General features: G+C 37.7%; 69 protein-coding genes, 2 tRNA genes and 1 pseudogene (1 of these 72 running past the window's edge). 5 read left to right on the top strand and 67 right to left on the bottom strand.

Annotation, left to right across the window (positions count from 1 at the left end; translation table 11 throughout):
• The 5 genes from CGC64_RS11150 to CGC64_RS11130 form a co-directional block, all read right to left on the bottom strand.
• Window positions 1–1381: the 5' portion of a SusC/RagA family TonB-linked outer membrane protein gene (locus tag CGC64_RS11150; protein ID WP_005676457.1), read on the bottom strand. The gene continues 1946 nt to the left of window position 1, outside the view; only the first 1381 of its 3327 coding nucleotides appear in the window; the start codon lies at window positions 1379–1381; its stop codon lies off the left edge, out of view.
• Window positions 1382–2564: 1183 nt separating this feature from the next.
• Window positions 2565–3740 carry an AGE family epimerase/isomerase gene (locus CGC64_RS11145; RefSeq protein ID WP_005676458.1) on the bottom strand — a complete coding sequence of 392 codons (1176 nt, stop codon included), beginning with the start codon at window positions 3738–3740 and terminating at the stop codon, window positions 2565–2567.
• Window positions 3741–3751: 11 nt separating this feature from the next.
• On the bottom strand, window positions 3752–4669 hold the full coding sequence (locus CGC64_RS11140; RefSeq protein ID WP_005676459.1) for a dihydrodipicolinate synthase family protein: 918 nt from the start codon (window positions 4667–4669) through the stop codon (window positions 3752–3754).
• 31 nt (window positions 4670–4700) lie between these two features.
• A complete protein-coding gene (locus CGC64_RS11135) occupies window positions 4701–5942 on the bottom strand; it encodes an MFS transporter (protein ID WP_005676460.1) in 1242 nt (413 codons plus the stop codon).
• Window positions 5943–6146: 204 nt separating this feature from the next.
• Entirely contained in the window at window positions 6147–6593 is a 447-nt protein-coding gene (locus CGC64_RS11130; RefSeq protein WP_005676461.1) for a YhcH/YjgK/YiaL family protein, read from the bottom strand.
• Window positions 6594–6830: 237 nt separating this feature from the next.
• Between CGC64_RS11130 and CGC64_RS11125 the strand changes: the two genes are divergently transcribed.
• The 3 genes from CGC64_RS11125 (at window position 6831) to CGC64_RS11115 (ending at window position 9648) form a co-directional block, all read left to right on the top strand.
• Window positions 6831–8039, top strand: coding sequence for an ROK family transcriptional regulator (locus CGC64_RS11125; RefSeq protein WP_005676463.1), 1209 nt, complete (start codon window positions 6831–6833; stop codon window positions 8037–8039).
• A 130-nt stretch (window positions 8040–8169) separates the two neighbouring features.
• A tRNA-Thr gene (locus CGC64_RS11120) sits at window positions 8170–8242 on the top strand.
• 155 nt (window positions 8243–8397) lie between these two features.
• Window positions 8398–9648 (top strand): site-specific integrase, encoded by a 1251-nt coding sequence (locus tag CGC64_RS11115; RefSeq protein WP_005676464.1) that lies wholly within the window; start codon window positions 8398–8400, stop codon window positions 9646–9648.
• Window positions 9649–9675: 27 nt separating this feature from the next.
• On the opposite strand, the gene CGC64_RS11110 is transcribed toward CGC64_RS11115, so the two are convergent.
• The 33 genes from CGC64_RS11110 to CGC64_RS10955 all read right to left on the bottom strand — a co-directional run bounded on the left by CGC64_RS11110 (window position 9676) and on the right by CGC64_RS10955 (window position 36673).
• Window positions 9676–9894, bottom strand: coding sequence for a hypothetical protein (locus CGC64_RS11110; protein ID WP_005676465.1), 219 nt, complete (start codon window positions 9892–9894; stop codon window positions 9676–9678).
• 1 nt (window position 9895) lies between these two features.
• Window positions 9896–10144 (bottom strand): DUF6965 family protein, encoded by a 249-nt coding sequence (locus CGC64_RS11105; RefSeq protein ID WP_032855060.1) that lies wholly within the window; start codon window positions 10142–10144, stop codon window positions 9896–9898.
• A 136-nt stretch (window positions 10145–10280) separates the two neighbouring features.
• A complete protein-coding gene (locus tag CGC64_RS11100) occupies window positions 10281–10727 on the bottom strand; it encodes a hypothetical protein (protein WP_005676467.1) in 447 nt (148 codons plus the stop codon).
• A gap of 2 nt (window positions 10728–10729) precedes the next feature.
• Window positions 10730–11278, bottom strand: coding sequence for a toxin-antitoxin system HicB family antitoxin (locus tag CGC64_RS11095; RefSeq protein WP_005676468.1), 549 nt, complete (start codon window positions 11276–11278; stop codon window positions 10730–10732).
• Window positions 11279–11298: 20 nt separating this feature from the next.
• Window positions 11299–11622, bottom strand: a complete 324-nt coding sequence (locus CGC64_RS11090; protein WP_005676469.1) for a hypothetical protein — start codon at window positions 11620–11622, stop codon at window positions 11299–11301.
• Between the two features lie 284 nt (window positions 11623–11906).
• Entirely contained in the window at window positions 11907–12077 is a 171-nt protein-coding gene (locus CGC64_RS18955) for a hypothetical protein (RefSeq protein ID WP_167562262.1), read from the bottom strand.
• Window positions 12043–12516, bottom strand: a complete 474-nt coding sequence (locus tag CGC64_RS11085) for a hypothetical protein (protein WP_050396668.1) — start codon at window positions 12514–12516, stop codon at window positions 12043–12045. The genes CGC64_RS18955 and CGC64_RS11085 overlap by 35 nt, the downstream gene beginning before the upstream one ends.
• A gap of 3 nt (window positions 12517–12519) precedes the next feature.
• Window positions 12520–12942, bottom strand: coding sequence for a DUF7841 family protein (locus CGC64_RS11080; RefSeq protein WP_005676473.1), 423 nt, complete (start codon window positions 12940–12942; stop codon window positions 12520–12522).
• Between the two features lie 49 nt (window positions 12943–12991).
• Window positions 12992–13279 carry a hypothetical protein gene (locus tag CGC64_RS11075; protein ID WP_005676474.1) on the bottom strand — a complete coding sequence of 96 codons (288 nt, stop codon included), beginning with the start codon at window positions 13277–13279 and terminating at the stop codon, window positions 12992–12994.
• A gap of 2 nt (window positions 13280–13281) precedes the next feature.
• Window positions 13282–13815, bottom strand: coding sequence for a hypothetical protein (locus CGC64_RS11070; protein ID WP_005676475.1), 534 nt, complete (start codon window positions 13813–13815; stop codon window positions 13282–13284).
• A 45-nt stretch (window positions 13816–13860) separates the two neighbouring features.
• The gene (locus tag CGC64_RS11065) at window positions 13861–14316 is read right to left on the bottom strand and encodes a hypothetical protein (RefSeq protein WP_005676476.1); all 456 of its coding nucleotides are present in this window, start codon (window positions 14314–14316) and stop codon (window positions 13861–13863) included.
• Between the two features lie 65 nt (window positions 14317–14381).
• Window positions 14382–15359, bottom strand: a complete 978-nt coding sequence (locus CGC64_RS11060) for a hypothetical protein (protein WP_005676477.1) — start codon at window positions 15357–15359, stop codon at window positions 14382–14384.
• Window positions 15360–15428: 69 nt separating this feature from the next.
• Window positions 15429–15725, bottom strand: a complete 297-nt coding sequence (locus CGC64_RS11055; protein WP_005676478.1) for a hypothetical protein — start codon at window positions 15723–15725, stop codon at window positions 15429–15431.
• Between the two features lie 370 nt (window positions 15726–16095).
• On the bottom strand, window positions 16096–16566 hold the full coding sequence (locus CGC64_RS11050; RefSeq protein ID WP_005676479.1) for a DUF6808 domain-containing protein: 471 nt from the start codon (window positions 16564–16566) through the stop codon (window positions 16096–16098).
• Window positions 16563–16835, bottom strand: coding sequence for a hypothetical protein (locus CGC64_RS11045; RefSeq protein ID WP_005676480.1), 273 nt, complete (start codon window positions 16833–16835; stop codon window positions 16563–16565). Before CGC64_RS11045 ends, CGC64_RS11050 begins: the two co-directional genes overlap by 4 nt.
• Window positions 16836–16891: 56 nt before the next feature.
• Window positions 16892–19300 (bottom strand): metallophosphoesterase family protein, encoded by a 2409-nt coding sequence (locus CGC64_RS11040; RefSeq protein WP_005676481.1) that lies wholly within the window; start codon window positions 19298–19300, stop codon window positions 16892–16894.
• A gap of 3 nt (window positions 19301–19303) precedes the next feature.
• The gene (locus CGC64_RS11035; RefSeq protein ID WP_005676483.1) at window positions 19304–21310 is read right to left on the bottom strand and encodes a hypothetical protein; all 2007 of its coding nucleotides are present in this window, start codon (window positions 21308–21310) and stop codon (window positions 19304–19306) included.
• Entirely contained in the window at window positions 21300–21599 is a 300-nt protein-coding gene (locus CGC64_RS11030; RefSeq protein WP_005676485.1) for a hypothetical protein, read from the bottom strand. The genes CGC64_RS11035 and CGC64_RS11030 overlap by 11 nt, the downstream gene beginning before the upstream one ends.
• An 18-nt stretch (window positions 21600–21617) precedes the next feature.
• The gene (locus tag CGC64_RS11025) at window positions 21618–22025 is read right to left on the bottom strand and encodes a D-Ala-D-Ala carboxypeptidase family metallohydrolase (protein ID WP_005676486.1); all 408 of its coding nucleotides are present in this window, start codon (window positions 22023–22025) and stop codon (window positions 21618–21620) included.
• A gap of 12 nt (window positions 22026–22037) precedes the next feature.
• Window positions 22038–22262 (bottom strand): hypothetical protein, encoded by a 225-nt coding sequence (locus CGC64_RS11020; RefSeq protein WP_146109161.1) that lies wholly within the window; start codon window positions 22260–22262, stop codon window positions 22038–22040.
• The gene (locus CGC64_RS11015) at window positions 22237–22500 is read right to left on the bottom strand and encodes a hypothetical protein (RefSeq protein ID WP_005676488.1); all 264 of its coding nucleotides are present in this window, start codon (window positions 22498–22500) and stop codon (window positions 22237–22239) included. Before CGC64_RS11015 ends, CGC64_RS11020 begins: the two co-directional genes overlap by 26 nt.
• A complete protein-coding gene (locus tag CGC64_RS11010; protein WP_005676489.1) occupies window positions 22497–22997 on the bottom strand; it encodes a hypothetical protein in 501 nt (166 codons plus the stop codon). Before CGC64_RS11010 ends, CGC64_RS11015 begins: the two co-directional genes overlap by 4 nt.
• A gap of 19 nt (window positions 22998–23016) precedes the next feature.
• Window positions 23017–23547, bottom strand: a complete 531-nt coding sequence (locus CGC64_RS11005) for a DUF4376 domain-containing protein (RefSeq protein WP_005676490.1) — start codon at window positions 23545–23547, stop codon at window positions 23017–23019.
• A 16-nt stretch (window positions 23548–23563) separates the two neighbouring features.
• Entirely contained in the window at window positions 23564–23965 is a 402-nt protein-coding gene (locus CGC64_RS11000; RefSeq protein ID WP_005676491.1) for a gp53-like domain-containing protein, read from the bottom strand.
• Window positions 23958–24233, bottom strand: coding sequence for a hypothetical protein (locus CGC64_RS10995; protein ID WP_005676492.1), 276 nt, complete (start codon window positions 24231–24233; stop codon window positions 23958–23960). The genes CGC64_RS11000 and CGC64_RS10995 overlap by 8 nt, the downstream gene beginning before the upstream one ends.
• Window positions 24233–24841, bottom strand: a complete 609-nt coding sequence (locus CGC64_RS10990; RefSeq protein WP_005676493.1) for a BACON domain-containing protein — start codon at window positions 24839–24841, stop codon at window positions 24233–24235. Before CGC64_RS10990 ends, CGC64_RS10995 begins: the two co-directional genes overlap by 1 nt.
• Before the next feature lie 34 nt (window positions 24842–24875).
• Window positions 24876–25127, bottom strand: coding sequence for a hypothetical protein (locus CGC64_RS10985; protein WP_005676494.1), 252 nt, complete (start codon window positions 25125–25127; stop codon window positions 24876–24878).
• Window positions 25128–25131: 4 nt separating this feature from the next.
• Entirely contained in the window at window positions 25132–25431 is a 300-nt protein-coding gene (locus CGC64_RS10980; RefSeq protein WP_005676496.1) for a hypothetical protein, read from the bottom strand.
• On the bottom strand, window positions 25422–25682 hold the full coding sequence (locus CGC64_RS10975; protein WP_005676497.1) for a hypothetical protein: 261 nt from the start codon (window positions 25680–25682) through the stop codon (window positions 25422–25424). The genes CGC64_RS10980 and CGC64_RS10975 overlap by 10 nt, the downstream gene beginning before the upstream one ends.
• Window positions 25683–25694: 12 nt before the next feature.
• Window positions 25695–29213, bottom strand: coding sequence for a hypothetical protein (locus CGC64_RS10970; RefSeq protein ID WP_146109162.1), 3519 nt, complete (start codon window positions 29211–29213; stop codon window positions 25695–25697).
• Window positions 29214–29217: 4 nt separating this feature from the next.
• Window positions 29218–32367, bottom strand: coding sequence for a phage tail protein (locus CGC64_RS10965; RefSeq protein ID WP_005676501.1), 3150 nt, complete (start codon window positions 32365–32367; stop codon window positions 29218–29220).
• Window positions 32368–32440: 73 nt separating this feature from the next.
• Window positions 32441–32866, bottom strand: coding sequence for a hypothetical protein (locus tag CGC64_RS10960; RefSeq protein ID WP_005676502.1), 426 nt, complete (start codon window positions 32864–32866; stop codon window positions 32441–32443).
• A 27-nt stretch (window positions 32867–32893) separates the two neighbouring features.
• Window positions 32894–36673 (bottom strand): tape measure protein, encoded by a 3780-nt coding sequence (locus CGC64_RS10955; protein WP_441296205.1) that lies wholly within the window; start codon window positions 36671–36673, stop codon window positions 32894–32896.
• Window positions 36674–36997: 324 nt separating this feature from the next.
• Between CGC64_RS10955 and CGC64_RS10950 the strand changes: the two genes are divergently transcribed.
• Window positions 36998–38119 (top strand): type I restriction endonuclease, encoded by a 1122-nt coding sequence (locus CGC64_RS10950; protein ID WP_032854993.1) that lies wholly within the window; start codon window positions 36998–37000, stop codon window positions 38117–38119.
• Between the two features lie 13 nt (window positions 38120–38132).
• Window positions 38133–39002, top strand: coding sequence for a hypothetical protein (locus CGC64_RS10945; RefSeq protein ID WP_005676505.1), 870 nt, complete (start codon window positions 38133–38135; stop codon window positions 39000–39002).
• Between the two features lie 108 nt (window positions 39003–39110).
• Here CGC64_RS10945 and CGC64_RS10940 read toward each other — a convergent pair whose 3' ends face one another.
• The 29 genes and pseudogenes from CGC64_RS10940 to CGC64_RS10800 all read right to left on the bottom strand — a co-directional run bounded on the left by CGC64_RS10940 (window position 39111) and on the right by CGC64_RS10800 (window position 57228).
• Entirely contained in the window at window positions 39111–39827 is a 717-nt protein-coding gene (locus CGC64_RS10940) for a hypothetical protein (RefSeq protein WP_005676506.1), read from the bottom strand.
• A 200-nt stretch (window positions 39828–40027) separates the two neighbouring features.
• The gene (locus CGC64_RS10935; RefSeq protein ID WP_005676511.1) at window positions 40028–40573 is read right to left on the bottom strand and encodes a hypothetical protein; all 546 of its coding nucleotides are present in this window, start codon (window positions 40571–40573) and stop codon (window positions 40028–40030) included.
• A 29-nt stretch (window positions 40574–40602) separates the two neighbouring features.
• Window positions 40603–41025, bottom strand: a complete 423-nt coding sequence (locus tag CGC64_RS10930) for a hypothetical protein (RefSeq protein ID WP_005676512.1) — start codon at window positions 41023–41025, stop codon at window positions 40603–40605.
• Window positions 41025–41567: a hypothetical protein gene (locus CGC64_RS10925; RefSeq protein ID WP_005676513.1), complete on the bottom strand. Its 543-nt coding sequence runs from the start codon at window positions 41565–41567 to the stop codon at window positions 41025–41027. Before CGC64_RS10925 ends, CGC64_RS10930 begins: the two co-directional genes overlap by 1 nt.
• A 3-nt stretch (window positions 41568–41570) precedes the next feature.
• Window positions 41571–41897: a hypothetical protein gene (locus tag CGC64_RS10920; protein WP_005676515.1), complete on the bottom strand. Its 327-nt coding sequence runs from the start codon at window positions 41895–41897 to the stop codon at window positions 41571–41573.
• 1 nt (window position 41898) lies between these two features.
• Window positions 41899–42237, bottom strand: coding sequence for a hypothetical protein (locus CGC64_RS10915; protein WP_005676517.1), 339 nt, complete (start codon window positions 42235–42237; stop codon window positions 41899–41901).
• A 3-nt stretch (window positions 42238–42240) separates the two neighbouring features.
• Window positions 42241–43578 carry a major capsid protein gene (locus tag CGC64_RS10910; protein ID WP_005676518.1) on the bottom strand — a complete coding sequence of 446 codons (1338 nt, stop codon included), beginning with the start codon at window positions 43576–43578 and terminating at the stop codon, window positions 42241–42243.
• A 13-nt stretch (window positions 43579–43591) separates the two neighbouring features.
• Entirely contained in the window at window positions 43592–43993 is a 402-nt protein-coding gene (locus CGC64_RS10905) for a hypothetical protein (protein WP_005676519.1), read from the bottom strand.
• Between the two features lie 17 nt (window positions 43994–44010).
• Window positions 44011–44721: a hypothetical protein gene (locus CGC64_RS10900; protein WP_005676520.1), complete on the bottom strand. Its 711-nt coding sequence runs from the start codon at window positions 44719–44721 to the stop codon at window positions 44011–44013.
• A 260-nt stretch (window positions 44722–44981) separates the two neighbouring features.
• Entirely contained in the window at window positions 44982–45413 is a 432-nt protein-coding gene (locus tag CGC64_RS10895; RefSeq protein ID WP_005676521.1) for a hypothetical protein, read from the bottom strand.
• On the bottom strand, window positions 45400–45627 hold the full coding sequence (locus CGC64_RS10890) for a hypothetical protein (protein ID WP_005676522.1): 228 nt from the start codon (window positions 45625–45627) through the stop codon (window positions 45400–45402). The genes CGC64_RS10895 and CGC64_RS10890 overlap by 14 nt, the downstream gene beginning before the upstream one ends.
• Window positions 45628–45651: 24 nt before the next feature.
• Window positions 45652–47268, bottom strand: coding sequence for a hypothetical protein (locus CGC64_RS10885; RefSeq protein WP_005676523.1), 1617 nt, complete (start codon window positions 47266–47268; stop codon window positions 45652–45654).
• Window positions 47269–47284: 16 nt separating this feature from the next.
• Window positions 47285–47647 carry a hypothetical protein gene (locus CGC64_RS10880; RefSeq protein WP_005676525.1) on the bottom strand — a complete coding sequence of 121 codons (363 nt, stop codon included), beginning with the start codon at window positions 47645–47647 and terminating at the stop codon, window positions 47285–47287.
• Between the two features lies 1 nt (window position 47648).
• The gene (locus CGC64_RS10875) at window positions 47649–47996 is read right to left on the bottom strand and encodes a hypothetical protein (protein ID WP_005676526.1); all 348 of its coding nucleotides are present in this window, start codon (window positions 47994–47996) and stop codon (window positions 47649–47651) included.
• Between the two features lie 75 nt (window positions 47997–48071).
• Window positions 48072–48362, bottom strand: coding sequence for a hypothetical protein (locus tag CGC64_RS10870; protein ID WP_005676527.1), 291 nt, complete (start codon window positions 48360–48362; stop codon window positions 48072–48074).
• Window positions 48363–48381: 19 nt separating this feature from the next.
• A complete protein-coding gene (locus CGC64_RS10865; protein ID WP_005676528.1) occupies window positions 48382–49782 on the bottom strand; it encodes a phage portal protein in 1401 nt (466 codons plus the stop codon).
• Between the two features lie 78 nt (window positions 49783–49860).
• Entirely contained in the window at window positions 49861–50133 is a 273-nt protein-coding gene (locus tag CGC64_RS10860; RefSeq protein ID WP_005676529.1) for a hypothetical protein, read from the bottom strand.
• Window positions 50134–50141: 8 nt separating this feature from the next.
• Entirely contained in the window at window positions 50142–50459 is a 318-nt protein-coding gene (locus CGC64_RS10855; RefSeq protein ID WP_005676531.1) for a hypothetical protein, read from the bottom strand.
• Between the two features lie 11 nt (window positions 50460–50470).
• The gene (locus CGC64_RS10850) at window positions 50471–50653 is read right to left on the bottom strand and encodes a hypothetical protein (RefSeq protein WP_005676532.1); all 183 of its coding nucleotides are present in this window, start codon (window positions 50651–50653) and stop codon (window positions 50471–50473) included.
• Between the two features lie 240 nt (window positions 50654–50893).
• A complete protein-coding gene (locus tag CGC64_RS10845; RefSeq protein WP_005676533.1) occupies window positions 50894–52435 on the bottom strand; it encodes a hypothetical protein in 1542 nt (513 codons plus the stop codon).
• Window positions 52419–52910 carry a hypothetical protein gene (locus tag CGC64_RS10840; protein ID WP_005676534.1) on the bottom strand — a complete coding sequence of 164 codons (492 nt, stop codon included), beginning with the start codon at window positions 52908–52910 and terminating at the stop codon, window positions 52419–52421. Before CGC64_RS10840 ends, CGC64_RS10845 begins: the two co-directional genes overlap by 17 nt.
• A gap of 1 nt (window position 52911) precedes the next feature.
• A complete protein-coding gene (locus tag CGC64_RS10835) occupies window positions 52912–53676 on the bottom strand; it encodes a ParB N-terminal domain-containing protein (protein WP_005676535.1) in 765 nt (254 codons plus the stop codon).
• On the bottom strand, window positions 53652–54953 hold the full coding sequence (locus CGC64_RS10830; protein ID WP_005676536.1) for a putative antirestriction adenine methyltransferase: 1302 nt from the start codon (window positions 54951–54953) through the stop codon (window positions 53652–53654). The genes CGC64_RS10835 and CGC64_RS10830 overlap by 25 nt, the downstream gene beginning before the upstream one ends.
• 427 nt (window positions 54954–55380) lie before the next feature.
• Window positions 55381–55502, bottom strand: a pseudogene (locus CGC64_RS18835).
• Between the two features lie 115 nt (window positions 55503–55617).
• Window positions 55618–55687 (bottom strand) — tRNA-OTHER (locus tag CGC64_RS10825).
• Between the two features lie 86 nt (window positions 55688–55773).
• Window positions 55774–56223: a DUF488 family protein, N3 subclade gene (locus CGC64_RS10820; protein WP_005676537.1), complete on the bottom strand. Its 450-nt coding sequence runs from the start codon at window positions 56221–56223 to the stop codon at window positions 55774–55776.
• 220 nt (window positions 56224–56443) lie between these two features.
• A complete protein-coding gene (locus CGC64_RS10810) occupies window positions 56444–56635 on the bottom strand; it encodes a hypothetical protein (protein ID WP_005676540.1) in 192 nt (63 codons plus the stop codon).
• Between the two features lie 35 nt (window positions 56636–56670).
• A complete protein-coding gene (locus CGC64_RS10805) occupies window positions 56671–56955 on the bottom strand; it encodes a hypothetical protein (protein WP_005676541.1) in 285 nt (94 codons plus the stop codon).
• Window positions 56956–56961: 6 nt separating this feature from the next.
• The gene (locus tag CGC64_RS10800) at window positions 56962–57228 is read right to left on the bottom strand and encodes a hypothetical protein (RefSeq protein ID WP_005676542.1); all 267 of its coding nucleotides are present in this window, start codon (window positions 57226–57228) and stop codon (window positions 56962–56964) included.
• Window positions 57229–57252 lie beyond the last annotated feature (24 nt).

Genomic DNA, 57252 nt, shown 5'->3' with positions numbered 1-57252 from the left:
TGTAACCGCGGAAAGTAGGAGGCAATGACAAACAACGAGAAAAATAATTAGCCTCTGCTGTCTGAGTCGCAGGCAACCCGTTCCAAGTAGCGTCCGCAAAATTAAAACTGGAACTGGAAGTTAACCATTCTTTCAGCTTATAATCAGCATTGAAGGTAAAGGTTATACGCTTATACCAGTTGCCGTATGCCGTACCGTCACTCTTATTATAACCTAACCCGGCATAGTAGTTCCCTTTTTCATTTCCGCCACTTACACTTAAATTATAATCCTGTGAAAATGCTGGAGTTTGGACGTTGAAATCTGCAATGTCTGTGTTTTTATAAATAAGTTTATCCCCATAGATAGGGTCGATCATTGTTTGCCAACCTTGATCCAACAAAAAAGCCAGATTATCAGTATATTTCATTGTACTCCAAATAGCAGAACTCGTTTTGTTTCCATCCAGAGGGGTCACCCCGTCACTCGCAAAATAAGCATTACCTGTACCGTAAGGAGTAGCACTAGTCAATGAACTAAGTGAAGACCATGCCTTCACAACGCTTCCGTCCGGATGTTTCATATCTCCCATATAAGCATTCTTATATCCCATACGCATCCAATAAATATAATCTCCGGCATCAAGAAACTCATAGGAATTTTTGAAATAGTTTAACCCGAACTTTGCTTTCAGGTTCACTTCTGCTCTTCCGCTTTTTCCGCGCTTGGTTGTAACAAGGATTACACCATCATTGGCACGTGCACCATAGATTGCAGTAGCACCGGCATCTTTCAATACTTCCATTGATTCAATATCATCCGGATTGATATCACTCAAAGAAGAACGTACCTGTCCATCAATCAGAATCAGAGGAGAGCCAGAACCATCAAAGTTAGTACCTCCACGAAGGACCAGCGTCGGTGTACTGCCCGGATTACCGGAAGTCTGGCTAACGGACAAACCTGCAACAGCTCCGGATAATGCCTGACCGGGATTTGAATACAATCCCTGCTTCAATGTTTCTTCTTTTACCTTGGAAATTGAGTTGGTAACTTTAGTACGCAACTGTTTACCGCCATAACCGGTTACTACCACTTCCTCCAGCATCTCAGAATCTTCTTTCATCTGAATCCGGAAAGAAGTCTTTCCTTTAAGATCAATTGTTTGTACTTGATATCCGATATACGAAACTCTGATTTTTCCGTCCGGATTCATGTTTAATACAAATTTACCATCGATGTCAGTAATGGTACCATTTGTTGTACCCACTTCGACAACACTCGCTCCGATGATTGGTTCACCAGCAGCATCGCTTACCACACCGGTAATTGTTTTTGTCTGTGCCATAGCCCCTATGGAGCAGAAAAGACACAACATAAGCAAAAGGATGTCTTTTTTCATTAGTATTACTTTTAGTTAATAATTGAAATAATTTTAGATACTTATCTAAGTCCAATTAGAACTAATCTTCCGGTAATACCTCATCTCCCTACGTCAGATTCCTCTTTAGAATTTTAATCGGAGCAAAAACATATTCGCAAAATCGACCTGTTTTCTACCTATTTAAGATATAACTCTTCCCTTTTATTCATGACTTCAATAATGCATATTTTTATATTTAATAGCATATATAAGAAAATAATTTATTAAATACTTTGCAGATATTAATAATATAAATATATTTGCAGCGATTTAAGATATACATATCGGTGATTGATATCTAAATCCTCTATAAGATAAAAGAAAATATGAATAAATAACTCAACTAAGTTCTAATTGAACTTATGCATTCACTTGTAACCACTATCTATTCATTCACCAATAATACTTATAAAAACAGGCATTTATTTATTGACAACACCACACTTATTCAATTCTCTAGGGGTTGTTGTAGAACCAAAATCAATTACCGGTATAATGACAGATTGCATAAGCAAAACAGAGTCATCTATATAAGTGTAACAGCAACAGGTATCACAAATGGTACGGATTCTTTAAGTCCCCGACAATTATTGAGACCCAGGACGATTACTTCAAACGTTTGCTCATGTTTGTTAACTACAACTCCAATAAATTTGTTCAGACCTCCTTCACCATACCTATATATCACATCGTTTTGAGAAATCTAAAGCAATGCTTTAGGAGGTGTAAAGCATAGCTTTTGCCTACTTAAAGCAGTGCTTTATAAAATCCTAGAAGTTTGTTTCAACTACAAGAAGGAAAAATATACGCGATGAGTATAATTTATGCTATAAGCATATTCAGATTTACTATAATGAAATAAAGACTTGCTATAATGAAAAATAGAAGTGAACTCCTCGCACCCCATCCTTTATCCACTAACACAGACAAACAGGGAAAAGTGAAGAAATGAATGTTTTTCAAAAAAAAGAAAACCTTACCAGTGGTGAATCCCAAATAAGGGGTCGGATTCAGCACTGGCGGTTTCTTGTCAAATTCTGCGTAACTGACAACATCTGAACATCATCTGCGTTACGCTTCATATATACTTGCAGACTTTTATCTTGCCGGCTTCTCTACGTGCTTTTAAATAAAAGTATCTTTAACTATCAACAGTGACATCTCAAAGAAGCTCTTTACAAAGCATATAACCACGAATCATCATACGAGGTATATGGAAAGGTCCTTTAAAAAGATTCCCCTTAGCGGGTTGGGCCACAGTACCGTCACGATGAAGATAACCATACCATTCCCCATATTCCTTATCCGGGAAATGAGCATACGCCCAATCACTCACCTGTTGATGCATCTGAAGATATTTTTCATCTCCGGTAGCCTGATAAGCATATAAAGTGGCAATAATAGCTTCTGTTTGCGGCCACCAGAATTTCATATCCTGAGAATAGTCCTGAACAGGAAGATTCCGACAGTCACGGAAATTGATAATTCCTCCGAATTCCTTGTCCCATCCCCACTCCCAAGACCAATCAAGAATCTGAAGAGCCAACTGAAGTAAGTCCTTATCCCAATTACGATATTTAGCTTCTTCCATGATAAACCACGCAGTTTCAATACAGTGCCCCGGGTTTATAACGCGCCCGTTACAAGTATCTATGAATTCACCGTCAGGTCCCACCATTTCAAGCAAAGCTTTAAACTCCGGATGAATAAAATATTTACGTAACGCTGCAATCGAAGTATCTATCTGCTCTGTCAACGACGGATCATCAATAACCATACGGATACGAGAAGCCGTGTTAATCAAGATCATTGTTATAGAATGACCTCTTGAAGGCAGAGTAGGCAAATATTTTGGCTCAAGAAATCCCGGAGTATTCAGGAAATGCAAGGTACGTTTAAATATATCCAAAGCTTTTTTCGCATATTCTTTTTCACCTGTTGCTAATGCATACTCAGCCATTGCTATTGCAGCAAAACCTTCAGAAAACACATAACGGCGTTTACGCAAGGGCTTTCCGTCTTCTGTAACTTCAAAAAACATATGTCCGTCCGTATCAAAACAATGTGCTTCGATAAAATCAATACAACTTTTTGAGGCTGCCAGCCATTGAGGATTCTTTTCTATATTATTATATGCATATGCAGCTATAAATCCAAAACGTCCCTGAAACCAAACCGACTTGGTAGTATCTATCAAACTACCGTCACGATTAACGCATGTATACACCCCTCCATGTTCTCTATCTAACCCATACTTCATCCAAAACGGCATAATATTATTTATTATATCGTCTTTATATGATATAGCCCACTTACTCAAATATTCTGTTGTATTCATGCTATGCGTTTTTAAAATTTATTGCATCGGTCAAAAAAATGAATAGCTTCAAGTTCCGCTTTCATCTGCGCTTCTTCCTCATCTGTCATATTCTGAAACGGAGTACGGTTCTTGCCCAAATCAAGCCCTATCAACTTCATGATACGTTTTCCGCCGACAATATTCCCACGGAAATGACAAATCACGTTTATTACTTCTTGTGAGAAGTTTTGGCGTTCACGAGCAGTTTCTATATCACCTGCCTCCCAAGCCTCAATAATACCGACCAATTCTTTACCGTTATAATTAGTTGTTCCTCCAATGCCACCTTGAGCGCCTCCCATAGCCAGACAAGGAAGAATTGTCTCATCCTGTCCATGCAGCATATCGAATTTTCCATTTTTATATAAACGACATTGGTTATATTCATACATACTCTCAAAAGTATATTTAATACCTGCAAAATTGGGAACACGACCGTCTACCACTTCCAATAGCTTAACCATTGGTAAAAAAGCACCATTGAACGCCGGAATATGATAATAATAGAAAGGCAGTTCGGGTGCCCCGGCTGCTATTTCTTCGATATATTTTACCAGTTCCTCAATACGGCCAATCTTCGGAAAAGGAGGAGCCATAGCACCAATCCCCCATGCGCCTATTTTTTGTGCATGCTCTGCCAACATACGGCTAGCCTTTACACAGCAGCTACCAACATGCACTATAACCTTAAAACCCTCAGGAGCAACAGAAACCCAACGTTCGGCCAATCGCATACGTTCTTCTTCTGTCAACATATAGCCTTCACCGGAAGAACCATTGATAAACACTCCTTGCAGTCCATTCTTTACCAGCATCTTAGCATATGCTTCAATTGGTTCTAAATTCACCTCACCATTCTCATAAAAAGGAGTAAACGGTGCGTCAATAAGTCCTTTAATTCGTTCCATTATTTTATTTTTTATAAAGTTATATATACTCTTAATCTACCATATTATCTGTCTTCGGCCTTAAGAAATAGATTTGAAGTACCAATGCCACAGCCACTACAATGCTCAACATTGCAAATCCCTGTCCCAAGCTTCCTCCATCCGTCCATTTCCCTAACACTTCTGTCACAGCAGCTCCGGCAAACACGCCGGTCATATTCATAATACCATAAGCCGTTGCACGATGTTTCGCCGATACAAACTGACATAAAATAGGCATATTATTAGCGTCAAATATTCCAAAGCCAATTCCGAAGAGTAAGCCTGCACCAATCACGCTAACAAAACTATGTCCAAAACCCAGCAGAAGTAAAGCCGGTATAGTCATTCCCAAACCGATAGCTCCGGTATAGACCCGTCCACGAATATTTTTTTGTACCCAACGGTCTGACAAGATGCCACCTAAAATAACGCCGATAAAAGAAGAAACTGCAATCGTTATGGTAGATATCGGGCCGGCTTCGGACATCGGAATATTCAAACTATCTGCAAATAAGGTCGGAAGCCAATTCTTTGTTGCCCACCCCGGAAGACTGGGAGCAGCAAAATAGAAAAGAATAATCCAAAATGCCCAGTTAGTAAACAGTAAGGAAAGCCCACTTATTATAGAAGGTTTCTTTTCTCCAGGAACATTATCTATTTTCTTGCTAGAAACATTATGAATAGGATTTTCTTTCAAAAATAATATGAGTACCAAAGAATAGACAATCCCCACGATACCAAACCAATGAAAAGTAGCCTGCCAGGAGAAAGCCGCAGCAGCCGTAGCTCCAAAACCACCAATAGCCTGCCCTACATATAAACCGGTCATGTGTACTCCCACTGCCAAAGAACGTGACTTCCCTTCGTGCCAGTCAGCAATTAACGACAAAGCCGAAGGAATATACAATGCTTCACTGACTCCCATTATAGCACGCAGCCAATAAAGTTCATGAAAATCATGGGCATACCCCATCAAGAAAGTGACAGCGGACCAAACAAAAAGACTACCGACAACTAGCCACTTACGATTTACCCTATCCGCTATAATCCCGGCAACGGGACTCATAAAACCATAGATCCACAAAAATATAGCCATTAAAGCCCCAAAAGCTTCTGCTTTATTCAGTTCTACAATATCTACTTTCATAGCTTCTTGCATAGTAGAAAGCATTTGGCGGTCCATATAATTAAGAAGTGCCACTATCCACAATAAACCGACTACTACCCAAGGATAAATACTTTTGTTTTTCATATAAAGCAATTTTTATGTTTCACTCGCATTAAATTATTGCAAACATAATACTATTTTTATTATAAGCCAAATATTTAATTAAATATTTTATTATATATTCGAGGATTACTAAATGGACTAGAGTCTATAACACTTTATGCATGAAAAAGGTAGTGCCTTCTGCTATGGACGACACTACCTTTTCCATATAAAAACAACAATAATTCAGAGCTTCACTTTGGCTATCAGTTTACGTATTTTACCACTACCAATAACCGGTGCATGAGGATCTTCCGGATATACAATCACAAACTGCCCCGGAAGCAAACTAACATAGGTAGTAGGACGATCTGAATACAGAGCACAATCTTCTTCTTTTGAATATGCCTTAGTCTCGTTTTGCAAATCTTCTAAAGCTTTCCAACCAATCATTTCCTCACCCTCCAACAAGATATGTACATCAATATAGTCATGATGCAATTCTAAAACCTGCTGATCAGAAGTTACGCACTCCGGATTCACATTATTAATAAATAGATGATCACCATCAACCTCAATACGCCCCAAATCGGCATGAAGCAAATCATGTGTTTTCACATAGTCAAACAAAGACTTAAACAAAGGGTGAAGTCCTTCAATCCGCTGACTATTTTGCAGATTAGATACAATCATATTTTTCCTTTCATTTATAATTAAACAATAATCGCACAAATATAAGTCTTATATTTAATATTCGGTTTATTATTAATAAAAATATTTATTATATTAAACCTGACACTCAAAAGCCCTTTATTATTATTTCCGACGAAAAAATATCAGAAATTGAGAATATAATAAATTCAAAGACAAGAAATCTCTATTAATAAATAAATTTATTATCTTTGCGAGAAAGAATAAAGAAGAACTAAGATGAAACAACATTTACTGAAAGAAATAGAAGTAGGGACTAAAAACGCTCTTCTTAAGAAGAAGATTATCACACATTATATATATAATGGTAGTTCAACTATTACGGATTTAGCCAAGGAGCTAGATCTTAGTGTCCCAACTGTCACAAAATTCATTAGTGAAATGTGTGAGGAGGGCTATATAAATGATTACGGCAAACTGGAAACGAGTGGAGGGCGCTATCCTAGCTTATACGGCCTAAATCCCGAATCAGGATACTTCATTGGAGTAGATATCAAGAAATTTGCAATTAACATAGGCCTGATCAACTTTAAAGGTGATATGGTAGAGTTAAAGATGAATATCCCTTTCAAATCAGAAAATACGTCGGAAGCACTTGAAGAATTATGTAAACTTATCTTGCAATTTATAAAGAAAGTAGATATTGATAATGATAAAATATTAAATATCAATATAAATGTTTCCGGCAGAGTCAATCCGGAATCCGGATATAGTTTCAGCCAGTTTAATTTCGAAGAAAGACCGCTGGCGGAGGTGTTGACTGAAAAAATCGGATTTCGAGTAACAATTGACAATGATACACGCGCCATGACATACGGAGAATATATGAAAGGGTGCGTAAAAGGAGAAAAAGATATTATTTTTGTAAATGTCAGCTGGGGGCTGGGTATCGGCATTATTATTGACGGGAAAATATATACCGGCAAATCGGGATTTTCCGGAGAATTCGGGCACACAAATGTTTTCGATAATGAAATCATCTGCCATTGTGGGAAAAAAGGTTGTCTGGAGACTGAAGCATCAGGCTCTGCTCTTCATCGAATATTAATAGAACGTATCCAGAACGGAGAAAGTTCAATTTTATCCAACAGGATTTTGTCAAAAGACAATGTTTTGACTTTAGATGAAATTATCGCTTCTGTAAATAAAGAAGATCTGCTTTGTATTGAAATCGTAGAAGAAATAGGCCAAAAACTAGGAAAACAGATTGCCGGATTAATTAATATCTTTAATCCGGAACTAGTTATAATAGGCGGAACCTTATCACTGACAGGCGACTATATTACCCAGCCTATCAAAACAGCAGTACGTAAATACTCGCTCAACCTGGTAAATAAGGATTCAGCTATTATGACCTCCAAATTAAAAGACAAAGCCGGTATTGTCGGAGCCTGTATGCTGGCACGCAGTAGAATGTTTGAAAGTTAAATTATTGTTTCAAGCTCTACAATAAAGGCTAATCTGAGAGATTTAAAATTTAAGGCTAAAAAATTGTCGGATTCTTTTTGTTTTCTCAAATAAAGCTGTAATTTTGCACGCCGTAAACGAGAGACAAACCGCCGCTATAGCTCAGTTGGTAGAGCAACGCATTCGTAACGCGTAGGTCGCCAGTTCAAGTCTGGCTAGCGGCTCATAGACGGGAACCCATTAATTATCTTATATTTAAGAACTTAGGTTCCCGTTTTTATTTACGAGATCTTCAAATTATAGATTAAAAAAAAGGAAATATTGTCCAGTGGTGGACAAAAAAACTTATCCAAAACTTATCCTTTAAATTTAATCTATTATGGCAACTCTTAAACTTACAATTTTCAAAGCAAAAGTTTTAAAAGACGGAAGGCATAAAATAAGAATAGCTGTATGTCATAAGAAAGAGACATGTTATATTGTAACACGTTTCATTATTGATAACTTATCGCAATTCAAGGATGGACAGGTAACAAAACGGCCTGATGCTTCAATTATTAATTCTAAACTAAGAAACATGATGAACGATATGCAGAATAAACTTGATGAAATAAAGCATCAATCTCTTTATTCTTGCAAACAAATCAAAGATATGCTAGTTTCTGACTTAGAAACAAAAGACAAACAGAACATCACATATCAAAAAGCATGCTCCATATTTATAGATGAGCTAAACTCCGAAGGTAGAGAAAGTTATGCTGTATTGATTGAAAGGAGTTGCAGATACTTTACAGAGTTTACTAAAGGAGAAATCCCCATGTCTGATATAACTCCAAATATGATTGAAGGATTTTCAAGATACTTGAAAACCAAAAAGGGCATAGGAAATACAACAATTGGGATGATGATGTCTCAAATAAAAGCCGTAATAAATAGGAATATCAATTTAGGTTCCGTAAGATATGATATACATCCATTTGTAAACAAGAAAATACCTAAATCTCCGGTTCGAGAAGTAGACATATCTTTGGAAAGTCTCAATATAATAAAACATAGTAATCCAAAAGAAAAGAAATATATTGTTGCGAGAGATGTTTTTATGCTTTCTTTTTATCTTGGGGGAATGAATCTAATAGACATAATGAATACTCGTTTTGGAGATGATAAGGTAGATTATGTTAGAATAAAGACTAGATTTAAAACTGAAACCGAACAACATTGCCTACTTCCTATAACTGCCCCTGCTAAAAAAATAATAGATCGTTGGATAAATAATAAAACAAAAAAACTAGACTTTGGGTATAGTTTTTCATATCACAATTTCTCAAGATATATATGTAGATCTCTTGCCATACTTGCTAAAGAATTAGGAATAAAAGAAAAGGTGGTCTTTTATTCTGCTAGAAAGTCGTTTGCTCAATACGCTTTCGATTTGGGGATACCTGATAACGTTATAGACTATTGTCTTGCACATTCAGACAAAGGTAGAGGAATTGTAAGATACTATACAAAAACCCGATTTAAACAAGCTGAAATAGCAATAAAGAGAGTTATTGATTATATAGAAGAACCAGACAAATATAAAGAATATATTGAAATGAAGGCAGATATCATGTTGATGAAAACATAGAAAAGGCAGCTTACTCGGCTGCCTTCCCTATTTCAATTCAACAGGTTCATTTTCCCATGTTATTTCTCGACCGAGAATTTTCTTTATTGTACCTCTAGGGAGTTCGATACATACATCATTATGCGGATTATATCCCCAACAACATTCTTCAAACCTGTATGGGATTTTATTTCCTTTCCTTTCACAATATACCTCACATTCAATAATACGTTCGGTGCCGTCTTTGTCAACACATAAGTAAGTCATATTATACTCCTTTCTCTATCTTCTCCTTAAACAATCTCAACTGATCTATACTAGGATGAAAAGTAGGATTCTCCCAGTTCCTAGAGATAACCGAAATCATTGAATCCAGATACTTCCCGCAGTCGAGAATCTTCGCACATTTATCCAATTGGAACTCTCCGGAAGGATATTTCTTGTTGTCAAGAACATCCTTAGCCCATGTCAGTAACTCATTCACCGAGTCGTGGTCGTATTTCTTTTCTTCTGCCATAATGTTAGTTTTCGGCAAAGGTATAAAAAATCCCGGCATATCTAATACACCGGGAGGATTCCATTTTAAAGAGGCAGTTATAAATGGAAGGAGCTATTCACCAAACATATAATCCTCAAAGTACAAGAGATTCCTTTTATTGAGGATCATGTACGCCATATATTTTGGCGGGGAGAGTAAAAGAAGGGAGTCCTGTGCGGACAATCATATTTTGAATATACTCTCTAAAATAAGGCCAGATAAATACTGATAAACTTATCTCTTTAAAAACATCAAAGAAATCTTTTGTTATTGTGACCTCTTTTAATTTACTATATCTGACTTTAAACTCTCCAGATATAGTAAATAGTTTCTCCGCATTTTCTTGCTCGCCAATTATACCATCAAACTTAAAGGAAGCTATAAAACAAGCATTACTTTCAGATTCAGAAAACGAGTATTTATCTTTAAAATTTAAATTGATAGAACCTCCTTCTGATACACACTCAAACACCTTAACATTCCCATCCGATAGAAATATATTATCTAATTTTATGGAAGTTAATATTGAAGAATATTCTTCTGGGGTAATTTTATTTTTCATATTTATATAACTGATTTAAATTCGGTATGTTCATAAAAACGAGATTGAGTAGCATTACAAAACAAGGTATTTGTTTTGTAATTAATTGAATTAAGGTTCCTTAAAATCATATCATTTTGGGCAGTAATCTTTTCATCAATCTCATCTATTTTTCTTTCACATTTCAATGAAACATCATGTTGCCCAATTCCGTATGCTAATAATTGATTAACATAAGAATTGAGGGAAACACCATTCATTTTAGCTTGTTGTATCAACGAAGAATGAACCCATGAGGATGTTCTAACTGAAAATGTACCACTTGAATTTTGCTCCTCATTTACAACTTCAGGGATAGGCTCTCCTTTTTCATACAACATTTCTATAAAAGCATCTTTTTCTTCAATAAAACTATTTAAAGCAGATACTTTATCTTCTCCTATCCCATGACATGCATTTAAACCAAGCTCATTGCAGTATGCAACATACCACTTTTCGCCATCAAGTTCTTCTTTTTTAATAATAACATTGTACTCCAATGATTTGTAGTACTGTAAATCTTTTCGTGACATAATTGTATTGGGTTAGTGAGTTATTGCTTTTTCTTTATCCTTATTATTTCAATTAACACCGGATAAAGATACTGTTTAAAATTAGTCCTCTTTATTAGGACTTCATTGCCACCTTTATGAACAACGTGTACTCCAAAATATTTGCCAGGTGTTGGAGCTAAAGGGTGATAAAATCTTTCCATAGAACCACGTGGGCTATCTTGTAATTTTGCTCCAAGAAATTCCGCAATCTTAACCACATGATTAAAAGGCAGATCCACCACAGGTGCACTATAAAGATTTTCTAGTTCTTTTTCCGCATCCTCAATAGTGGTATCATCCGTTATTTTAAACTTAAATTTCATATAAAACCGAATTTTGGTTGCAAATATAATACCAATATTCCAATTTATAACAGAAAAAAGATAAAAAAAGTTCTTTTTCTTACTCTATTTATACTTATATTCTTTATAATATATATAAAAATCCCCGACTACATAGCCAGGGACAAGCACAAAGATATAACCCTTGCAATAATTGCAAGAGGAATCAGCCAACACAACCACTTTTCTAGGCGTTCCATAGCATTACTAACAGAAGCCGACAGAAATCCGAGTGGTATCGGTCGTCTGCTTGTTCAAGCAATATGTCAAGCTTTTCGTTTCTCATTTTCAAGTACTGAATTTATTCGTTCTTCAGTAAAACCAAAACGGGCGGCAAACTTCTTGAAAGCCCGCATCCTGTTATCCGGAATAAGAGAATACATACTATTAATAGGAGTATTGCTACTTAATGCCTTCTGAACCTGTTTCTTTTTCATGGAATTTATGTATCAAATGTTCAACTTTACTTTTACAGCAATTACACTCACATAGTAAAGACTTCGCGTATTCCCATGTCTTTTCAATAATATCATCTCCGATATACTGAATTTCTTCACCGTACGGATCTATCCCGAATGCCTGGCAGATATGGGTAGCCATGTGACCACATTCATGCCTCCAAGACTTTGCAAATTCTTTTGAGGACGAAGTGAGGGCAATAACCATTACTGTTTCCCGTGTCCCGAAGTTGGAGTAAGTAACTCCGGTATTCAGGTTGCCGGAGTTTATGTTATCGTATGCAGTACGGAGCATATCACCATCGCAGCCGATAGAGTGCATATTATCCAGTATCTCTTCTGTATAATATGTATCTACTGCATAATATGCCATGCAGCTCCAGCCATACTTGGGTAATGTAAACCGTTGTCTTATCATTTATCAGAGCATTTCGTCCCACTCTACCGGTTCTCCGGCCGCAATCATTGTCGCATACCACCGCCGCATTGTTGTTCCGTCAGGAGCATCAGAATCATCAATCGTATCTTTTATGTACAGAGCCAAATGCGCTTCATCAGGAATGGATGATTTCAGGAAGTCAGCCTTCCCCATGTTGGCAACATATACATAGTCATACAATACGTTATTTTCAAGTTTTATACCGTAACGAGTAAGCAATTCATCAACTTTCTCTTTTGATATCGGCTCAATACGTTCCTTTTTCCCAGAAGAAGGATTAAGCTTCTTCATCAAAGATACGGCAAATTCACACATTTTCTTATTGAAGTGCCAACCGAAGTTGGACAGATATACCTCCATTTCTTCCGGCCTTCTGTCTCTTATATCCAAAGGTTCTCTTCTCATGATTTTACAAAGTTATAGGGAGTAGAAAGCTCCACTCCCTAATTAAACATTAACGATAACGGGAATAGCGTCCTGTACCGCGCACGCCACGTCTCTCGCCATAGCCACCACGGTCGCCATAACCTCCACGGTCGGAACCACCGCCATAGCCACCACGTTCGCCCATTTCGTCATAGCGTTCATCGTCATCGTCATAATAACGTTCACGTCTTCCCATGCTTTCACCTCCGGAAAGTTCCTCGATGCACTGCATCAGTTTACCACCGTATTTGAGCATCTTTTCAGCATAGTCGGACATTTTCTCGACTTTGCTTTCTGTGATTTCAATTATCTGCATAATTATTTACTTTTAGGATTGTTACTACCACTTCCCAAAGCCTTGGCAAGCATATCTTTTATATCGGTAAGGGTATTTTCAACACCGGATACCTTTTGTTCAAGAACGCCGATTTTCTCTTCCTGTTCTTTTTCTTTAGCCAGTTGAGGATTAAGCTCCCTAAGCATGGAATCACAGGAGGAAATTACCTTCTCGTGATAAGGTACACTTTCTATTACTCCTCGGCTTATTCTCAACATGGATTCCACCTCAGCATTCATTGCTTCCCGGCTTTCCGATACAACAACTCCATTCGCACCAAAATTGGCTATCGAAAGATTTGCCGGAAGTTGTTTAAAATCAATAGTTTCCTCACCAACCTTAACCGAAACGTCAACAACTGTTTCCATATTTTGGCCATAAGTCTGCCCTGGTACATACTGTCCGTATTTAGGTTGTGGATTACTTACGGAAACAACCTGCCCTACTTTCAATTCAGGGTTTTCCCCTTTTTGAAGGATATAAAATATATTGGATTGTCTTAGACTCTGAAACATAATTTATTAACTCTTTAAGGAGCGGGATTACTCCCACTCCATATTTTACTTTGCCTTTACAGCATTTACGCTTGTCGCTGCCGGTTCGCCATTGCTGGCAGCAGCCGGTGTTGAAGCCGTAAATTCCAGAAAACGTATAACGCCTGTGCGCTTATTAAGATAAGCAAGACGTTCCGTAGTGCCTGTAACATCTGTTCCAGTAACCGGATTGTTGTTGCTGTCTACAACAGGGACCTTTGAAGTACCTGTAGTAGTACCGGCAACTGCCAATGTCGACTGTCCTAAGTTAGGAGCTATAACATTTATAGGTAAAGCTTCTCCACCTGCCGGAACATCTGCATGAACCTTCAACAGGATTATGCTTTCGCACGGAAGTGCATTATAGCAGTGAGGATTAATACCATAATCTACACTTGCATCCGTTAACTGAACAGCGTTCGTTGAAAGTTCGTAGATACCATTAACGTCAACTCTCCTAATTCCTCTTGCGGAACGATTCATTAGGAAAGGGCTTGGAAGCCAGTAAGGATACATTAAGTTAGGATATAACATAATTACCTCCTTTCTTAGCAACCGCAAGTTCCTAATGTAGATACACCGAAGTTTACAGGAACGGAATAGTTTACAGGAACATAATTACCACTGGCCGGGCAATAAGGCATCGGGAATGTAGGCGGTTGCGCACATTCGATCTTTGCCAGACGGCTACTCAAATCACTCAACGCAGCACCAAGAGGAGCAGTAGCCTGTGCCACAATCTGCGAAGTCATTGCGGAACTCTTGAATGTGCTGTTTTCTTCACGCAAGTGGTCAATTTTGTTCTGCATTTCACGCATTTCAGCCGCACGTTGTCCAGCAAGAATTTGCTGTGTGCTGTCCTTGATAGAGTTTTGCAAATCACAAGTCTGTCTCTGAGTTTCATATGCAACAGTAGCGAAGCCTCTTTCTTGCCCTGTAGCAACACCGTTAATGGCATTCTGCAATGTGTTGGTCTGTTGACAGATTGCCAATCGGTTTTCGCAGCAGCATGAAGCTATCTGTTGAGCGATCTGACAGTTACCCTGTTGGATAGCATTGATAATCTGCATTGAACTTTGTCCCACCTGATTACCAACTTGTTGAACTTGAGACATTACACCATTGATGGCATTCTGAACCTGACCGATTGAACAATTCAAATTAGTAGCCAGATTGTTAATTGCTTGTCCGTTTCCTTGAATTGCGCTCATAAGTAGCTCCCTTCCTGCATCATTGTTAATTAAGTTAGGGATACCGGCTCCAGCAAATCCGCCACCGTTACCGCCATCTCCGTTGTTTCCCCAACCGTTGCGTCCGAAAAGTGGGAACAGGAAAAAGAGGAAGATTATCCACATGAACCATGAACCATCACCGCCAAATCCATTGTTGTTTTTACCTTGCATAGCAACTAACAAATTGGGGTCAATACCTTTCTGCTGCAATAGTGGAGCAAGCATTGCCAGCATTCCACTACCGCCACCGTTCCCGCCTGATTCCGGGAAAACGTAAGTCTTTGTTTCACTCATAATAATATACAATTATAACACGGTCAATATCAACCGCATCACAAAAGTATATAATAGAAACTGCGTAAATCAGAGCTCATTTTCAAGCGATTTGCGAATATTTTGCATATATATTGCAATCATTTTGTTTGTTGTTTTTCGACTCTCAAAAGTAGATATCAGGTAACGTACACTGGCTGATGTTTTGTGAAGAAAAATGGCGATCTGTTCAGGGTACAGACCGAATTCAGTAAGGAAGAATACTACAATGGAGCGGGCATCGACAACCTCAGTCACTTTACTTGATGAAAGGATTAATTCTGTGGAAACTTCAGTTTCTTTTCCTACAAGGTTCAATATTTCGGCAAAAATCTCTGACTTACACATGGTAATTAATTTTTTTGTTGTATTTTTGCCTTTGCCAATCAGTACATATACCAAAAGAACAAAAGCATACTTCGGAATGTTAAGGATATTATACCCCCTGACACAACCGATGTATGCTTTGGTGTATTAAAGTATTGATTGGCGTCAACTTTAATGTGTCGGGGGTTCTTTTTACTCTGCCCCCAAAAGAGCTACATTTGTTATGATAACCGGCCTTCTACTTACCGGATAAACTTAGTGCTTAGTATTAATTAATGTATCATTTTAGCCTCCTTTCTTTTAAAACATTTTTCCATTGGAAATTGTTATTTAAGTAAAACTTAAACTTTTCATACCGGAAACGGTCTGTGAAGATAGTAGTTCCGGTAATTTACCACATAAACAAATTATAACTCACTCCGGCACCGAAGTACAAACCACCCGGATAACCATATCCTGCCTGCAAGCCCAATCCCAAGCGTTTTCTTTTCTGTACAGGAGTAAGAGTGATGATCTTATTGTCTCTATACACTTCCATGAAGTCAAGGGTCGGCTTATATCCACTGACTACCGCCCGGTAATCATCGGTCTTATACTCCTTGCTTGTGATCGGTATCAGTACCGGAATAGAATCTCCTTCTACGGTTCTGTCAGTCGTTGTATCTATCAGAATAGGTAGATATACCGTATCGGTACGTTTCAGAGTTTCTTTTACCGGCTTAGGGATTGTGTCTCTTACTGTGTCCCGGATATGTACGGTATCTCCTTTAATGTACACAGTTGAAGGCTCGTGCGGATTACAACGCATCCACACGAGAACACCTACAAGCAGGCAGACTAATATCCAAGGGAGGGACTTCATAGAATACTTTCGTTCGAGGTCCATTCCGGACTAGACAACAATACATTTAAATCCTCGCCCTCATAGGTAGGATACGGAAAAGACAGCTCTTCCGTTCCGTCATCAGCAATAGTCTTAATCATCTTATGAGGGAATAACGCAGCATAGTGCTGGCATTTCATCAAGGTTTCACTCTCATTTACGCTCTTGCGAGGAACAAGGTTACGCTTGTCTATCTCATCCTGAGGGACCTCTTGCAAGTCAATTGTTGGGAATACTGTGTATTTCATAAACTTTACTATTTAACCAACTATATAATATCTATTGGGATATAAAATTCAGTGAGTTATGCATAAGTTTGCTCTCTTACTTCAAGTTCAGCTCCTCCCCCATTGTCAGCAGGCGCACCAATCCTGACAAGGCTGACTTTTTTTGCGTTTTTATTGATAATGACCACATCGAATGCCTGTTCATTTATTGTTCCATTAGTTCGCTTACCATAAATATAAGAAGCCCTTTCACCAATCTCATCACTATCCGCATTAGCCTTGTCGCAAGTTGTAGAAAATATTGGTATACCACCATCTGTCTTTTTCATTAAGTCCATATGCGTATGCCCCTGCAACATACACGCAACATTTCCACTATGCGAATCACATATATTAGCTATCTGCTGACCAATAGATGTTAATGTAGGAGTCCAAGATGTCGGATAATCATCAGACATATAATAATGAGCAACAACAACTGCAAGATAACCGTCTGGCATATTCGCTAGGGTATTGTTTAACCAAGTAGCCTGCGTTTCCTCAAATTTACCTGCCGAATCATCAGTAAACACCGAAAGGAACACATACCTCATTTTCTGGACAGTGTTATCTACATAATAGTAATTTGTATTTGCATCGCCTATAACACAGTCTGTCATGCCACTTTGTAATGATGACCATATTTCTGCGTCCGTGATATTGGTTTTTACCTGCACCTCATCTTCTTCAAAATAATTCATATATTCGTGATTGCCGATGGCGCGATATATCTTATTGCTTAAAGAATTAAACGCCAAGTTACAGTCTATGTTCAATCCGTCTGCATAATCTCCTCCCATTATAACTCTTGGTAACGGAACTCTGCTTGAAATGTAATTAATGAGCGCGGGGGAGTTTTTAGTATTGCGGAGCCAATGGATGTCCGTGATGAATACAAATGCATCGTAATTGCCTTGCGCATCCGCCATCTTACCTCTTATCGTTGATAGCTTATCCTTAAGGTAATTATCCTTCAAATAATATGCAGGTACAGGTTCGCTTCTAGTTTTTCGTATCTTAAGACCTGTATAAGTAGCATATGATGCACTCATACCGCTTGTTGTCGGGTACAACCTTACAGACAAAGCTTCATATAACAAAGAAGGCAAAAAAACTATTTTACCCGCACCCATTGACTTAATCTCAGTTTTTTCACCGTTTTTCGTAAAACCATAAATTTGTATTGATCTAGCAGAAATAGCATCTTTTATGTTATCACAAGAAATTTCAACCTGTTCATCAGCCGCAACCCCGAATCGGGCGATATCCTTATAGATATAAGTTGCTTTATCTCCTCCTGTATTATCGTTATTTACATCCTCTCCGACAAGATACTCGTTATAATCAAGTATTACGCCATCTTCAATATCCTTATCGTGGTATTTAGTTAAAGATATACCATCATAAATGTAAATAATTCCATTATATTTATACAATACACCTCTATCCAAGATATTAGTTTCTTCTGTATCAAATGGGGCTATGGAGCAACATCTATATATCTTATTTCTGGAGGTTGAATAATATAAATCACCGATTTTCCAATCGCTATAAATGGCAGATGAAGCACCAATTCCAACCAGTTCAAACAATTTATCCTTACCATCAGCATAATCTTTTGCCTCTTTAATAATTAAGTTTGAGAAATCTGCATATAACTTGATTGTTCCAGACATAAGCACCGATGATCCTGTTAAGTAAATCGCTATAGCTTCAACATCGGAAGTAATATCTATCAATGTATTTACATTTAATGCGGGGCTCCTTGTCTCATCTGTATACCATAAGTACACACTAGGATTCGAATTTATTATTCCATCTGCATCCACAACATTAAATGTCACCTGAGAATCCTTTTTAATTATGCACGGGAACTTTACATCTGGTTCTACAGATAAACCCGCAGTTAGTGCTATATTTATCGTAGTTCTCCCTCCTGCTATTTTTTGCGTGTACGCAAGATTGTCAGAAACGCATTTAATACTTTCGTTTATCTCGGGAATAGACGTTGAAAGTGTTTCTACATCGTCTTCAACCCCATAATACTTGAATGAGGTGATAACATTTCCGGCATTATGACCTGTAATATAATATGCATAGCCAGTAATATCTCCACTTGTATAGGAGAATAGAGTACGCAGACTATCGTAAGTAGTCTTATTCTTGATAGTTCTGCTTATCCGCATACCGTCATTCTTATAAATATAGAATGTCAGCATACAACCCGGCTGGAAAATAGCATCAGCATCTACATATAATCCGACATCTTCTCCATCTGCAAGAGTGAAATCCCGATTAACATATTCGCCATTGGCAGGTATTGCGTCAGTATTGCTTCGTGTGTATCCAATTTTGGAAAATACTTCCTCAAAGTTCCCATCTATCCCTTGCGCAATGACTCCCCACTTTTGTTCGGAGTCTTTTGCTATATCAAATATCTTTTCCATAACTTATTCGTTTTTAATTAATGTTTCATTGGTTATTAAAGTCTCGTTGTCTAACATTGTCAAGTAGCTGGAGATAACTATGTTGATCTTCTGTGGAGACTTGGTGACCTTTCCGGTTACTTCATAGACACCGTTGTCTCCAGATATGGATATGTCGCTAATGGCGTTAGATGACACACCGACCAGTTTATCAGAAGCATTTGACAAGGTTATGGTGATAGTGACTGCGCTACCCTCGGCAATGTATTCTCCTGGATTAACTGAGTAAGAGATTGAGGAGTAAGGGACATTGCTCTTGATAACCGGTCTAAACTCCACCATGCCCGGATATAAAGTGCCTAGTTTATGCTTCTTTAGCTGGCGCTCGATTAAGAATTTACTCATAGAGTAATGAAAAAGCATAAAGGAATACAGCGCTAAAGCGGAATAACCGTTATTGATACCATACCTAGCGATTGTTAATCCTGTGCCTAAACTAGTAGAAGAACCTTTATTAATAACTGTATCTTTATACTGATATGTTGACTGATAACAAATCTCTCTTTCCTTATTGATAGATATAGTAGTATTAGCTAGATAGGAATAGGTAGATTCATTTGCGTTAACGCTTCTATGTTCTATTAAGAAGGGAGTATTAGCATTTTCACCAGCAGCATCACTTGTAGCTGTAAACTGAGGAGTACTTACTATTGGATATGCTCTATCAATAACCACAGTGTAATCCTTCAATCCCAAGTCACCTACAAACTGACCATAGTCATCTACTCCGTCTGATTGCAAGCCTCCTTCTTCGTTAATACCACTTTCTGGAGTTCTAGCATAATTATATAACGTCATATCACGTCCATTACCACTAAAGTCTTTAAGATACCAATCTTCATCGGGAGTATCGTTAGTAAGACCTTGCTTCTTCACATTGTAGTAAATATCAGGTTTAACATACTTGTCCAAGTTGTAGTAGGCTATTACTTGATTAATCTCGTCAGTGGTTAATGCTCGTTTGGCGATGAAAGTCCAGTACCAAGCAACAGAGGAAACTTCCGTAGGGCTACCGTCCTTGATATAACCAGCGACACTATAATGAATATCACTATAATTAGTTATATTATAACCCATTGCTTCGTAATCAGCCTTATCACCAAGTATATTGTTGATTAGATTACTTGCTCCCACCTCTGTATTACCTTTAGATATCTTATATCCATAGATACCTGTTTTACCGGAAGTCTTAACATTGGTTCTACTCCATATAGAACCTTCTCTTATATAATTAGTAAATCCATAGCTATCAGGGACTGGTGATACCTGGTGAATCATGGACACCACCGTTAACTCCTTGCTTCCGTCCAGCATCTCGGATACAGGATTCTGACTGACAATCATGTCGTTGACTCCGTCAGTAACAAAGGAACCCTCATATTCTGGAATTTGCTCAATAACTAATTTAGACCAGTCAACATTGGGAGTTTGAGCAACAAATCCGTGAATTTCTTCTGTATTAGTTCTTGCAGGTAACTCATTTATTCCATTTATAAGATTTATCCAACTTCCGCCAGTATAATTAAGAACCCCGTCCTTAGGTATTCCAGAAACTCTAACTTTATACGTAGGGGAAGGAGAATTAGTATAGCCTAACCAAAATCCTTTATCATAATCAAAAGATTTATCAAGATATATCTTACTAGAGGTACGAACAATTCCCTTAGTACCATAATCTTTCATGGTACTAAAATCTTCAGCATACTTACCGAAGCCACTATTTAACTTATACGCAGCATTAAGTATCTCAAAATCCCCTCCCCTGCCAGGAAGCTTGTTCTTGATGATATTGCGGTCGGGATCAGTGTTGCTCTTGCCGTCAGCTATCCATACACCTGCCAAGGAAGACAATACATCGGGAGAGATGTAGGGACGGTCGGTGACAGAAGAACCAACGGAAGTTGAACCGATTCGATTCAAGCCGATACGGTTCAACCCTATTGTATTTAATGACAACTTGTTAAGCTTCATTGCCGGATTCGGTTAATATTCCACTTGTTACCTCACTGTCACTTTCGACGCGAATTGTCTTTGGATAAACTAATGCTGAAAAATCACAGTCTATGGTTGTCCCTGCATTGTACGCAAGACTTCCAGGCAAAACAACGGACTCAAAATTCCCCTCACTTGTCGTCCGTTGAAGGATACTCACTCGACCGTAGTCGGCACGCTCCAAATGGATATTGAAATCAGAATTTACCTGAAATTCTGCATACCATACGCTACTGTTCTTTTTGAACTCCAAATTTATTGTTGCCATGATCGTTCCTCCTATTGATTATAATTTTAAAACCTGTTTTTTCACATTGCAGCTATCATAGCTAACGTGAACCCATGAGAAATTCTTCTCGTCTATTAGCTGTGTAAAAGGAATTTCAAGCTCCTGTATGAGATTGAACAGCCTTTTGTTTTCCTCCTTTGTGTTCGGGGTACCAACTATATCAGCAGCCATTCCTTTCATATGTTCACTGGTCTTACTTCCTCCTACGGCCTTATTCAAGACCTCACAACGATACCCACTCGTTACAGTAACAGGCTTACCATAGGCTTCACGAAGAGGATCAAGAACATTGTCTATCAAACCATTCACATTACATATTAATGATTTTGGCAGACGATTGTCAATGCCGCACCTATCTGCCGTTTCACTCTTTACCATTTCGGCTATCGTGAAATACTTTCCCATATATCTTTCCTCCTATAAAATCAATATTAATACTACAACCTGGATCACCTGACCAATAACTCCTCCTATTAATGTAGTAGCAATATCAAGCCAATCCCATTTATTCCCGTATGCGCGGTCTTTAAATTCCATGCCGGCAGCCAGCCCCGCGACAAACAAGATCGTCAGAAGTACACCTGCCGGAATAGCGTAGAGCAAGTGCTTCATACGGTTACTTTCCCTTATCCAGCTCATCATTCTTTGTTTCTTTATTATTCAGTCTATCAACTAAACTGTTAAACTTACCGTTAACATAGATGCCAATACCAAATATACTACCAGCATATATCAGACATTGAGCAAAAAACCATAATACGCTATCATGGATCTGTCCTAACGGCTCTACAACAAAACCCGCAACGGATAGTCCGACTCCTGCAAACAACATTCCTACTGCGGTCCATACCTGTATATCTTCTTTTGTATTCTTCTTCATATCAAGCAAGTCAGATAAACGGTTAACAACGAAACTGTCTCAATCCAGAACATAGGCTTCCTTTTGACAAGAGTCGCAATGAAGTTACCCGTCCAGTTCTCACTTATCGCAATAGCCAGATATGCAATGAATCCCACCCATAAGAAGAGCCAATACCAGGCATTACAACCTACCCATATTTGGGAGAATATTAAAGACATAGCAGCACCGATACAATGTGATACCTTCTGACTTCCTTTAAAGTTGGGAGACACACCTAGCACTCCCATTCCGACAACAGAAAGGAATACAAGAAACTGGCTGTTCTCGGAACTGGCTTCCAATGCAGCCGGAAGAAGCAATGCGCCGGAACCGACCATGCAAAGAGTAAACCAAAACTTATGCGTCAGGGCGTAGTAGGTATCACTGATTGAATAAGGGATTTCTTTACCCTTCTTTATCATCGCAAGGACATACCCGGCGATGAGGATGAATGACATTAATACTAGTAGAATCATAGGTTTATCTGTTTATAGTTTATAATACAAAATTGAGTTTCTCCGGATAACCGGTTTTATAATTATAGGAATTAACCTCTTCTTTGCTAAGCAAATTTTTTACGGTTGCAATATGAGCCTGTGTAGTATTGTAGCAGTCAAGAGCGTACAACTCCAATGAGTTCAACATTAAGAAAGCACTAGATATGGGTATTGTATATTTTACAGCATCAAACCACAGAACTGTATTAAGCCTTCCCGCTTGATTCTCAACATTAATTGAGTTAACTAATCCTACGCGGGTATCCTTATCTAGCCAGATTTGCTTTCCGTCTAACATAAAAGAGTTTACGGCATCTGACTGATCGTAGGTTTTGATCTCTGCTATCTTCATATCTTTCAATTCATCTAGAGAAAATTGATATTCAACCAATACCGGGTATCCGCTCTCATTCTCCTTGATTTCTTTTCCGGTAGATTGACCGTCAATTAATTCTTGCCAATATTCCTCCGTTATTTCTATTGAACCTTCTATTGGTTCATCATAGAATCCTTGTTTCCAATACTTCATGACATTTGTTTTTAAATTATTTCCAACGACCAATAGCTATCCAAAAGAAATTCCAATTGCTGGGTAATACTCCATTTGAAATATTAGTTGCTGTTATTCCGCTCACAAATGTAGTTCTTGTTTTGTTGTTTACATAAGGCGATAGAATAACTGATTCTGATAAATTTTTGTATTCAGCACAAATTGAAAATGAATAATTAATATCCAAAAAGGACATTGGAAGATAGTAAGTATGATAAGTTGTATATCCTCCTCCTTTCCCCCATTGAATCAACATCCCATTATTGAACTTGGCATAGCCGTTTTGATTGAGGTTTACCGTCATGGCATTGGAAAGGTCTGCTTTAGCCAAGTTTGGAATTTGTCCTAATAGCTCTTCAATCTTAGCTCCCGAATATTGACTGTTATAATCATTCATAAAACTTACTCTTTATAACGTTAAACGTACTACCGTCAGACAGTAGAAACCGTCCTTCGGTCACAGCAAATGCCTGTCTTTTACCTTCTTGAGACACCGTAGTAGAAACAGAAGCTGGATTATTACCCTTAGTAGTTGAGAACACGACAATTTGTTGCCTGTCCAATCCTTCATTGGCAATGTCACTCATTACGCTTGCGGCCCCATTAGAGCCGGGCGTAATGACAATGTTTCCTTCTCCTTTCTTCCAAGGTACAAGTATATCCATTATGCAGCAGTCCAAGAAGTGTTAGACGTAACATTCACGGATACCGCAGAACCATTCTGAGGAATAGTAATTTCTGTCGGAGAAACAGACAATGTAGCATCACCGGCAGCTTGTTTGATAGCAATCTGAGCTGCTTGTCCACCATTAGCTGTTACCTTTAAGGTTCTAACGACTTCTTCAATAGTATCGTTTTTAGGGAATTCCAATTCAATAGAAAAGGGAAATTCCGCAGTAACTCCTGGATCACCAGTAATAGCAGCCGCATTGTTAGTCTGAGTTCCATTTGCACTATACTTTGCAGGTAAAGTAACATCAACCACACTTCCCGCCCATGCAAATGTTAGCTTCGAAGAGTTTGTTTTACCCTCTACAGTAACAGTACCCGCTGTTTTGGGGGCAGACATTTCAGAGCCATTGTCAAAAGAAGCAAACTCAGACTTCGGAGATTGAGTTACCTTATAGGTAGAAGGGGTAGATACACCAACACCGGTAACTGTTACTGTTCCCGTGCGAGCTGTACGCCCAGTATGAGCGTCTGCGCTATTCGCAATTGTTCCGTTACCCGAACCGGTAGACGGATTTAGTTTTAACCAACTAGGTTTTGCCATAATTCAATTCATTAAATAATTAAACAATATATTTTTATTCTTCTGTTGACGTAGTCCATACCACATTTGATAGCACATCAACGTTATCCTCAAAATTATTAGAAGGCATTAACCATATATAATCCGGAGACACACTCAAATAAGCATCCTTTCCTACATCGCAAACAACACCTGCCGTAACTCGGATTGAAGGAGCAAAACAAGCAGAGACATTTATACCTCCTGTATCACCTGCCTTGACCTCAATCTTCGGGTTAACTATTATGTTTACTTGTATGCAACTCATATTGTCAAACCGTTTTAATGCCTGTACTTATTCGGTCTATTTCCTTACGAATCCCCCCCTCACAATCCGAATCAGGAATGTATGCGGTAGTTTCAATATTTATATCTCCACTCCCTATAATTCCGGTATCAATATAAGCCTCGTAATTCTTCTCATCAACACGTTTCATGTCCTTCTTCTCTATAAATTGGGACCGATTTGAATATACATAGAACTTACAAGAGAAGTCTACATCGTCCATTGTTAACCCCGAGGGGAACTCAATGGAGAGCATCACCTTTATTATTGATCCTTTTACTCGCATACTGAAAGAGCTTCGTTGACAGCAACCTGAACAAATGCTACAAAATTTGTTTTCACATACCCTTTGATTTGTTCTGCCTGTTCAGGAGACAATTCCACTTCACCGTTCTTATAAATGTTTTGCGCAAGCTCCAATTCTCCTAAATCAGAAGTCTTTTGGTAAATCGCATTACCTAACATTTTTGAAATATCAAGTGAATTCTCCTTTCCCTCGATATCCTTTACTTCAATTTTTCTAAAATCTATTTTCATAATTATCTAGTTTTACCAAAGGTTTGAATTATTACCTATTATCACCATATCCCATGCGAAGTCCGCTTCGGTCCTTCCATACCGAACTCGAAATGCAAATTCGTTAGCATTGCTCCACCTAATGGTGGCACCGGCCCATGTATCCCAAGTATCTTCTCGAGCCGTAATCATCACATAGTAGTCATTGGTGCCTAGATTATGCGTTATAATCCACCTACCAGTTCCTTCTTTGCGTGCACTTAGTGGGGCTCCTTGTGACCAATATCCGAAACTAGATCCATTAGAAGTACCAGCCGCCAATACTCCAGGGGCGTTCCAACGTTCTCCTTTACGGCATTTAAAAAAATGTGCACCCGCGCTTTCAATCGCAGCCCTAGCATTGTTGTTTGCTAAAATACTCAACGTAGGCATACCTCCACCTCCACTAAGAACCACGGCTGCTCCAGTATCGTTTCGAATATTAAGAAGCTCATTTACTGGAGCTGAATCTCCATATTCATTTATCCTAAGAAATCGGGTCCCACTATCAACACCAACACCAATATATCCAGAACTTAAAGTAATTAAGTTATCTCCTTCAACTGTAAATCCCCCAATCTTCGCTCCCGTAGTAACCACTAGATTCTCCGTATTGATATTCTTTGCATCAATCATCGGAACACCGTCAACCTCTTTAAATAGAGCTATATCTTTACCTGTATTAGTGCGGATTAGAGTACTATTAGCAGTCAATATCAATTGACCGTTGGCAGTATTTATTCCACCATCAGGAGTTAATTCAAAACCTGTCTGGTTATGCTTGATACCTCCTTCAGTTATCATCCAACCCTCTGTCTTCTCCAGATTACCCACAAATATCCCCGAAGTACCGAGGACATCAATAGTTGCGTTCTGAGCCAAAAGGACGTTGGTAGCTACGTTTTCAAAATCGTGGAAATCTTCCCATTTCGTTGAATCGAAAGAAGAGGTAGACGTATGAGTTGTCTTACATAACCAATTTAAGCCGTCGTATATTACAACATCTACAAATGCATCATTATGATAATACTCAGTATTTTTATCCCATTTACCTCGTGGACGAATCATAGCACCGGGTAATCCTGTTTGTCCTTGGCTTCCAGTGATGCAAGCCGGATCGCTTTCCCATGTAGAATTATCTGTATAAGTGACCTTGGTCTTAGACCATAAGTATTTGCCGTTTTGCCACGTGGGAGAAGTGCTAGACCAAGAGCCACCAACCAAAGAACTGGAAGAAGTAGAAAGGTAGTATAAGACATCAACTGCTTTCACTCCTTTGCCGTCATTACCGCTAGGTCCCTTTCCGCCTGTCACACATACGGGGGTAGTTTCCGTATAAGAATTGTCTGTATAAGTTATAATGGAACGTGTCCAAATATATTTACCGTCCTTCCATGCCGGAACAGTAGTAGACCATGAGCCACCCGTAGTGGTACTATATGATGTAGACAAATAGTATTGCTCGGAAACACTCTTAACGCCAATTCCCGTAGCCCCCTTACCACCCGTAACACATATCGGATCGGTTGTCGTTGATGCACTATCTGTATATGTTATTACTGACCTAGTCCAGATATATTTCCCATTTTCCCATGTCGGAGGTGTTGTACTCCAAGAGCCACCAACCAAGGAATTAGAAGAAGTAGATAGATAATACTCTTCGACAATGCTTGAGACTCCCCTACCATTATCTCCAGTACTGCCTTTACCTCCGGTGATACAAGCCGGATTGGTTTCAATAGACGAACCGTCTGTATAGACCACTTTGGTTTTACTCCAAATGTATTTCCCATCTACCCAAGTTGGTGAGTTCGTAGACCATGAACCACCGGAAAGGGAGGTTGAAGAACTGGAAAGATAATAAAGAACATCAACGCTCTGTACACCTTTACCGTCTTTTCCTGCTTCGCCCTTGATTTTAGACCAAGTATAATCGGCAAACACATTGCTATCTGCCTGTACAAAATCTACATATACACCCATGTATACACCGGGAGTCTCACCATTATTAGCGGTGAAGGTTTTCCCGTCATCAGAGTATTTGATGTGAAGGTAGCTGGTCTTCCCATTTTCTCCATTTGTACCAGGTATGCCATCACCTCCTTCAAATTTAGTCCATGTATACTTAGAAGGATCGCTGCTACTTGCTTGAACAAAGTCAACATAAGTACCAATATATTTATTGGGGGTATCAGTCATTTGAGAAGCCGTAGGATTCTGGACGGGAGAATACTTGATATGAAAATATGAAGTTTTTCCGTCAGCACCATCTTTCCCGGGTATTCCATCCTTTCCGGGCGCTCCTTGTGAGCCTGTATCCCCTTTAGATATAGCTTTCAACCAGTCCGTAGAAGAATCTGACGGTTCCTGCGTAGTAGTAGACTCAATACATATCCATGTACTGCCGTTATGAGTCACTTCATCGTAGTACCAATACGTACCAGACTTCCATTTACCCTTGAATACCGGAACGGGAGCCTCAGTCACACCGTCACTGGATATCTGCCTGATAGTTCCGGTCATATATACTCTATTGAGATATGCGCTATGACCGGACATATCAATGCCAAACAGCTTCAGGTTAGATAAGTCACCCAACTGCATGGCTATCATTTCCTTCGTTATTTCCCAGTTATTAACACCCTTAAGGAAGCGAATGTAATTCTGTGTAGAGTAACATGACTTTTGGCGCTCAGCGTTAGTGAAATTACCGTATGCAACAAAATGCATCGCCTTACAAGGATTAAAAGTATATCCACTACGGAGGACGTATTTAAAGGAAGCGTTGTCTATCTTTTCTGTAATCCGAAAATACGCAGTCTGGAAACCGGTATCGTTATTGAATACTCCCTTACAGATATCATCAATCTCTACTTGTGATACCTCCCCGGGTTCCAGCTTTAAATGAACGGTCTTGTTCGCTACATCTACTGATTCAATGATACCACCGCCGGGAGCATTCCATTCTTCACCGGATACAATAGACACACGGTTATACCGCAACTCCGGTACTTCCAAGAAATCACGCAGCCGCAAAGACTTTGCGTCAATATGGCCTTCGGGAGTAATCAGCCAGCCTAGGAGGTTCTGCACGTAGTCTTTTGATGATATTTCCTTTGAGAAAGTTGCGTCTTCAGCTATCAATTTCTGAATAACAGCCTTGATCTTAACATTAATACCGGCAAGGAAAGTTATCAACCCTCTAGCTTCATCATCCTCTATCTTGCTAAGATATTTGTTCCCGGATTCTTCTTCCGTAATAATCGGAGATAATCGATAATGCTTTCTACCATCTTCTTCAGATATAGTATCATCCTTCACCAGTTTATACACGCCTTCGCCTTTTTCGACAGAAATAATCTGACCGGCATACGGGAAATACTCTTCCGCGTCCGTATTGCGGGCATACGATGTCGCATCCTCCAATGTCTTGAAGGTTTCAGTGGAATCAATAGGTCTTCCCGTTGTTCTTTTATATTGTAATGCAAAACTACTTCCGTTTATCTTCACCATAATCTTATGCAGTTTTAAAAGTGAAAGTATCAGGGTCATTCAATCCGGGTGTCTGAATAACCCACATCTTATAACTAATAGCGGCACTTCCATTGGCTCCTTCTACGGAAATATCCACCGGACCGGTAGTAATACCCGTATCTTCTATGAAGTTACCCGGGTAAGCTGTCAATGTCAATTCCTTGATCACATCTGCTGGAATACACACAGCAATCGTTTTCCATTTATCTACAGAGAACTTATATGTGCCTGGACCCTTATAAAGTCCACTTGTTCCTAATGCACGTACTTCAGCAGAAGTGACGGGAACAGAAGAACATATGCCGGCAAACCATTTACGGCGAACATTTACACTGATTGTATCTCTAAGTTCTTGTCTTGGCAATGACCCATCCTCACTAGCAGCATATACAATCATTGCTTCATAGGTTTCACTACGAGTATATATACCCTCCAACTGTCTGACAGCAGTTTGGATACCTCCAACTTCTTCTGAGAAGTTCAGTTTATTATTAGGGTTGCCGTCGTAATACGCAGACTCCATAGGTCCCTGACCGTTCCTTGATGCAGTATACGTGATGTAACCTTTGTCTGTACCGAACTCAACATCATTGGGAGTTGATATTTTGCTTTTCAATTCTCCTACTGATTTTTGAGATAACATTCGAATAAATGCATCTACTACCGTAGTTCCTTCTAGAATGACATCACCGGCCTTAAAATATCCGGCCTTATCGACGGTAACTTCTACATTTTTTGTGAACTTGGCAGTTATTTCACCTGTATCGGTAGATGTCCCTCCACTACTGATTACTTGTTGCTTAATCTTTTCTTTACGATAAGTAATAGAATCAATTTTATTTTCCAGATCCCCCAACTTAGAGTAAGGAGCAGTCTCACCGACAGTATATATCAAGGAATCATACGGAATATCCAAGGGGTATTCATAACCAATTATCCGTGATATTCTTCCGTCCTCAAAATATGCCTTATTGATCAGATTCACTTTTTGTCCGATGGAAAACCGCTTAGAAAATGCGGGGTCATACATGCCAGTATCAGGGTCAATACCATAGACATAGTCCGGCATCATCGTAGTGTCGTAAGTAGAAGGGTCCTGCTTTAATTCATTGATATACTCCCTTGCTCTTTTTTCAACTTCTTTCTCTGCGTCAGGAATAAGCTTATCGGATATAAACTGAGGATCATATCCGTAAAGGATATATGCATCGCCACTGGTAGGATGCAATATTTCATCCGGAAGCATACGCCCATAATCATCGTTGCGCTTTACTTCATATACCTGCGCTTTGGGATTCCACGTCCCGTCTTCAAGAAGTTCAGACTGATATATGTCAGATGAGGGGTCATAGGGGTTAAATATGACTTCAAAATCCATACCGGCTAAAGGACCGGATTGAAATATAACACGCAATTCCTCTCCGGGTAATTGATAACTTTTTGAGAAATGAAACCCTAGGTCCGCATCTTTAAATCGCCACGCGGTCCATTTTTCTTCATCCTTACTACCATCTGGTTTCTCTGTTATATCAGTATATGAATGCGTATATACATCCCCTACTCCACCTACACGACTTGGATAAATATCGTCAAAAACAACAATCTGTTCAATTGCTTCCTCTGTATACATGTCGGGGTATGCGTCAATGTATGGAACCCCTTCCGGCATCATCAAGCGTTTGGTTACAATCCCTTCAACGGTCAACAGATCCTTATCGTCAGAAAAATAACTTATAGGGACCTGACTTTTTATTATATTGTTGATAGTATACCGATTACCAATGGAAGCTGTGACCCCTTCCGGCAAACGTATAACATTGGAGTCATCACCCGTTAACAGATCAGGGTTATAAGTAGCCGAAAAAGTTTTTTCCGAATTGGTACCGGAGAGAAAGGTTACAGATACGTCTGCCGATGCAGATAGGCACTCTATTTTGACATTCTTTTCTCCTGCCCGTCCGATAGTGTATATCACCGTTTTTCCTGGATGATTCAGAGTAAAGCTGAATGTAAACAAGAGCTTGCAATTATCGGCCTTTTCAGAAAGAGAGAAATCGGTGTCGCTAAATCCAATAGTAAGACTTGAGACTGAATCATTCAAAGCTTTCTCTTGAATATCCAGTACTTTCTCTACGCCCCTGACATGGTAAACTAATGATAATTTTGCCTTAAAGTTTTCAATATTTGATGTGAATCGAGTGCTAAAGTATAGCGTCATTGAATTGAATGATATACGATATTTGCTTGCCGGCATAGAAGAAGCAAAAACATCTGTCGTAACTTTATAGGCACTCTGCTCCCCTTCCATTTCTCCCTCTTTGAAAACATTCATGTTGATAGGAGATATCCCTGTATGGGAAGATGAAGGGAAAAATTTTATATTTAGAGGCCTTGAAGTATCGGAAATATCTCTTCCTGTAACATTTTTAACATCAAATATCAAATTCTTCCGGTAAGTAGAAGGAATGTTTCGTGTAGAACCAAAAGCATATACTCTAGTAGCGTAGGAAGTCTGGCTATCGCTTCGATTCATAGAACCGACATTAACTCCAATCTCAAAGTTAACAGGATCACCATGTTCACAACGACCAAAATGGATCACCCCTTTCTCTACCCACCATTCGCATTCAAAAGTCTCCGCCATCTGAGATAGGGCGTCTAACATATTCATGTTATTATATGAAATCAGTTTGGATGATTCATCAACAGAAGCATCAATCTCATAAGTAAATGCTTTATCTTTATACTTATATCCTAAGACCTCCAGATTCTTTAGAAATACATCCATGTGGACATTTAAGGTATCAGTCAAATTCCAACTAGCCTCTTTACCGCCACTCTGTGGAGTATAGAAGAATTTCTTATTCTTCCATTTCCAGTAATAAGCGTCAAGGCGGAGTTCGTAGTCATAGCCTCCGGTAGTAGTATTATAGGTAGGTTTATACAGGTCTACTACTTCAAATATTCCCAACTCATTGTCTATGTAGTCCCCTAACTTGAAATAGATAGGACTGGCAAGGGAAAACTTTAGAGTTACATAATCTTCCTGCATCAAAAGGAAGTGTCTTTTCGAACCCTCATTGATAGGAGTCGAAAAACGAATGTTGCCGGATATGTCTTTGATGTCTATCATAAGTTTCGTATACCTTCATACGATGTTTGTTGCAAAGATAATAAAAGTGACATAAAAAGTGCCACTTTTATTGTTAAATAGTACGATTTTCCGGTGAGGGATTATATTCAACCAATTTAAGTGAAAATTTAGCTATACCTCTCATAAACTGAGTGAACTGATTACATGAAAGATATTCTGTACGATACATAATATCAGGTTGGTACTTTGTTCTAATATTCAATATACCGGTAGCGAGTTCTTTACAGAAATTGTTGTATTTCTCGAAAAATTCATCTTCATCTTTAGCCGTGAGATGAATAGTCAAAATAAGATTCCGTTCATCTATTTTAGGATTAGAAGTTATTATACGTTTCCCATGTTCTAATCTTGACTTATTCTCTATGAACTCCTTATTAGGTGAGGGAGTCATCAATGCTGATAGAGAAGACGTATCCATGCTGATTCCCCAGTTATCATAGGCATCTTTGTTGTTTATAAAAAGTTCACCTTTGGGCATATTTCTATATTTTTATAAGATTCAATATTAACGTGTTGATAAACCTTTGGTATTGGCCCTAACCTCCGAAATATCTGTTTTTATATCATTCAACAACTTAGTATATTTTGCAATATCATCTAAGTAGTTGTTGGTAATAACGTGTTGATTTAAAATGTTATTTAGGATTTCATTACCAGATGATGAGATTCCAATAAGGGAATTAATGCCAACTACAGCAGATATCATTTGATTCTTGATTTCTTCACCGGCGATCTGAAGAGCAGTGAAGCGACCGGACACCTCATCTATAGAATCTTGGGTGACCGATGCGGATACTTTCTTTGACGATTCCTGAGAAGTAACAGAAGCATCCCAACCGAAAGACTTAGCCATTTCTTCACGGTCACGCATCATATCATTGACAATCTGCTGATATTGATTTTTCAATGCATTTGCTTCTTCTTCTGTTATTTTCTTATCGCTTTGGGCAGCATCACTCCATTGTTCATAAAGAGCATTTATACGGTCTTGATACTGGCTAGCAACTAGCCCCGCCATGATTGACTTACGTAAATATCCCTCAAAGTTATCACACATATCTTCAAAAGAAGTATCCATATCGGATAACTGATCAATAAACCCATTGTAGAAGGAATCAAAATCAACCCCTGTCATGGCTTGATTAAGAGCATCCCTCAGTTCATTCGCTTCATCTTTACAGGCTACGATGCTATCCAAATTTTCACGGATTCTGGCATCAATCAAGCTCCATGCTTCCGGCATTTGGGACTGAATAAGGAACAATTCATCTCCTGACAAACTATACAAGTCTGTCATGGAGCTTATTGATTTACCTAGGATGTCGCTCATCTGCTCAAAACCACCTATTGCACCAACATTTTTGTTAGAATGCCATTCCGCACTATGAGACTTCCAACTTGCACCGGCACGCCCTGAAGCTGCGGCAATCTTTTGGAGATTGATTACTTTCTTCTCGTAATTATCCATGGCTCGTGTAGCTGCTTGAACAGATGCAAATCCACCACCGAAAACTATATCTTCCTTGCTTTTGTCAATAATACGATCATAGACCTTATTTATTGCTTCAAGCTGTTCCTTTACTCCTTCATAATAAGCGGTACCGTCCGGCCCGAACAAATTACCCATTGCATTGACAAGCTGAGAGACTCCACTTACAGCACTCATGATACCTCCGGCAATATCTCCAGACATTATTTGTCCTACTCCTACTGCCGTTTGCCCAAGACCGGAAAGACCGTCAATAACGTTATTTATTTCATCGTTCAAATCTTCTCCAAATATGGAAGATATATCACTCCCAAACTGTTTGATAGCAGGAGAAAACTCTGTTATAGCTCCCCCTATAGTTGATATGCCCTGGCCGAGCTTCCTTGTATCACCATTAGCATTCTTTATATCATCGATTCCTTTTTTCATATCCGAGAAAAAAGATAACCAAGGGGATTTACCTTTAACTTCTTCTTTTAGCCTTTTTATGGCATCCGTTATATCCTTGATATTGATTGTCCCATTCTCAAGATTTGCGATATCCTTGTCTGTGAAACCTACTGATTTTAAATTGATAAGAGATACTGACTCATCCGTTCCAGACATATACTTGATTAACAATTCATACTTATCAATAATATCTTGAATAGATGATACACTCTTTTCACTTGCATCTTCAAACAAATCAGCCATGACATGAGTAGATTTCCCGAACTGTTCGTCCAGCTGATCTATTGCTTGATTCTTCTCAGCAATTTTAGTAGCTCTTTCAGCACTATGTTCTTCCAATTTAGCTATTTCATCATCATACTTCTGAATAAGATTCTTCCGTTTCTCTTGATAATTACCAAATTGGATAAAATATTCCTGCCATGCTTTTTTATCAGCCTCTAATCTTTCATTATTAGTACTTGTTATACCTTTTTCTCTATTTCTTGCAGCGTTAGAAGCCCATATTCCCAGTTGATTAGTTTGCTCATCTGTCAATCTTCCGCTTTGAGACGACTCCCAACTAGCTTTCTGTTTCTTAATGGCATCTATTTCCTTCTGGTAATCCAAATCGATTTGTTTCAACTTCCTTTCCGTACCTTCTTTCATAAGATCTATTTCGGCCTGTTGGTTTTGGCGGCGGATAGCAAGAAGTTCCTCATTGAGCCTCTCTTGTTCTTTCTTACGTTTATCTGCTTCTTTTTGAGAATTAGAAAGAGATTTATTTGTTTTAGGATCTGAGTACTTATCAATTTGCGCTTGCGCTTCCTGAATTTGCTTGGTATATCTATTCCATTCTTCTGAATTTTCTTTAGAAGAGTCTAAAGCTGCACGGGCATCTTCGGCTTCCTTTTTTCTTTCTTCCCAATATTTTTTATTATATACTACTGGCTTTTCAGATTCTTTTTTAGCCTGCTCATCAGCTTTTTCAAAGTCTTCTAAAGCCTTTGTGTAAATCTCGAGTTCTTTTTTAGCGGCGTCTAAATCTTCTTTTAGTGCGCCTGTATACCCCCCTCTATTAGTAGTTCTTATTATGCTATTTTCTAAACCTTGTATTTTTTGCTGAGACATCACAACTTTAGTTTTTAAGCCAATACGTTGTTGCCGCAACAGTTCGTCTGCCTCTAGCCTAATTAACTCTGCATTTGTTTTTCTTTTTGCTGTTTCCCAATCCATATTCTGGAATATTTCAGGCATCAAACGTTGCAATTGGCGATAGGCAATAAAACGTTCTTCTATGGATTTGGATTCGTTACTTAGAATATTAGACAATTCTCCTGCTTTATTTTTCAGTTCATCATAATGATTTTTTTGAGATTCAAGAGAATCATTTGTTTCACGTATTGCTCGTTCTATTTCACTTTCTGCTGTTGCTAATTTATATGCACCATAAACTAATCCTGTTATAGCGGCTGCGGCTAGTACATACGGATTTTTCAACATTGACAAGTTTAAAGCGTCTTGAGCCTTTTTGGTTAAGACTAACCAACCATAGTGAACTGCCTCTTTGGCTGTCAAGGCTGTTATACCAGACGCTTGTATAGCTTGTAAAGCGCTAGTTGCCATTAAAGCAGTGCGATATACTCCATAGGTCCCTACTATTTCTAATAATATTTGTCCCACTTTCTCATAGTTTTCAACAAGATAGGAAACTCCAGATAAAGCATCATTAATAATACCTTCATTAGCTTTCCCTATTTCATTAAACATGGCAGAAATTGCGTCCTCTATATTGGAAATCTGACCAGTTATTGTTTTGGACTGTTCCTGCATCAGATTATAGAACATTCCCCCTTCATTGGTAAGGGACATGATAACCTTCTGAACTTCCGGGAAACCAACCTTACCAGCTTCAACAAGGGATTTAACTTCATTTTCTGCAACACCGAACTGTTTCGCCAGTTCCCGAATCATAGGAATACCACGTCCTGTGAACTGATTAAGATCTTGTGTATATAAACGCCCCTGCGTCATGGTAGTACCATAGAGATAAACAATGTCTCCAAGAGGTTGAGACAAACCAGCCGCAATATTTCCTAAACGTATCAAATCATCGTTTATGTTTTCAACATTTTCTCCATAAGCAAGAAGTTGCTTAGCTCCATTAGCGACTCCCTGTAAATCAAATGGTGTAGTAGCGGCTGTCTTTACTAGCTGTTGCATAAGTGCATTCGCTTTATCTTCACTACCAAGCATTGTTTTAAATGCGACCTCCAACTGTTGGAACTCACCACGAACCCTTGCGATATTCGTAATTAATTCCTTTGCTGTAAATCCAGCTCCAAAAGCGGCAGCAGCTTTAGTCATACGATTAAACAAATCTTCAATGCCTAGCCCGCTTTGTTCTATTTGTTTGGAAGTATTTCTTACTCCATTTTCGCACTCATGAAGTTTACGTATAAAATTGGAGTTGTCACCAGTTATATCGAAGTGTAATCCAGCCATAAGTCTTTTCGATAGAAATAGTTCCGTGCAACATCACACGGCATTGCAAATATACAAAAAATGACGTTCTTAATGCCACTTTTACATTTAAAACATCCTTAAAAGTTTATTTCTTTATATTTAATTTTGTTTGTATTGATGTATAAAGTATATTTGTACATATATATAAATACACAACTTAGAGCAATGGATTTTAAAGACAAAATTATGCAGCTATCCGATAATATAAAAAAGCAAAAGGATAGGATAGCAACAGAAGAAGCAACTAAAAATGCTTTCATAATGCCAATGATAGCAGCTTTGGGGTATGATGTATTCAATCCATTCGAGGTAATCCCTGAAATGGATTGTGATCTTATAAGAAAGAAAGGAGAAAAGATTGATTATGCTATTATGAGAGAAGATGTTCCGATTCTTCTTATTGAGTGTAAACATTGCAAACAGGATTTGAATTTGCATGATACCCAATTACAAAAGTATTTCGTTGCATCGAACGCACGTTTTGGAGTTTTGACAAACGGTATTGTCTATAAGTTTTATACAGACTTGGAGAAACCCAATATAATGGATACTAAACCATTTCTGTCAATAAATATGTTAGACTTATCTGATTCAGACATAGAACAGCTCAAAAAGTTCCACAAGTCATATTACAACGAAGAAAATGTATTAGGAACCGCCAATGAATTAAAATACACAACAGAGATAAAGGAAATTTTCAACAATGAACTTCAATCACCTACATCTGATTTTATTAGATTCTTTGCAAAACAAATATACACAACCGGGCAAATAACACAAAAGGTAGTTGAAATGTTCAACCCACTTGTGAAAAAGTCAATGTCTATGGTAATAAATGATATCATAGCTGAAAGGCTTAATACAGCAATGAAAAATGAGAACCAGGTCGAAGACATTACTAATCCTTCTAGTAATTTACCTAATTCCTCCAAAGAAAATGCAGACAGCAAACTACCTGACGGAGTAGTTTATATGGACAAGGAAACAGGGATTGTCACCACGCAAGAAGAAATGGACGCTTATAATATTGTGAGAAGCATACTTAGGCGTAGTGTAGATGCTTCACGGATTACATATAAAGACTATAAGACTTATTTCGTTATAAGTTTAGACAACAGTCAATGGTATTGGATATGTCGTATTTCTATTGGAGCTAGAAAGAAGCAAATTGGAATACCAGTAGATAACTATAAAAGTTGCGAATGGATTCAAATTGATAATATAGATGATATATTTAAATATGCAGATAAACTAGAAGGGTCACTTAAAATGGCAATGAAAGAATAATAACCAACAAATTATGAAGAAAATATCATTTTTTATTATAGCAATAATTCTATTAACAAATTGCAGTTCAAATGAAAGCCCTATTATATATGAACCGGAACCCCCAAAATACAATATTAATAGTACAGTTCAAGTAGGTGACATCAAACTACAATCTTATATTTTTGAAGGAGATTATTATATAGAGGCTATTGACGAATCAGACAACAAGGCGTTTACTATCAAGGACAAAGCAGAAGGATATATAGAGGATTTAGGGTTTGGGGAGACAAAAGAGTATCCTGTTAGAGGCTGCTATATACAAAGCACTTTGAAAAAGGATGATTATCTCTACATATTGGTCAGTTTATATGGTGACTTAATCGCTCATCCACATAAATTTATATTAAAGATAAAGGGTGGAAAAGTGGTTAAGAAAGAATTTTTTGATAAAATGTATTATGATGGTTATGACGAAGTGCTTTTATATCCTGAAGCAATAGCAGATTGGTATGGAGAGTATATTGCCATTTATACAACGATAAGAACCAGTAGTGATGCTATAGTTATATTAGATAAAGATTTGAAAAACGTATATGGTAGAAATTATGCCCACAATTGGACCGAATATATAGGAAAAAATAACTATATATCTTTATCTTTAAAAAATATGGTATATATATCCAATAATGAGGTTGTATGTGTAGATGTATCAAAATATTCGTATAAAGACTATCTGTTATGGCACACCCCTATCACCGATGAAGAAATAAGAGTAGACAAGACCTCATATTCGTTGGAAGGAGACAACGTAATAGTAGACGTTGAAGCAACCACTAAGGCAGGAGAAAAAAAGAAATATCATCTGGCCTTGAATAAGGAAACTGGGAGAATTGCATTCTAATTATGCATTATTAATATTGTTCTATTTCACCGGAAAATCACGAGATTTTTTGTATAACTCTCGTGATTTTTTTATCCCCAATTTCTAATATTATTCTATTTGTCGTATTTAGTCCCATTTCATAGCCTTAATTTTTGCCATATTTTTCGGATCGTCCGCATTGACAAATGTCCTATCATCAGAAATACGGGCTTCTTTCTTTTCTTCATCAGTAAGATATACGGAAGTAATAGCATCTGCCATCAACATTTGAAGGAGTGAAAAACTAATTTCCCATACAATCTGCTGTGGAGTCATATTGAGTTTTTCACATGCCGGTAATATCAAAGAACCAAATACGCTTTTACCGCCAAAAGTGATAGAATTGCCTTTCTTGTTTTTTATCATTGAAACTTTAGCTAGCTCTTTACGTTCCCGATCAATCCCGAAATATTTGATAAAATCATCCGTATTATCTTTAGTAATAACCATAACAAGAAGTTGAGCCATTTCTTCATTTGAAAGATTTTTCCTCAAGAACTGACATCTGCCATTTACAATTCTATTATTAAAAAGTTCTTCTTTCTTGTTGAGCGTGTGATAAGATAGTAGTCGGCAAACAATATCTTTTTTTTCTTGGCATAATCTTAATGCCTCCATATATGGGTTTGATTTAATAATATCAGTATTCATATCAAGGCTTTCTATAAGTCTTGATAGCAGATATGTCTTACCTAGCGTTATTGGATATAAATAAAAATGCCGTTTATTAACCCGAAAACCGTATGGCCTTTCCATTATGGTATCCGCAATATTCATTTCTATTATTTTCTTATCTTCAACCATATTTGATTATTTTAAAACGAACAGGCTATCTTCACAGATAGCCAATTCAAAACATGACAACAAACCAAATTCATTAGAGCGGACTAGTGGAACTGCACCACTCCCTTCGCTCAGGTAGAACGACGCACGTCTATGTGTGCTTAATCCGCAAATGTGCATCTATAAAGCTGATGCACTGAGCCTTTTTACTTTATTAGAAATTATACCATTGAATTAGGGGCGACTTCAAACTTATCTCCATCACCTTCTTCGTTATCCGGATCGCATTCAATTTTTGTAATAGGAGATCCAGTTGTAGGAGTAACAATAATTTTACCCCATTGGACTTGATTCTTATTAGCAGCAGATTTTAAAGCGTCAAATGTATATGCCCACACACCACCATCTGCACTAGTAAATGTGTCTTCAACTGATACAGTTGTCTTTTCCATACAAAATCCAGGAACTTCAGGATCTTCCGGTTGTAACGCAATAGCATAATTGTGAGTGACTACGCCATCACTATCGCTGATAGGTCTTTTGCGCCCCTTTGCTGCACGTATGTTGAGTACAAGAGCATAGGTATTTTTGCCATATTTGACATCTTCGTTTTCTCCGCCTTCAATTTTGGCTTCTTGCTTATCGCCTTTTGTTGTTGTCAACTGTGTGGAATTTTCCACTGGTGTAGGAAGTTCTTCCCACTTAGGAGAGGAAGCATCCAAGTCTTTTACGAAAATCCGGGGTTTTCCCCAGCCGATTACTGCCATAGTTCTATATCACTTAATATAGTTAATACTTATTCGTTATTTATCTCAATATACAGTTTGTTATTGATGAAATGTTCGGTATGCCCATTTTCGAAGGAAACATTTGTAGGATTAGTATTCTGACTACATTTTGAAGGTATCGTATGATACTCATCCTTGCGTATGGAAACAAGAAACTTGCATAGTTCACACAGTTCACTTATACGTTCAGTATCTATTTCCCATGATTTTGTTTCTGAATTCCATTGATCACTTACATACACATTGACATTTACATAAGCTCTTTGAATCTGCCCGCACCCCTCATTAGCAAGTATAGATATAACTATATCCTCTTTATCTGATTTGTTAGGCCTTCCTCTGTCACTCAATTTACCGGTAACATTCCGTTCAAGGTCAGTACCTTTAATTTTGTGATAGACAAACTTTTGTATTTCAATGTCTGATTTCATTATTTAGCAATCTGTCTTTTTAACTTTTCAAGCATTTGCGGAATTTTGTCTGTCGCCCATAATTCCGTCGATGCAAGTACATCCTTATTATCCATCGCTTCTACATATTCAGCGTAATTCATTCCGGCGACAATGACAAGTACATAATCATTTGAATACCTTTTTATGAGTTCTTCAGCAAGGTCTTTACCAGCTTTTGCGCCTTCCTGGCCTCCTGCTTTGACACGTGCTGTAAATGAAACTTTTTTACCCTCTTTAGTAACATATTCAACTTGTTTTGCATGAGCTGCTTTTCCCATACTACTATCAAAACCGTAGCTTGAAACAATGTTGCCATTATGGGAAATAATATATCCAACGGAACTTCTAAGATTACCGGACTGGTCAAACCAGCTTTTTTCTCCGGGACGATCTCGGATTCTTTGTACACATTGCTCTCCGAGATAAGCTAAAGCACGTATTGTAAGTATTTCTACGCGTTCCGCTTCTTTCATCAAAACCTTATGTATTTCGTCTAGTTTACCAGATAATTTTACTCCCATATTCTAAACCCAAATTTTACACTGAAGTTGGTATCGATGAAAACCTTTTACCTCAAATTCTCTTTCAATTCCTCCAAGAAGCATTATCTTGACTCTGTCGCCAATAGTAAAGGTATGACAATTGCTTGGAAGACAGACCGTATATGAATAGCTCCTTACAACACCATCCTCAAATTTCCTTTCTTCAGCCTTTCCAGAAGGTACAGCATCACAAGGAATCGAGCCTTTCCATTCAGACGAACCGGCATGATAATTGCCATTTTCATCTTCGTAGCCAGGTACAGCAACTAGGTATTGTAAACGATGTGGATTTCTATTCGCTACTGCCATACTACAACAAGCAATCACCCACATATACTATTGGTTTTGCTTCCAGTTCTACTGAAGGCTCACCAATAGTATTGTAGATGTAGTTTACGCGTAAAAGTATTCGTTCTTTATCTTTGTCAGACAAAGCCCCAAAAGACTTGTCAGCTTCAGAGAAATTGATAGCTTGAACCAAAGACCAAAGACAATCAGCTAGAGCTCCCTGATATTCGCTAGAATGAGCTATGTCGTAATTAAACTCATCATCACCATTGAGATTACGTTTAATCATAACATTCTCTACAAAACCGATAGGGATCGGATAATGTATTTCGTCTATGAGGGCTTGCTGAATTGTCTTCATGGTTTACGATGCTTTATGAGATTCAACCGCCTTTTTCAATGCTTCTTCGTCTGCGTCACTCAATCTGTTGACTGCTGCGATTAGCTTATCATCGGAAACGGTGGAAGTAAGGTTCTTGCCTGCAATCTTGTTATATTCCGTCACAAACTCCGGCTTTTTGTAAGTTGCTCCCCAAATTGTAATCTTAACATCAGAAGTATCTTTCCCTTCTTCTGTTGTGTCTACTGTTTGGGCTTCCAGTATATCCAAAGAATAGATTTGATCTACGTTTTCGATAACCGGTAAACAGATAGCCTGTCCGTTTGTAAATTCCTGCAGCGGGTCTGTTTTAGAGTAGCGACTAATCAACTTATATTCGTCAATAGTAGTATATTCCACTCCATTAACGGGATTAGTTGCTTCAGCCAAAGTTCCCCATACAAAAGAACCTACATTATCAGCAGAAGGGAGGAATATCAGTTTATTCGCATTCCACGGCTTATAAGATACCCTTTTGCCATTCTTTTCATAAGTTACTGAACGATCAATCTTCAAGAATGAAATACCATTATATTGGTCAGAGAACGCTTCATCAAATAATGTAGAAGTAGGTACAGGCAGCTTAGTCTCATTATCAAAGGTTTGACCTCGATAATTTGCGGCTAGTTCTTTAGCCCATTGAGATTGACGCATTTTGTTGTATGTAGATAAAGCCAGCATAATAACTGAAATACTGTTGCCGTCATCGTTAGCTTTGCTTATAACTCTTTCAATATCATCTCCTGTAACTTCCCCAGTAGTAACAACACCAAAACTATGTTCTGGCAAATAACCATAATCAACACGAAGACCTATACCAGTATTTTTATCATCGTCACCCTCAACAATGATGACACCATCGGATAATCCTGTAAGGAAATTTGCTTCATTTCTTTCGTCAATACCAACAGAACATGAGGTTCCGTCATCTGTTAAACGAGAGAAAATTCTGTTTTTAAGAGATTTTTGTGCTTCTTCCGTAGTGGCATTAGATAAATGCGCTTTCATGATGTTGATAGCATTAATTTGAGTCTCTCTTAGAATCTTTTTAATTCCAATCTTAGGCAATACTCCGTTTGACCGTGCAATAGAATCTCGCTTTTTGGGTGAAAGCGGAGAATCCATAGCAACCATATCAGCAGCTACATATGTGGTGTTGGCGGATGTTCCTTCCCATTTTTGATCAGGGGAGTACACTTTAGTAAGCATCGTTTTGTGAAGATAGGTCAATGTTTTGTTTGTATCATTGATCTTTTCTTTCACATACAGGCTTAATTTAGGCCATATTCTTCTTACAAATTCAATAAACAATGATTCATTCATCTTTCACCTCCTTTTAATCGTGTAGAAAAGTTAATTGTGGTAATGCCGTCTTTAATGCAGCCTTGATGCTGTCAACAGGATAAGGACTCGCCACATCATTAACTTCGCCAGCATACATAATGCCTACAAATGGTTTGTCGGCGGGTTTGGAACAAACAACAACGCCAACATATTCATGATTACCTGGCAATGATTCGTAGGCTGTACCTGCTGAATTAACAGGCATCGGCTTATAAGTATCATTCTCTGTATCGCGGATAACGATATGTCCGGCTTTGATTACAGACTGTTTAAATCCAGTCATATCTAGCGTCCGGCCATTCATAATTCCGCCCAAATAGTTACGAATAACAATCGAATCCATTCCGGTTAAGATTGTTTCTTGTTCGTTGACTAAATCAGCTTTTGCGCCCATTTTTAATTTGTTTTTGATTAAAGGCCTTTAGCTATTGCTATGACCTCTTCGTCTGTTAATACTTCATTTTTTTCTTGTTTCTTACTACCTGAACCTGGAGGATTACCTAAACTAGAAAGCCCTGCATCGGCACGTTCTTGGTTGTAAGATTTCAAATCTTCCTCAACTTCGGAATAGAATTCTTCAAATTCTTCATCATTTTCAAACTTCATTTTATTGAAGGATTTTAATGTGCGAGCTCCGAATGTACCAGCGTCTTTCAATAAGGATTCAAGTTTTTCTCTACGTGTAGTGACAACTTTTTCACCTTTCAATGCTGCGATTTCGTCATTCAGTGTTTGTACTGTTTGAACCAAACCTCTAGCCCACTCTGGAGCATCATCATTCTTTCCTCTGTTTTTGGGATTCTTTTTGTTTAAACCCGGCTGGCGATTAGTTGGATTCGATGGTTCATCGTCATCATCGTCATCGGTTTCATCGTCGTCGTCATTCTTTTTGCGGTTTTCTTCGATTACTCGATTTGCAAAAGACTGGCTGACTTGTAGGTAGGGGAGAACCGCATCAATAGCTGTATCAATTTCTGCGTTTACGTCCTCATCGGAGGCATCGTCTGTGGAAGTTAGATTGTCGGCAATCTTGGCAGCGACACTCATCAGTTCCTTTTTATTGAACCCGAATGCCTTCACTTTCGGTTTCAATTTTAGAAACACTTGTTGTTTTCTGTCCATTGTACAATGTTTTGGTTACTAAAATAGTCTGCGAAGCACGTATACCAGCAGACTATTCGCTTAGAACTTTACCAAACAATAGAGCAATGAGTTTTTACGACAAGTTCTGTGGCGTACGTCTTCATACGCATCTGACACAAAGGTAGCAAAAGTGACGTTTAAAACGTCACTTTCAATGTTAAACTATCATAATAAACGCACGGCACGAGAGTAATCTTGTACTTCGTGCCGTGAAACTGAATGTAATTGTACATCAGCGATTATTCTTTAAGATATTTATATGCTTTTATGTATTTGTTTAATCTGTAAATATCCTTTTCTGTAAGTTCATTCAAACGTGTTATATCCATGTTGTCTTCTAAATCATGTAGTTTTACTTGTCTTCCTATAGGATTAAGTCTAGAACGTTTTATGAAATCGTCATAGCTTTCATCCTCGTTGCGAGTGACAGAAAGTATAGCATCTACTATATTACGAGGAAACCCTTCCATAAGTAAATATTCAGCGGTAACTTCGGTATCTTCTATTGTATCGTGCAGTAAAGCGACAATCCTTTCGTCATCAGTAGAACATCTGTTTGAGACACGGATAGGATGGAAGATGTAGGCTGATCCAGCTTTATCGATTTGTCCGCTATGGGCTTTGACGGCGATTTGAAGAGCTTTTTCTAATAAAGTACTAGTATTTGTCATATTCTGATTTTGAAATTTCTTTTCCTCCAAGAATTATATCACAAACTGTCTCATTGGATTGAGGAATTCCTATCTCGTTACACCCACGATGTTTTATATATGATTTTGTTTGACCGTTATCGAGATATAAACGGACAACAGCTTCTTCAAAATCGTCAAGTAAATAAACCGTTTCGCCTGACTGTAATTTATTATATAATTCCTGTTGGTTCATTTTTATATGTAAAGATAGTGATTTTTATTGGAAATGACTATAATATTCGATTGATTTTTCAGCTATTTTTTGCGCCTTTTTATCAGCCTTGTCTAATACTCGCCATTCTTCATAATATTTATGTCCTAGTCCCCCTTTCATACCTGTTTGCTTTTGTATTTCTTTCCAACGTTTTTCTCCAAGAATTCGTTTTGCGTCTTCCGGCTTTTCTTTGGCATAAATCATACGATCTGTATTGACTTGAATCTCGGCAATTAATCCGTTAGACGCTTGGATATTAACTATATTCCCACTATATCCCATAAACGATTCCGGTTTTTGTCTTTTCAGTCGAACAAATGAATCGCTTTCAGACAGTTCGTTCAAGACTTGATCTATTTGTGATTTAGGAACTATAATTGTCGTCCTAACAGCGTCTTTTATATCATATGGAGTTATACTCTCCGTTGTCACCTTTCTTGTTATTGATGAAATACTTTTGTAATTGATTGGAGTTACAAATCCTTTGTGCTTTTTAGCTATGGATTCCGCTAAACTTTGTACCTCATTACCAACTAAAGAAGCACGATTAACAAGCTCCTTAGCTGAATTATCGGTATTTATATTCTGAATAATTGATTTGTTATCTCTCAAAAAATAAGGTAAGGTGTTTCTTTTCCGGGCTTTTTCTATCTTTTGTTGGTTTTCGAGTACCCATTTTTTGAATTCGTCAGGAACATCCTTTACTTCATTTATACTTTCTGTAGAAACATCGATCCGCCCATCCCATTCCCAGAATTCTTCTTCTGTTTTGAGGATAGGAACTTTATAACATAAATCATTCGGATGCCATCCTGTCCATGTGAAGTCTTTAGGATATTTACCGGCAAGTGTATCACAAATGTCTCCATGTGGCATACGGCTATGATGAGAAGAACTTAGTTTTATTTCATATCCGACTACGAAATCCATTTGTTTCCATCTTTCGTTTTCAGCTGTTCTATAAGCCATATTTATTTCTGAACGGGCTAGACGTATGGAACGATATTCACAATCTTGTATATGTTCAGCACTGCCATATCTGTCTTTGTAATCTTTTTGCAGTAATGGGAAATCAAGAAGATACTTACTTATTTGCTTACTCAACGTAACAGCACTGGTTCCTTTTTGAATAGCGCATGAGATCGCGGCCTCCAGTTCTTCTTTGTAGATCATAGATTGTTGCCAAAGTTTTGCAGATATATTTAATCCTTTATCTTTTCGGTTCTGGAATGCTTTCAAAGCATCTGAATTTGTTTGATACAAAACTTTATATTTCTCTTTGTCAACTTGGGCGTTATAAGCTCTTAATACTTTGTTGGCTATTAAATCCTGTGCTTCATTACTGTTCTTCCATTCTTCAGATGTGCCACGATAGATAGCGGCATGAATGTCATCAACAAATTGAGCCTGTATGTCATCTATCTGTTTCTTCGTTTGAGGATAGTCAGACCATTTAAACGGCTTATCGCTATCAGGGGAATATTTAGTACGTGAAACAGATTTGGCAGCTTCCAAATTCAGGGTATCGTATATTTGCTCAACGAGGGATACATATCCGTTTAATCTCCCGTTGAGTTCTTGGTACTTTTTTTTCTGATTTGGAATCTTGGGTTTTGCCATTAGTTCATTTGCTTTTTTATTCCTCCGAAATTCTATCAGGTGCTGGCATCTCCAATAATCGGATAGCTTTAATTGTCTCCTTGCCCTCCAATATCGCTTTACATAAACGATGGTAGCCATCGGCAATTTGACCTACTTCGTCAAGGATAATAGGATATTCAAGAGAGCATTGATTCACCCGTTTGCATTGAAAAATGAAACTGTGAAGCTGATTACATTCAAATGGTTCAGCTGTAAGGTCTATATTCCATAATGGCATATCAAGCACTGGATATTCTTTTGCCTTAGCAAAATCGTAGAGTGTTTGAGCTTTCCATATCTTGTCTCCACGATGATATTCACTTTCGCTAAAAGTTATGTTATCTATAGGAACCTGCATATTATTCTTTTTTTATATATACTTTAATTTCACCAGTAACATAGAGTTCATCACCAACTTTTTCAACGGAGTATTCTATTAGTCCCCTTTGGTTGATCGAACTGATAATTGATTGGCGAACTTCATCCTTAACTTCCTTGAGGAACATTTCATCTGATTTTCGATTAGACCAACCTTCATCAAGTTTCTTCTTTTTCCGGTAATCCTTGATTTCTTTTTTAGTCCGGACAAGGCAGATACCAAGCTTCTTCGCTTCGTAGTTATCAACTCGTTCAATACTACTCAATCTTTCTTGTGGATTGATTTTTTCTGCTAATCTAATAAGCCAGTTTGATATTTTTGTCTTCATGATTTTAAGTTTTAAGTCGGCAGCATAAACATATGTCTACGCTGCCTTTACCTTTTCTACAAGTTGGCAAATAGGTTATAAATCTTCATCTTCATAAGCCATCTTTGCACTCATAACACCGACTGTGCTTAGGATCTTGATAGAAAGCCCCTTTTGTACGTCAAGCTCAAAAATCACATTATCATTAAATTGAGCAGAAGGGTATTGATACAACAGTGCATAATCCATACCCTCCAATTTTGCAAATAGGCTAAGTGTCCCATTCATTTCTCTATCTATCTGTATTACACATTTCCCAACAGAAGTAAATTCACAGGAATAACCTTGTTTTTCTTTACTAAATTCTAATACATCTATTTTTGCCATAATGATTATATTTTGATTATTATTCCGATTGTTCGAAAATATTGCTTATCCTGCTTTTGGAAGCCTCTGCATCTTCTTTTTGAATTTGGGAAAGAGTATCTTGTGGATCAGTAGAGATACCTAAGTTCTTGATGGCTTCTAATTGGCTGACAACTGCTTTTCCACCACTTGCCGTAACCCACTTTTCTATTTCTGACTTTTCGTCATTTTGAATAAACGGAGTTATGATGTGCTCAACCTCAACATTATCTACTTCGTCTTTCCAAGAGACATTCATCATTTTTAGGAAAGCTTTGATTACGCTACATTCACGTTCAAATGCTTCTATCCATGCACCACTTTCATCTCCAACCTTTAAATGAGCGTCAGTAAGTAAAGTCTGCCTTGCGTCAAATCCGATATTGCCAAGAGACTTCATGTTTTCAAAAGAAATATCCGGCATTTGTGATTGTGACCAAAATAACTTAATAAGGGTATCGACATGATATTTTAACGCTTCGATAGATTGTGCCCATGAAACATAGGACACATCCCCGTTTTGTTCTACGCGATAAACTCTACGGCTTTCTCCTTTATCTTCTCCACCTTTTATGCCGCCAGCTATTTTTAGGATTGGAGCGGAGTTATATGCTATGACATCGCTATTGCGTGAAAGGGTGTATTCGATTTCTTTTCTGATATAGGAAAGACCGTGATAAATGGGAACAGGACGATAAACGTATACTCCAGGTATTTTCAGAATAACGACTGGTTCTGATTTAACTAATTCCCAGCCGTTTCCTTGTTGTTCCCATTTATAATGAATATTTGCCGTGTATGTCTCAAAATACGTAACTTCTACATTTTTGACCTTTTTTGTGTATTCAAAAGACATTGCAATCATATCGCCAAGCTCATCAAGTAAAGGATATAACCTAACACCGTCCATTGGTGAGTAGGTCTTACATTTTAGCTTATACTTACTTTTAAAGCCGTATAGAGTGTTGAAACTCTCAACTGTGTACCAAATGGTAAACACTTCGCATGAAGCAAAGTAAGCATTTCCTCGCTTAATATTTTCACTGTCAATACGGGAATACTTATATATCGCTTCAATCGCTTTCGCAATACTTTGGCGGGTTTCATTGTCTTCTATATTGTGATATACACGTTTAACAGGGATAGCAAACATGAATTCAGTCATTCGTTTGGTGAGAAGTTTTTCAAGCCCAATGTAGATACGGGAAGCTTTTTCTATATCTCCATTAGATCGAATCTTGTCTTTACGAGTAACTGTGTCAGATACTATCTCATGTTCTGTTGGTTCGTAGTCTTTGAGAAGTTTATCCCATGAGGGGACTGTTACAGACTTTTCTTTCAAATCGTTGATTATGTTATCAACGGGCCGTGTACTGTCTAAGATAGAGGTGATTTCGTCCATTTGAGTAGAATATTACTTAATATTCGTTTTTACTTGGTGCAAATATAATAAAAGTCGCGTAATTTATATCACTTTTATTTATAAATATCCAACTAATTTGATAGCTTTATGCATATAATAAGGGAAATTTATGACAGCAATCTTACCAGAATATCCACAACGCCATAATTCAGCCTGCCAATCTTGTATATCATCACGTTCATCAATATTGTACTTCTTCATTAAATCTCTCATGATAGCGCAATCTTCATATCTTTCCGTAACTTTAGCAAAAGAATAAAGATCGAGTAAGACGTATTCTCCATAGAGGAAGAGTACTTTTTCAAATATATCAAGTCGTTCTTGTGTCATATCTATTTTTAAAAGTCACACATTATAGTATATTTAGTTTGCAAAATCTTTAGAACCTTCTCTGTTACATGAATTATATTTTCATTATACCTTCTTACGTTTCTACCATATCCCTGTATGTCTTTGTTTATCTTCTGGCGAAGTGTAGCACTTTTAGGCAAACTGATTTCATAGAAATTGCCATCAATAGAAGTTATTAACATATCAGCTTGCTTCTTTTGATAATCCAGTTCTGTTTCTTTGTATTCACCTTTGGGAATGAAATTAGGATTGGGTACCAAGTATCCTTCTGCTACTACGTTCCCATTTATATCATACACTTTCATAATCGTATGTATTAAGCGTTAATACCAATTGCGTTTCTCATAAAATCACTTGCTTGTTCTACTGACATATCTAGTTTCTTTTGAATCAGTAGAAGCATACAGCTAACTTGTTCTTTGGTATCTAAGTTACCTTGTGCAAACTCTGACATGATGAATTTTTCTATTATTCTCTGTTGGATTGCTGTTGCTTTCATTGCTCTTGTCTTTTAATTGTTAGTAATATTGGTTTCTTTTAGTATTGTAAAGATACTCATTATCAGTGATTTAGCCAAATATCTACACAATTATTTTAAGTATAAAACACTCATAATCAAAGATTTAACTTTTGACATAGAACAAAAATGGCACCGACTTTCACAAGCCAGTGCACATAAGAGCAATGAAAACACAAATTAGAAGTGTTTTCAAAGGCAAAGGTACTAAAAGAAACACAACTACAAAAAATCTTTGAGCAACTCTTCATCACTAATAAAACTATAATTTCTAGGATAAAACGTATTCGCTAATGCGTCCATATAGTCAGGAGAACGCTTAATACGTTTTTTGACATCTTCCTTAGGTTCAATAATAACCTTTCCATTACTAAGGAATTTCCACTTGGTTTCAGTCGCTTCTTCCATCAACTGGTCGCACGGTGGCAAAGCTGCACCAAAACCATTTTTAGGATTGAGCCAATCACGTAAAGCCCAATACAGATATGCACGCATGTTGGCAAATTCGTACTCTCCGGTAATATCATGCAATCCATCTGTCCCTTCCGAATATTTGCATGAAAAAGCATTCGTAAATTCTTCCTCCAACAAACGAGAATAGACACCTGCCCCCTCTCCTATCGTATCAATAAATGCTTTTGCTCCCTTCTTCTTTAAATATGGTATTGTCATACCTACTACATGCATGTGATCCGCACGTCCAGCAGATTGATGAACATCAAATTGTGGAACATAATTCCCGTATCTCGGACAAAGGACACTATTGTCGCGTCCCATACCGGCAACATCAACACCTAGCTTACAAGATTTGGCTGGAATGAAACCACTTGCCTGTAATTCCTGCCAATTCCTATTTGCTATCTCTATCCATTCATAAGGAATAAGAACATCTTCAGATACTTTCGGGAACATACCAAGTACCTTGACGCGAAACAAATCGTTAGGTCGGTATAGCTTACCTTCCCAATTAAAATCTCCTTCTCCCTCATTGAAGTCCGTTTGTTGAATGGGGGAGCACCAATTTATAACCTTGTCCTTAACCCATTCATAATCCACTTGACCGGGTATTACTATTTGCTTCTTTACTACATTTTCTGCATTTAGAGAGCTAAGCCTGAATTTCGCAAAACGGTCAGACTTCATGGCACGAGCTGCGTAACCAGTAGTAATATTCGGGTTAAATACTATGAGCATCCGAGAATTGCCCTGCAAGTTACCTTCTATTGCATTATAAACAATTTCGGATATACCTGATGCCTCCGTGATAACAAACATGGTATTCGCTGCATGAAATCCAGACCATGATTCGGTTGCATTATCATCCGCTTTAAATCCTGTCAGAAACCATTCTTCATAATCCGTTCTTATATCATCAGCAACCAATCTGCCAGGACAACAAAAAGGGAACTTTGTCCTTGCAGCACGAATCAGCCTTCTTATTTCAGGAGTCATAATATTTTTCACTTGCCGCCCTGTTGGTGCTGTCATAGCCACCTTAGTATTCCCAACAAGCACACCTTTTTCATTAAATCTAGGAGTTAGATACATAAAACATAGCGAAGCACAGGCAGCAACAAAATCTTTTCCACGAGCAGTTCCACTTGCAACAGCAGTCATTGGATTATGCTGAACAGACTCAATAATAGCTTGCTGCTCACGATCTAATCTTGCACATAATGCGTCACGAACGAACTTATTCCAGTCATTAGACCAGTATGCTATAATTTCACTGATTAGTTCCTTCTTTTCATCCTTTGTCACCATTCTTATATGAAGTGGTTAATGATTTTAAAGCATCTACCCAATCATTGTTAGTTACGTTTACATCCTGTTTATCTTTCCATTCATTTGGCCTACGATTTTTCAACCAGAATATTTGTGCCGTTGTATCTCCTGCGACATGCTTTTTCGTCTTCTTAACAACGGTAGTTTGACCTGATCCGTCCTCTCCTATTCTCACTTCAGTTGTAGTTTCCTCGATATCATAGCCAATAGCTCTTTTATATAAAGCACTCTCTACTTTCATGTCAGCTTCTTCCTTACCTTCTCTCAATAAATCTACAACTTCAGGATGCTTTTTTAATATACTTTTAAATGTAGTAAGTCCTATTCCAAGACGTACACATAAACCTTTGTTATCAGCTCCATTCCTACAGTCTGCTATAATAATATCCTCTTTACCTTTTATATATTTATCATAAAGAGACATCTCTAATTTGGGCCTACCTCTACCTGCCATATTACACCTCCTTGTCTTTCATTTCTTGCAAATAAGCTTTGCATATATCAACCATACGAGCAAAAGCAACAGTATTACTCTTTATATTAAATTTCTTCTTTACTTCTGTAGCTACCTTTATAAATTCTTCATAAGAACCTACAACTATCGAACTATTTGCAGATATTTTCTGTTTTTCAAGTTCAGCTAGAACAGCTTTGACATCATTACTCCTGCTTTCAGTAAACAAGAACTTCATTTCCGTAAGCTCTATATCCCCATCATTAATAGAAACGGTAGGAATCTTATCTGTATCAATAAATTGAATACCGTTAAGGCCAGAAAACTCTCTTGCTTCAATAGTGCGCATCTCGCTATAAATTTCCTTAAGCATTTGAGCATCATCTTTGCCTACTAAAGCATTATGACTAAGCACATAGGCAATCTGTTTGTCTTTATCAACCTCTTCAATATACAAGATTAGAATATATTCCAGCTTAGCTTTAATAGCAGCTTTTAAACGATGATTTCCCGACAAAATAAGATATTTCCCATCATCTCGTTTCATTGCGAACGGAAGCTGAGATAAAAAACCGTCTTCAGCCACATTTGCTGTTAGTCTATCCAGTGTGGATTTTTCCATATAGTGAGCATTCTTCTCCAACGGAATGCAATCATCTATAGGGCTTACATATGCTAACTTATACGGAGCAATCAATTTGTTTACATCATCCAGTTTCCCCTGAATAAGATGAACATCTTTCACTTCTTGTATTTTTTCAACCATAATCTATATAAATCCTTTAATGAATCATCTAAAAAACTAGCAGAATACATTAGTTTGCCTTCATCTCTCCTGTCAAGATTGAATACACTGCGGTATTTCATACTTACTGGTGAAGATGTATACACAGTTGTCTTAATCCCTTCATAATAGTGACCCATTTTTCTTGCAATGAGCATCCTCACATCGTGGGACTTAGTAAGCATAATCAGCAATTTACTAAGCCTCTGTGTATTTGAGTTTACAACAAAATCACTCTGCATAAATATCTTCTCAAGTGTAGATAACTGTTTGATGAAAGAAGTAAATCCAAACGCTTTACCGTCAGCCATAAATACCATACCTAAATCTCCACCAGTTGTATAATTAACCTTGTTTGCCATGTAAAACGCTTTATAATAATTCACATCACTAACCGGACATAATTTTGCAGATATTACCGTATTATCTGTAAATTCATAATCTATTGGTAAAATATGAGTATATGATGACTTTACATTTTTATCACGTTCAATGTAATAATGCTTATTTTGATTTACGCTAGAGTAAGTGTATATAGGATTCTTGCCTGGCCCCAAGTTTATTTTGCCAACAAGGAAGTTGTCTATCTCCTTGAAATATCTATCAGAATAGATGATGTTTTCATCATTCTCAAGGAGGTTCTTGAATATATTTCCACCCTCTTTGGGATCAAAGACATTATAAGTAGCACGCATATAATTAAAGCTTTCTTCGACATAGCTAAACATCTTCTCATACCCTCCTTTATACGTAGGAGGAAAGCTTATACCAACACCTTTACCTTTTTTGCTTTTTAGGAAGTCAAAAAAATCACCATAGAAGAAACTCTTAATATTAAAATTAAGTGCGCCTTTTTCAATCTTAGATATAGTATTATGATAATAAACTTTTGATTGCTCAATAAAAGCGTTAAACATTTCTTCTTGGTAATCGTTTTTCCTTTGGTGAAAGTTCGACACTCTCATTGCAAACATTACTTGAATAAGCTTTTTGTATTTAGTGTCATCCCATGTGTCAAAAACCATACGTAATTCAGGATTCACAACTTCAATATCAGTATTTGTATCAAGTAATAGATCAGAAATTAGTTTGGAATATAGACTTACATCATTAGAATGTACTGTGTATCCCATACTACTCATAATTTTATCTGTTGTAAAATTACCAGAGCACCCGATGAAAACATCTTTATTTTCAACTCCTTTCATTAAGTCTTGGAGGAGAATCTTTACTTCTGGAGGTGTTGTTCCCTGAAACATATTATTATCTTTATTGGGTTGTATATAACTTCATATACATTTTGCGTTAAATGCCTGCCGAGCGTATTCCCGACAGGCTTAACACAAAATTCAATCATTCTGCAAGCTACTTGCAAGAACACTTATGCAATCTATTCGGCTTCTTTCAGTCGTGTCAGATGGCAATTTCCATCACCCCGTAAATTGCATAAGCTTTAATGTTCTTGCTTTTGCTTATCTCTACTATAAGGGTTGAGGGATAAGTAGGAGTCGAACCTACACAAGTATCGTCTGCTTTCTCGCTTTCGTCCGTAGATTGGTTATCCTACGATTCTTAAACTACTCAACCTGTTACTAACAGCACCGGTCTTGATGACATCCATTCTTATGTACACTTAGAATTTCCGTTCATTTAATCTTAGCGCCCTATGATCATTTTATCCCTACGTGGTGGTAGCAGGACTTGAACCTGCAATGATAGGTTTAGCGACTGAGCTGTTGTTAGCTTCCTCAGCGTCCTATTCAGTACTATCTACCGCAATGTATCGTTTACCATTCCGACATACCACCAAATTTGCGTGTCTTTCCACGCTGTCAGATTTGCAGCTACCGGCTAAATACATGGAGTTGAACCATATGCAATTTACCATAATCTCAATCACCGAGCCGACTTGAACGGCATTAGAGCGGAAACAGGGAATCGAACCCCACTCTTTGGCTGGAATGCCAACGCTCTACCGATGAGCTATTTCCGCAAATGCTTGTCTATTCCAAGCTGTCAATGGTTTCCGTTTTCAATTGACGTGTGTATCCATAACCATAAAAAGCCTCACACATATCTTTAAAACAAACTAGCTTGTTCGTACTTAGGCTCTTTCTTCTCAACTACCCCAAACTCCGTTATTTTAATGCCAGTATTTTCAGTAAGCCATTTTGCCAAAATATGACGATGGCAAAAATCACCCGGTTTTTCGTAACAGCAGAGAGCGACATCTTTACCTTCACTTAACGATTCTATTTGTTCGATTACCTTATAAGCATCTTGATTTGCAAGAATCTCATCATAAAGTCTAAGATACTCATCATGAGAACATGCAGCACTTATCATATACCTTGTTGGAGCCACATTAACCATTTGTGGTACTCCACTAATAAATCTTGGCCTTCCAATAGCTACGCAAATAATTTTAACTCCTGCCTCTTTCAATTTTCGGTTATTACCGAAATAACTTGTGTAAATTTTCATTGCTCTTTTTTTATTTTTATGGTGTAAAGATACAAAATATGACATAAAAAGCGTCACTTTTAGTCATAAAATTACCTAATTTGATGATTTTATTGTCTCAACTTTGTAACATTTCATCATGTGATCTGTTTCTCGTCCCATGTTAAAGATATTACCGAGATAGTATCTATGGGCTTCTTGTTCTGATAAGTTGATAGGGGTAACGAACCAGTCTTTATTGCCTTGTTCGTCTTTTAAATACACTTTTACTGTTGTTCTCATTGCTCTATATTTTACTAAAGTACTTAATTAATTTAAAAACAAGATATTCAGGAGAAATACTTTTAGCTTCACAAAAAGCAAGAATATCCTCTTTTTTTATATTTAAGATTTCAATTCCTTGAATATCAATTTCTTGTATTTGGGTTATTTCTTCACAATAATCTATACGATTGAATCTGTCTTTGTAATCATTCATAATTTGTATCGTTATTAGTTATTATACTCTATATTTTATCCATTATATGATGCTGTTATTTCTTTAGCATGAAGTTCTTTTTTCAACTCACCGTTCTTGTATATTCTTACAGATACGATTCTAACCGTATCGGACAGGAAACGTCCACAATCATTGGTTAACTTCACTTTTAGCTTGATTGCCTTGGCTAAACTTTTTGTACGCTTCTTGATTGTATCTTTGAATCCGAAAACGAAATCTTCGGTATCAATTTCAAACTGATATATATCAGAATACAATATCTGATTCAGGTCTGATGTCATTTGCTCTATCTTACTCATATTATATCATTTCAAATTAAGGAACTTCGCAACCTTATTGGTTACGCCTGCCGGAGTTGAACAATAAGAAGCGGGTTCAACAGCACGTTCTTTACCATCTTGCCAATAGGTAATTTGAATTTGAATTCTATTCGGGGTAAAGATGTAATATATGCGAGCATATCTGCTTCCATTACGAATATCTCCCTCGAAATAATTGTAACGGTGTCCATCAAATGTTATCGCAGATTTAAGTTCTGCTTTGCTTGCGGGAGTAAGATTATTTGTTGTCATTGCTCTTATTGATTAATTTGTTAT

Source organism: Bacteroides caccae (genome assembly GCF_002222615.2).
GTDB lineage: Bacteria > Bacteroidota > Bacteroidia > Bacteroidales > Bacteroidaceae > Bacteroides > Bacteroides caccae.
Note: the sequence above shows the minus strand (reverse complement) of the source record. Positions and strands in the feature narration are given on the sequence as shown.

Bases quoted from the DNA above. Each gene is read 5' to 3' on its own strand.
- CGC64_RS11145 (WP_005676458.1), bottom strand. From the start codon at position 3,740: ATGAATACAACAGAATATTTGAGTAAGTGGGCTATATCATATAAAGAC.
- CGC64_RS11140 (WP_005676459.1), bottom strand. From the start codon at position 4,669: ATGGAACGAATTAAAGGACTTATTGACGCACCGTTTACTCCTTTTTAT.
- CGC64_RS11135 (WP_005676460.1), bottom strand. From the start codon at position 5,942: ATGAAAAACAAAAGTATTTATCCTTGGGTAGTAGTCGGTTTATTGTGG.
- CGC64_RS11130 (WP_005676461.1), bottom strand. From the start codon at position 6,593: ATGATTGTATCTAATCTGCAAAATAGTCAGCGGATTGAAGGACTTCAC.
- CGC64_RS11125 (WP_005676463.1), top strand. From the start codon at position 6,831: ATGAAACAACATTTACTGAAAGAAATAGAAGTAGGGACTAAAAACGCT.
- CGC64_RS11115 (WP_005676464.1), top strand. From the start codon at position 8,398: ATGGCAACTCTTAAACTTACAATTTTCAAAGCAAAAGTTTTAAAAGAC.
- CGC64_RS11110 (WP_005676465.1), bottom strand. From the start codon at position 9,894: ATGACTTACTTATGTGTTGACAAAGACGGCACCGAACGTATTATTGAA.
- CGC64_RS11105 (WP_032855060.1), bottom strand. From the start codon at position 10,144: ATGGCAGAAGAAAAGAAATACGACCACGACTCGGTGAATGAGTTACTG.
- CGC64_RS11100 (WP_005676467.1), bottom strand. From the start codon at position 10,727: ATGAAAAATAAAATTACCCCAGAAGAATATTCTTCAATATTAACTTCC.
- CGC64_RS11095 (WP_005676468.1), bottom strand. From the start codon at position 11,278: ATGTCACGAAAAGATTTACAGTACTACAAATCATTGGAGTACAATGTT.
- CGC64_RS11090 (WP_005676469.1), bottom strand. From the start codon at position 11,622: ATGAAATTTAAGTTTAAAATAACGGATGATACCACTATTGAGGATGCG.
- CGC64_RS18955 (WP_167562262.1), bottom strand. From the start codon at position 12,077: ATGAAAAAGAAACAGGTTCAGAAGGCATTAAGTAGCAATACTCCTATT.
- CGC64_RS11085 (WP_050396668.1), bottom strand. From the start codon at position 12,516: ATGATAAGACAACGGTTTACATTACCCAAGTATGGCTGGAGCTGCATG.
- CGC64_RS11080 (WP_005676473.1), bottom strand. From the start codon at position 12,942: ATGAGAAGAGAACCTTTGGATATAAGAGACAGAAGGCCGGAAGAAATG.
- CGC64_RS11075 (WP_005676474.1), bottom strand. From the start codon at position 13,279: ATGCAGATAATTGAAATCACAGAAAGCAAAGTCGAGAAAATGTCCGAC.
- CGC64_RS11070 (WP_005676475.1), bottom strand. From the start codon at position 13,815: ATGTTTCAGAGTCTAAGACAATCCAATATATTTTATATCCTTCAAAAA.
- CGC64_RS11065 (WP_005676476.1), bottom strand. From the start codon at position 14,316: ATGAATCGTTCCGCAAGAGGAATTAGGAGAGTTGACGTTAATGGTATC.
- CGC64_RS11060 (WP_005676477.1), bottom strand. From the start codon at position 15,359: ATGAGTGAAACAAAGACTTACGTTTTCCCGGAATCAGGCGGGAACGGT.
- CGC64_RS11055 (WP_005676478.1), bottom strand. From the start codon at position 15,725: ATGTGTAAGTCAGAGATTTTTGCCGAAATATTGAACCTTGTAGGAAAA.
- CGC64_RS11050 (WP_005676479.1), bottom strand. From the start codon at position 16,566: ATGAAGTCCCTCCCTTGGATATTAGTCTGCCTGCTTGTAGGTGTTCTC.
- CGC64_RS11045 (WP_005676480.1), bottom strand. From the start codon at position 16,835: ATGAAATACACAGTATTCCCAACAATTGACTTGCAAGAGGTCCCTCAG.
- CGC64_RS11040 (WP_005676481.1), bottom strand. From the start codon at position 19,300: ATGGAAAAGATATTTGATATAGCAAAAGACTCCGAACAAAAGTGGGGA.
- CGC64_RS11035 (WP_005676483.1), bottom strand. From the start codon at position 21,310: ATGAAGCTTAACAAGTTGTCATTAAATACAATAGGGTTGAACCGTATC.
- CGC64_RS11030 (WP_005676485.1), bottom strand. From the start codon at position 21,599: ATGGCAACAATAAATTTGGAGTTCAAAAAGAACAGTAGCGTATGGTAT.
- CGC64_RS11025 (WP_005676486.1), bottom strand. From the start codon at position 22,025: ATGGGAAAGTATTTCACGATAGCCGAAATGGTAAAGAGTGAAACGGCA.
- CGC64_RS11020 (WP_146109161.1), bottom strand. From the start codon at position 22,262: ATGATGAGCTGGATAAGGGAAAGTAACCGTATGAAGCACTTGCTCTAC.
- CGC64_RS11015 (WP_005676488.1), bottom strand. From the start codon at position 22,500: ATGAAGAAGAATACAAAAGAAGATATACAGGTATGGACCGCAGTAGGA.
- CGC64_RS11010 (WP_005676489.1), bottom strand. From the start codon at position 22,997: ATGATTCTACTAGTATTAATGTCATTCATCCTCATCGCCGGGTATGTC.
- CGC64_RS11005 (WP_005676490.1), bottom strand. From the start codon at position 23,547: ATGAAGTATTGGAAACAAGGATTCTATGATGAACCAATAGAAGGTTCA.
- CGC64_RS11000 (WP_005676491.1), bottom strand. From the start codon at position 23,965: ATGAATGATTATAACAGTCAATATTCGGGAGCTAAGATTGAAGAGCTA.
- CGC64_RS10995 (WP_005676492.1), bottom strand. From the start codon at position 24,233: ATGGATATACTTGTACCTTGGAAGAAAGGAGAAGGAAACATTGTCATT.
- CGC64_RS10990 (WP_005676493.1), bottom strand. From the start codon at position 24,841: ATGGCAAAACCTAGTTGGTTAAAACTAAATCCGTCTACCGGTTCGGGT.
- CGC64_RS10985 (WP_005676494.1), bottom strand. From the start codon at position 25,127: ATGAGTTGCATACAAGTAAACATAATAGTTAACCCGAAGATTGAGGTC.
- CGC64_RS10980 (WP_005676496.1), bottom strand. From the start codon at position 25,431: ATGCGAGTAAAAGGATCAATAATAAAGGTGATGCTCTCCATTGAGTTC.
- CGC64_RS10975 (WP_005676497.1), bottom strand. From the start codon at position 25,682: ATGAAAATAGATTTTAGAAAAATTGAAGTAAAGGATATCGAGGGAAAG.
- CGC64_RS10970 (WP_146109162.1), bottom strand. From the start codon at position 29,213: ATGGTGAAGATAAACGGAAGTAGTTTTGCATTACAATATAAAAGAACA.
- CGC64_RS10965 (WP_005676501.1), bottom strand. From the start codon at position 32,367: ATGATAGACATCAAAGACATATCCGGCAACATTCGTTTTTCGACTCCT.
- CGC64_RS10960 (WP_005676502.1), bottom strand. From the start codon at position 32,866: ATGCCCAAAGGTGAACTTTTTATAAACAACAAAGATGCCTATGATAAC.
- CGC64_RS10955 (WP_441296205.1), bottom strand. From the start codon at position 36,673: ATGACTAAAGCTGCTGCCGCTTTTGGAGCTGGATTTACAGCAAAGGAA.
- CGC64_RS10950 (WP_032854993.1), top strand. From the start codon at position 36,998: ATGGATTTTAAAGACAAAATTATGCAGCTATCCGATAATATAAAAAAG.
- CGC64_RS10945 (WP_005676505.1), top strand. From the start codon at position 38,133: ATGAAGAAAATATCATTTTTTATTATAGCAATAATTCTATTAACAAAT.
- CGC64_RS10940 (WP_005676506.1), bottom strand. From the start codon at position 39,827: ATGGTTGAAGATAAGAAAATAATAGAAATGAATATTGCGGATACCATA.
- CGC64_RS10935 (WP_005676511.1), bottom strand. From the start codon at position 40,573: ATGGCAGTAATCGGCTGGGGAAAACCCCGGATTTTCGTAAAAGACTTG.
- CGC64_RS10930 (WP_005676512.1), bottom strand. From the start codon at position 41,025: ATGAAATCAGACATTGAAATACAAAAGTTTGTCTATCACAAAATTAAA.
- CGC64_RS10925 (WP_005676513.1), bottom strand. From the start codon at position 41,567: ATGGGAGTAAAATTATCTGGTAAACTAGACGAAATACATAAGGTTTTG.
- CGC64_RS10920 (WP_005676515.1), bottom strand. From the start codon at position 41,897: ATGGCAGTAGCGAATAGAAATCCACATCGTTTACAATACCTAGTTGCT.
- CGC64_RS10915 (WP_005676517.1), bottom strand. From the start codon at position 42,237: ATGAAGACAATTCAGCAAGCCCTCATAGACGAAATACATTATCCGATC.
- CGC64_RS10910 (WP_005676518.1), bottom strand. From the start codon at position 43,578: ATGAATGAATCATTGTTTATTGAATTTGTAAGAAGAATATGGCCTAAA.
- CGC64_RS10905 (WP_005676519.1), bottom strand. From the start codon at position 43,993: ATGGGCGCAAAAGCTGATTTAGTCAACGAACAAGAAACAATCTTAACC.
- CGC64_RS10900 (WP_005676520.1), bottom strand. From the start codon at position 44,721: ATGGACAGAAAACAACAAGTGTTTCTAAAATTGAAACCGAAAGTGAAG.
- CGC64_RS10895 (WP_005676521.1), bottom strand. From the start codon at position 45,413: ATGACAAATACTAGTACTTTATTAGAAAAAGCTCTTCAAATCGCCGTC.
- CGC64_RS10890 (WP_005676522.1), bottom strand. From the start codon at position 45,627: ATGAACCAACAGGAATTATATAATAAATTACAGTCAGGCGAAACGGTT.
- CGC64_RS10885 (WP_005676523.1), bottom strand. From the start codon at position 47,268: ATGGCAAAACCCAAGATTCCAAATCAGAAAAAAAAGTACCAAGAACTC.
- CGC64_RS10880 (WP_005676525.1), bottom strand. From the start codon at position 47,647: ATGCAGGTTCCTATAGATAACATAACTTTTAGCGAAAGTGAATATCAT.
- CGC64_RS10875 (WP_005676526.1), bottom strand. From the start codon at position 47,996: ATGAAGACAAAAATATCAAACTGGCTTATTAGATTAGCAGAAAAAATC.
- CGC64_RS10870 (WP_005676527.1), bottom strand. From the start codon at position 48,362: ATGGCAAAAATAGATGTATTAGAATTTAGTAAAGAAAAACAAGGTTAT.
- CGC64_RS10865 (WP_005676528.1), bottom strand. From the start codon at position 49,782: ATGGACGAAATCACCTCTATCTTAGACAGTACACGGCCCGTTGATAAC.
- CGC64_RS10860 (WP_005676529.1), bottom strand. From the start codon at position 50,133: ATGACACAAGAACGACTTGATATATTTGAAAAAGTACTCTTCCTCTAT.
- CGC64_RS10855 (WP_005676531.1), bottom strand. From the start codon at position 50,459: ATGAAAGTGTATGATATAAATGGGAACGTAGTAGCAGAAGGATACTTG.
- CGC64_RS10850 (WP_005676532.1), bottom strand. From the start codon at position 50,653: ATGAAAGCAACAGCAATCCAACAGAGAATAATAGAAAAATTCATCATG.
- CGC64_RS10845 (WP_005676533.1), bottom strand. From the start codon at position 52,435: ATGGTGACAAAGGATGAAAAGAAGGAACTAATCAGTGAAATTATAGCA.
- CGC64_RS10840 (WP_005676534.1), bottom strand. From the start codon at position 52,910: ATGGCAGGTAGAGGTAGGCCCAAATTAGAGATGTCTCTTTATGATAAA.
- CGC64_RS10835 (WP_005676535.1), bottom strand. From the start codon at position 53,676: ATGGTTGAAAAAATACAAGAAGTGAAAGATGTTCATCTTATTCAGGGG.
- CGC64_RS10830 (WP_005676536.1), bottom strand. From the start codon at position 54,953: ATGTTTCAGGGAACAACACCTCCAGAAGTAAAGATTCTCCTCCAAGAC.
- CGC64_RS10820 (WP_005676537.1), bottom strand. From the start codon at position 56,223: ATGTCATATTTTGTATCTTTACACCATAAAAATAAAAAAAGAGCAATG.
- CGC64_RS10810 (WP_005676540.1), bottom strand. From the start codon at position 56,635: ATGAATGATTACAAAGACAGATTCAATCGTATAGATTATTGTGAAGAA.
- CGC64_RS10805 (WP_005676541.1), bottom strand. From the start codon at position 56,955: ATGAGTAAGATAGAGCAAATGACATCAGACCTGAATCAGATATTGTAT.
- CGC64_RS10800 (WP_005676542.1), bottom strand. From the start codon at position 57,228: ATGACAACAAATAATCTTACTCCCGCAAGCAAAGCAGAACTTAAATCT.